Source organism: Kitasatospora sp. NPDC002227, from assembly GCF_040296285.1.
GTDB lineage: Bacteria > Actinomycetota > Actinomycetes > Streptomycetales > Streptomycetaceae > Kitasatospora.
In genome coordinates this window covers 1-57,671 of the sequence record NZ_JBEOWY010000042.1, presented here as the reverse complement: position 1 = coordinate 57,671, position 57,671 = coordinate 1, and the positions used below count along the sequence as shown (strand labels likewise).

The 57,671-nt window shown below is 72.5% G+C and carries 44 protein-coding genes and 1 pseudogene (1 of these 45 running past the window's edge); 35 read left to right on the top strand and 10 right to left on the bottom strand.

Translation table 11 applies throughout. The annotated features are described in order from the left end of the window. On the bottom strand, nucleotides 1-181 hold the beginning of the coding sequence (locus ABT095_RS28945; RefSeq protein ID WP_350532486.1) for a MarR family winged helix-turn-helix transcriptional regulator. Its footprint begins 296 nt before the window's first position; only the first 181 of its 477 coding nucleotides appear in the window; the start codon lies at nucleotides 179-181; its stop codon lies beyond the left edge, outside the window. 206 nt (nucleotides 182-387) lie between these two features. Between ABT095_RS28945 and ABT095_RS28940 the strand changes: the two genes are divergently transcribed. Next, nucleotides 388-714 carry a DUF2218 domain-containing protein gene (locus tag ABT095_RS28940; protein ID WP_350532485.1) on the top strand — a complete coding sequence of 109 codons (327 nt, stop codon included), beginning with the start codon at nucleotides 388-390 and terminating at the stop codon, nucleotides 712-714. On the opposite strand, the gene ABT095_RS28935 is transcribed toward ABT095_RS28940, so the two are convergent. Together ABT095_RS28935 and gabT are read right to left on the bottom strand one after the other, a co-directional pair. Beyond that, complete coding sequence (locus ABT095_RS28935) at nucleotides 689-1,555, bottom strand: phosphatase PAP2 family protein (protein WP_350532484.1); 867 nt, start codon at nucleotides 1,553-1,555, stop codon at nucleotides 689-691. The two genes, ABT095_RS28940 and ABT095_RS28935, sit on opposite strands and share 26 nt — an antisense overlap. Nucleotides 1,556-1,708: 153 nt before the next feature. Continuing rightward, nucleotides 1,709-3,049, bottom strand: coding sequence for a 4-aminobutyrate--2-oxoglutarate transaminase (gene gabT, locus ABT095_RS28930; protein ID WP_350532483.1), 1,341 nt, complete (start codon nucleotides 3,047-3,049; stop codon nucleotides 1,709-1,711). A gap of 244 nt (nucleotides 3,050-3,293) precedes the next feature. On the opposite strand from gabT, the gene ABT095_RS28925 reads away from it, so the two are divergent. The 11 genes from ABT095_RS28925 to ABT095_RS28875 all read left to right on the top strand — a co-directional run bounded on the left by ABT095_RS28925 (nucleotide 3,294) and on the right by ABT095_RS28875 (nucleotide 16,405). Further along, nucleotides 3,294-5,351: an ATP-binding protein gene (locus ABT095_RS28925; protein ID WP_350532482.1), complete on the top strand. Its 2,058-nt coding sequence runs from the start codon at nucleotides 3,294-3,296 to the stop codon at nucleotides 5,349-5,351. A gap of 123 nt (nucleotides 5,352-5,474) precedes the next feature. Further along, a complete protein-coding gene (locus tag ABT095_RS28920; protein ID WP_104816174.1) occupies nucleotides 5,475-7,040 on the top strand; it encodes a PucR family transcriptional regulator in 1,566 nt (521 codons plus the stop codon). A gap of 237 nt (nucleotides 7,041-7,277) precedes the next feature. Then, on the top strand, nucleotides 7,278-8,720 hold the full coding sequence (locus ABT095_RS28915) for an aldehyde dehydrogenase family protein (RefSeq protein WP_350532481.1): 1,443 nt from the start codon (nucleotides 7,278-7,280) through the stop codon (nucleotides 8,718-8,720). Between the two features lie 211 nt (nucleotides 8,721-8,931). Next, on the top strand, nucleotides 8,932-9,903 hold the full coding sequence (locus ABT095_RS28910) for a hypothetical protein (protein WP_350532480.1): 972 nt from the start codon (nucleotides 8,932-8,934) through the stop codon (nucleotides 9,901-9,903). A gap of 61 nt (nucleotides 9,904-9,964) precedes the next feature. After that, complete coding sequence (locus ABT095_RS28905; protein ID WP_350532479.1) at nucleotides 9,965-10,342, top strand: hypothetical protein; 378 nt, start codon at nucleotides 9,965-9,967, stop codon at nucleotides 10,340-10,342. A gap of 59 nt (nucleotides 10,343-10,401) precedes the next feature. After that, complete coding sequence (locus ABT095_RS28900) at nucleotides 10,402-10,812, top strand: hypothetical protein (protein ID WP_350532478.1); 411 nt, start codon at nucleotides 10,402-10,404, stop codon at nucleotides 10,810-10,812. A 46-nt stretch (nucleotides 10,813-10,858) separates the two neighbouring features. Beyond that, complete coding sequence (dxr, locus tag ABT095_RS28895; protein ID WP_502885042.1) at nucleotides 10,859-12,097, top strand: 1-deoxy-D-xylulose-5-phosphate reductoisomerase; 1,239 nt, start codon at nucleotides 10,859-10,861, stop codon at nucleotides 12,095-12,097. A 39-nt stretch (nucleotides 12,098-12,136) separates the two neighbouring features. Beyond that, complete coding sequence (locus ABT095_RS28890) at nucleotides 12,137-13,444, top strand: M50 family metallopeptidase (RefSeq protein WP_350532476.1); 1,308 nt, start codon at nucleotides 12,137-12,139, stop codon at nucleotides 13,442-13,444. Between the two features lie 145 nt (nucleotides 13,445-13,589). Then, entirely contained in the window at nucleotides 13,590-14,750 is a 1,161-nt protein-coding gene (gene ispG, locus ABT095_RS28885) for a flavodoxin-dependent (E)-4-hydroxy-3-methylbut-2-enyl-diphosphate synthase (RefSeq protein ID WP_350532475.1), read from the top strand. A gap of 123 nt (nucleotides 14,751-14,873) precedes the next feature. Further along, a complete protein-coding gene (locus tag ABT095_RS28880) occupies nucleotides 14,874-15,749 on the top strand; it encodes a GNAT family N-acetyltransferase (protein WP_350532497.1) in 876 nt (291 codons plus the stop codon). 83 nt (nucleotides 15,750-15,832) lie between these two features. Continuing rightward, entirely contained in the window at nucleotides 15,833-16,405 is a 573-nt protein-coding gene (locus tag ABT095_RS28875) for a GNAT family N-acetyltransferase (RefSeq protein ID WP_350532474.1), read from the top strand. On the opposite strand, the gene ABT095_RS28870 is transcribed toward ABT095_RS28875, so the two are convergent. Together ABT095_RS28870 and ABT095_RS28865 are read right to left on the bottom strand one after the other, a co-directional pair. Continuing rightward, nucleotides 16,378-17,163 (bottom strand): aminoglycoside phosphotransferase family protein, encoded by a 786-nt coding sequence (locus ABT095_RS28870; protein WP_350532473.1) that lies wholly within the window; start codon nucleotides 17,161-17,163, stop codon nucleotides 16,378-16,380. The two genes, ABT095_RS28875 and ABT095_RS28870, sit on opposite strands and share 28 nt — an antisense overlap. 220 nt (nucleotides 17,164-17,383) lie before the next feature. After that, on the bottom strand, nucleotides 17,384-18,337 hold the full coding sequence (locus ABT095_RS28865) for a ferritin-like domain-containing protein (RefSeq protein WP_350532472.1): 954 nt from the start codon (nucleotides 18,335-18,337) through the stop codon (nucleotides 17,384-17,386). A 264-nt stretch (nucleotides 18,338-18,601) separates the two neighbouring features. Between ABT095_RS28865 and rimP the strand changes: the two genes are divergently transcribed. The 10 genes from rimP to ABT095_RS28815 all read left to right on the top strand — a co-directional run bounded on the left by rimP (nucleotide 18,602) and on the right by ABT095_RS28815 (nucleotide 31,800). Further along, the gene (rimP, locus tag ABT095_RS28860) at nucleotides 18,602-19,147 is read left to right on the top strand and encodes a ribosome maturation factor RimP (protein ID WP_350532471.1); all 546 of its coding nucleotides are present in this window, start codon (nucleotides 18,602-18,604) and stop codon (nucleotides 19,145-19,147) included. Between the two features lie 51 nt (nucleotides 19,148-19,198). Further along, on the top strand, nucleotides 19,199-20,212 hold the full coding sequence (gene nusA, locus ABT095_RS28855) for a transcription termination factor NusA (protein WP_350532470.1): 1,014 nt from the start codon (nucleotides 19,199-19,201) through the stop codon (nucleotides 20,210-20,212). A 70-nt stretch (nucleotides 20,213-20,282) separates the two neighbouring features. Then, the gene (locus tag ABT095_RS28850; protein ID WP_350532496.1) at nucleotides 20,283-20,609 is read left to right on the top strand and encodes a YlxR family protein; all 327 of its coding nucleotides are present in this window, start codon (nucleotides 20,283-20,285) and stop codon (nucleotides 20,607-20,609) included. 183 nt (nucleotides 20,610-20,792) lie between these two features. Next, a complete protein-coding gene (gene infB / locus ABT095_RS28845) occupies nucleotides 20,793-23,951 on the top strand; it encodes a translation initiation factor IF-2 (RefSeq protein ID WP_350532469.1) in 3,159 nt (1,052 codons plus the stop codon). 120 nt (nucleotides 23,952-24,071) lie between these two features. Then, nucleotides 24,072-24,365, top strand: coding sequence for a DUF503 domain-containing protein (locus ABT095_RS28840; protein ID WP_350532468.1), 294 nt, complete (start codon nucleotides 24,072-24,074; stop codon nucleotides 24,363-24,365). Between the two features lie 150 nt (nucleotides 24,366-24,515). Then, nucleotides 24,516-24,953, top strand: a complete 438-nt coding sequence (rbfA, locus tag ABT095_RS28835) for a 30S ribosome-binding factor RbfA (protein ID WP_350532467.1) — start codon at nucleotides 24,516-24,518, stop codon at nucleotides 24,951-24,953. A 2-nt stretch (nucleotides 24,954-24,955) separates the two neighbouring features. Then, a complete protein-coding gene (locus ABT095_RS28830; RefSeq protein WP_350532466.1) occupies nucleotides 24,956-26,068 on the top strand; it encodes a DHH family phosphoesterase in 1,113 nt (370 codons plus the stop codon). After that, the gene (truB, locus tag ABT095_RS28825) at nucleotides 26,058-26,963 is read left to right on the top strand and encodes a tRNA pseudouridine(55) synthase TruB (RefSeq protein WP_350532465.1); all 906 of its coding nucleotides are present in this window, start codon (nucleotides 26,058-26,060) and stop codon (nucleotides 26,961-26,963) included. The genes ABT095_RS28830 and truB overlap by 11 nt, the downstream gene beginning before the upstream one ends. Before the next feature lie 447 nt (nucleotides 26,964-27,410). Continuing rightward, the gene (locus ABT095_RS28820) at nucleotides 27,411-30,818 is read left to right on the top strand and encodes a S1C family serine protease (RefSeq protein ID WP_350532464.1); all 3,408 of its coding nucleotides are present in this window, start codon (nucleotides 27,411-27,413) and stop codon (nucleotides 30,816-30,818) included. A 40-nt stretch (nucleotides 30,819-30,858) separates the two neighbouring features. After that, nucleotides 30,859-31,800 carry a bifunctional riboflavin kinase/FAD synthetase gene (locus ABT095_RS28815; protein WP_350532463.1) on the top strand — a complete coding sequence of 314 codons (942 nt, stop codon included), beginning with the start codon at nucleotides 30,859-30,861 and terminating at the stop codon, nucleotides 31,798-31,800. Between the two features lie 105 nt (nucleotides 31,801-31,905). Here ABT095_RS28815 and ABT095_RS28810 read toward each other — a convergent pair. From ABT095_RS28810 to eccE, 3 genes and pseudogenes are all read right to left on the bottom strand, one after another. Then, nucleotides 31,906-33,552: pseudogene (locus ABT095_RS28810) on the bottom strand (MinD/ParA family ATP-binding protein); the annotation flags it as partial. A gap of 388 nt (nucleotides 33,553-33,940) precedes the next feature. After that, entirely contained in the window at nucleotides 33,941-34,702 is a 762-nt protein-coding gene (locus ABT095_RS28805; RefSeq protein WP_350532462.1) for a hypothetical protein, read from the bottom strand. Next, complete coding sequence (eccE, locus tag ABT095_RS28800; protein WP_502885040.1) at nucleotides 34,702-35,886, bottom strand: type VII secretion protein EccE; 1,185 nt, start codon at nucleotides 35,884-35,886, stop codon at nucleotides 34,702-34,704. Before eccE ends, ABT095_RS28805 begins: the two co-directional genes overlap by 1 nt. A gap of 413 nt (nucleotides 35,887-36,299) precedes the next feature. On the opposite strand from eccE, the gene ABT095_RS28795 reads away from it, so the two are divergent. The 4 genes from ABT095_RS28795 (at nucleotide 36,300) to mycP (ending at nucleotide 40,132) form a co-directional block, all read left to right on the top strand. Beyond that, nucleotides 36,300-37,874, top strand: coding sequence for a type VII secretion protein EccB (locus ABT095_RS28795; protein ID WP_350532460.1), 1,575 nt, complete (start codon nucleotides 36,300-36,302; stop codon nucleotides 37,872-37,874). Between the two features lie 178 nt (nucleotides 37,875-38,052). Continuing rightward, nucleotides 38,053-38,358 carry a WXG100 family type VII secretion target gene (locus ABT095_RS28790; RefSeq protein WP_350532459.1) on the top strand — a complete coding sequence of 102 codons (306 nt, stop codon included), beginning with the start codon at nucleotides 38,053-38,055 and terminating at the stop codon, nucleotides 38,356-38,358. An 89-nt stretch (nucleotides 38,359-38,447) separates the two neighbouring features. Beyond that, a complete protein-coding gene (locus tag ABT095_RS28785; RefSeq protein WP_350532458.1) occupies nucleotides 38,448-38,741 on the top strand; it encodes a WXG100 family type VII secretion target in 294 nt (97 codons plus the stop codon). A 104-nt stretch (nucleotides 38,742-38,845) separates the two neighbouring features. Then, nucleotides 38,846-40,132, top strand: a complete 1,287-nt coding sequence (mycP, locus tag ABT095_RS28780) for a type VII secretion-associated serine protease mycosin (protein WP_350532457.1) — start codon at nucleotides 38,846-38,848, stop codon at nucleotides 40,130-40,132. A 70-nt stretch (nucleotides 40,133-40,202) separates the two neighbouring features. On the opposite strand, the gene ABT095_RS28775 is transcribed toward mycP, so the two are convergent. Together ABT095_RS28775 and eccCa are read right to left on the bottom strand one after the other, a co-directional pair. Further along, the gene (locus tag ABT095_RS28775; protein WP_350532456.1) at nucleotides 40,203-41,624 is read right to left on the bottom strand and encodes an APC family permease; all 1,422 of its coding nucleotides are present in this window, start codon (nucleotides 41,622-41,624) and stop codon (nucleotides 40,203-40,205) included. Between the two features lie 419 nt (nucleotides 41,625-42,043). Continuing rightward, nucleotides 42,044-46,000: a type VII secretion protein EccCa gene (gene eccCa / locus ABT095_RS28770; protein WP_350532455.1), complete on the bottom strand. Its 3,957-nt coding sequence runs from the start codon at nucleotides 45,998-46,000 to the stop codon at nucleotides 42,044-42,046. A gap of 305 nt (nucleotides 46,001-46,305) precedes the next feature. Here eccCa and eccD point away from each other — a divergent pair, with 305 nt between their 5' ends. From eccD to ABT095_RS28725, 9 genes are all read left to right on the top strand, one after another. Further along, on the top strand, nucleotides 46,306-47,763 hold the full coding sequence (eccD, locus tag ABT095_RS28765; protein ID WP_350532454.1) for a type VII secretion integral membrane protein EccD: 1,458 nt from the start codon (nucleotides 46,306-46,308) through the stop codon (nucleotides 47,761-47,763). 117 nt (nucleotides 47,764-47,880) lie between these two features. Further along, nucleotides 47,881-48,171 (top strand): 30S ribosomal protein S15, encoded by a 291-nt coding sequence (gene rpsO, locus ABT095_RS28760; RefSeq protein ID WP_104816145.1) that lies wholly within the window; start codon nucleotides 47,881-47,883, stop codon nucleotides 48,169-48,171. Nucleotides 48,172-48,600: 429 nt separating this feature from the next. Further along, complete coding sequence (locus ABT095_RS28755; RefSeq protein WP_350532453.1) at nucleotides 48,601-50,808, top strand: polyribonucleotide nucleotidyltransferase; 2,208 nt, start codon at nucleotides 48,601-48,603, stop codon at nucleotides 50,806-50,808. A 100-nt stretch (nucleotides 50,809-50,908) separates the two neighbouring features. After that, nucleotides 50,909-52,261, top strand: coding sequence for a M16 family metallopeptidase (locus ABT095_RS28750; protein ID WP_350532452.1), 1,353 nt, complete (start codon nucleotides 50,909-50,911; stop codon nucleotides 52,259-52,261). Between the two features lie 11 nt (nucleotides 52,262-52,272). Next, nucleotides 52,273-53,019, top strand: coding sequence for a 4-hydroxy-tetrahydrodipicolinate reductase (gene dapB / locus ABT095_RS28745; protein ID WP_350532451.1), 747 nt, complete (start codon nucleotides 52,273-52,275; stop codon nucleotides 53,017-53,019). Then, nucleotides 53,019-53,474: a tetratricopeptide repeat protein gene (locus ABT095_RS28740; RefSeq protein WP_350532450.1), complete on the top strand. Its 456-nt coding sequence runs from the start codon at nucleotides 53,019-53,021 to the stop codon at nucleotides 53,472-53,474. The genes dapB and ABT095_RS28740 overlap by 1 nt, the downstream gene beginning before the upstream one ends. Nucleotides 53,475-53,527: 53 nt before the next feature. Then, the gene (thyX, locus tag ABT095_RS28735; protein ID WP_350532449.1) at nucleotides 53,528-54,262 is read left to right on the top strand and encodes an FAD-dependent thymidylate synthase; all 735 of its coding nucleotides are present in this window, start codon (nucleotides 53,528-53,530) and stop codon (nucleotides 54,260-54,262) included. A gap of 228 nt (nucleotides 54,263-54,490) precedes the next feature. Continuing rightward, nucleotides 54,491-55,390 carry a 4-hydroxy-tetrahydrodipicolinate synthase gene (gene dapA / locus ABT095_RS28730; protein ID WP_350532448.1) on the top strand — a complete coding sequence of 300 codons (900 nt, stop codon included), beginning with the start codon at nucleotides 54,491-54,493 and terminating at the stop codon, nucleotides 55,388-55,390. Nucleotides 55,391-55,557: 167 nt separating this feature from the next. Beyond that, nucleotides 55,558-57,243 (top strand): ribonuclease J, encoded by a 1,686-nt coding sequence (locus ABT095_RS28725; RefSeq protein WP_350532447.1) that lies wholly within the window; start codon nucleotides 55,558-55,560, stop codon nucleotides 57,241-57,243. The last annotated feature ends 428 nt before the right edge of the window (nucleotides 57,244-57,671 follow it).

Sequence of the window (57,671 nt, the reverse complement as noted above, 5' to 3'; positions counted from 1 at the left end):
GCCGGATCGCCTGGGTGCCCTCGCAGCCGGGGGAGTGGGCGAGCATCCGCAGGGCCCGGGCCTGGCCGGGGGTGATGCCGTAGGGCTCCAGGCGCTGCATGGTCTGCCGCCGGATCCGCTTCATCGCCCGGGTCAGCGCGTCGGCGAGCTCGGCGGCGGTCTCGGTCGGCGGGGTGGTCATCGGCGGGCTCCCGGGCTGCGCGGCCCCCGGCCGGAGCCGGCCGGGGAGAAGGTGGGGCAAAAGGCTATCGGCCCGGCCTGCCGGTCCCGCCCCCGCCAGAGGATGCAGATCCAATAACACCTTGAGCTTAGCTCAGCATCTGGGTTAGCGTGAGATCACCAGCAGAGACAACAGCATCAGAGACAGCACCAGCAGAGGGAGCCACCATGGCCCAGTCCCACGCACGCGTCAGCACCGACCGCCCGGCCCGCTACGGCAAGCAGCTGGCCGCCCACCTGGGCCGCAAGATCGAGGCGAGCTGGTCGGAGGAGACCGGCCGCGGCGCGTTCTCCTTCTCCTACGGCTCGGCCGCCGCGGTCGCCGAGCCCGACGCGCTCGTCCTGAGCGTCGAGGGCGAGCCCGAGAGCCTCGCCCAGCTGGAGGATGTGATCGGCCGTCACCTGGTCCGCTTCGGCGCCCGCGACGAGCTGGTCGTCCAGTGGCAGCGCGACAACGGCGAGCCCGGTCTCACCCACCGCCACCAGGAGGACTGACCGCCCGCAGCCAGCGCTCCAGGCACCACAGGTACGTCCCCGCGAGGCACCAGCTGGCGGTGACGTCCAGCAGCCAGTGGAAGTCGCTCCACACCAGCCCGGAGCCGACCCCGAGGCAGACCACGGCGGTGGCCACGCACAGCGCCCGCCATCTGGGCAGGGTGCGGGCCAGCAGCAGTGCGGCGGTGCCGTAGGCGATCGCCGAGGTGGCCGTGTGGCCGGAGGGGTACCAGCCCCACTCGCCGGGGTGCAGCGGCACCCCCGTCGGCCCCGGCCGGGCGAACCAGGCCTTGGCGGGCACCACCAGCAGAGGGATGAGCAGCGAGGTCAGGGCGGCGACCGGCGCCGGCAGCCACCAGCGCACGGTTCGCGTGTGCCGGGCCCGCCAGGCGGCCAGGGCGGCCGCCAGCAGCAGGACGGGGATCGCGGGTACTCCGCCGCCGAGATCGGCCAGGGCGCGCCCGAGCGAGTCCAGGGCCCGGCCGGGCCAGGCGGCGCCGGGGGTGGGCAGCCGCACGCCCAGCGGGCCGAGCTCCGGGCTGCCGAGCCAGTGCCGCAGGCCGTGCACGGTGTCACGGGCCCAGACGTCCAGGTGCAGCAGCGGGCCGCCGACGGCGACCTGCCAGGAGATCACGGTCAGGACGGCGAGCAGGGCCAGTGGGGTCCAGGTACGCGAGAGCCGCCCTGGAGCAGGGGGGAGAGCTCCAGGGCGGCTGGGAAGATCGCCGATCCGTGGGGCCCGGGGGGTGTGGGCCGGACGGCCGGTCGATCGGTCCTCGGCTGCCACCGCCCCTGGCGGGGCGACGGCCGGTGTCGCTGAGGGTGTCAGCTCGCTGTCCATCTGTTACCACCGTACGTCACCTGTCGAGCCGCTCCCAGCGAGTTCAGAGGTTTCGCACAGCATCTTCACCGGGTGGAGCAGCTGGGAAGTACACCTGCACGAAACGGTGGCCCGATCCTCATGGACCGGGCCACCGTTCACGTTACCGCCGGATCAGACCGCCGCGAAGGCGTTCTCGATGATGTCCAGGCCCTCGGCCAGCAGGTGCTCCGGGATGACCAGCGGCGGCAGGAAGCGCAGCACGTTGCCGTAGGTGCCGGCGGTCAGCACGACCAGGCCCTCGTTGTGGCAGGCCTTGGCGATGGCGGCGGTGACCTCGGGGTTCGGGTCCTTGCTGCCCGGCTTGACCAGCTCGACGGCGATCATGGCGCCGCGGCCGCGGACGTCACCGATCACGTCGAACTTCTCGGCCATCGCGCGCAGGCGGGTCAGCATGACCTCGCCGATGTGCTGCGCCTTGGCGTTGAGGTCCAGCTCCTTCATGGTCTCGATCGAGCCCAGCGCGGCGGCGCAGGCGACCGGGTTGCCACCGTAGGTGCCGCCCAGGCCGCCGGCGTGCGCGGCGTCCATGATCTCGGCGCGGCCGGTCACGGCGGCCAGCGGCAGACCGCCGGCGATGCCCTTGGCGGTGGTGATCAGGTCCGGGACGATGCCCTCGTCGTCACAGGCGAACCACTGGCCGGTGCGGCAGAAGCCGGTCTGGATCTCGTCCGCGACGAAGACGATGCCGTTGGCCTTGGCGTACTCGACGATCGCCGGGAGGAAGCCCTTGGCCGGCTCGATGAAGCCGCCCTCGCCCTGGATCGGCTCGATGACGATGGCGGCGACGTTCTCGGCGCCGATCTGCTTGTTGATGAGGTCGATGGCCTGCGCGGCGGCCTCGGCGGCGCAGTTCTCGGCACCGGTCAGCCAGCGGTAGGGGTAGGCCACCGGCACGCGGTAGACCTCGGGGGCGAACGGGCCGAAGCCCTGCTTGTACGGCATGTTCTTCGCCGTCATGCCCATGGTGAGGTTGGTGCGGCCGTGGTAGCCGTGGTCGAAGACCACGACGGCGGTGCGCTTGGTGTAGGAACGGGCGATCTTGACGGCGTTCTCGACGGCCTCGGCGCCCGAGTTGAAGAGCGCGGTGCGCTTCTCGTGGTCGCCCGGGGTCAGCTCGTTGAGCTGCTCGGCGACGGCGACGTAGCCCTCGTACGGGGTCACCATGAAGCAGGTGTGGGTGAACGCGGCCAGCTGCTCGCTCGCCTTGGCGACGACGGCCTCGGCGCTGTTGCCGACGTTGGTCACGGCGATGCCGGAGCCGAAGTCGATCAGCGAGTTGCCGTCCACGTCCTCCAGCACACCACCGCCCGCACGCGTCACGTACACCGGCAGGGTGGTGCCGACACCGGCGGCCACGGCGCCGAGCTTGCGGGCCTGCAGCTCCTGCGACTTCGGGCCGGGGATGGCGGTGACCAGGCGGCGCTCCTGCGGGAGCGGCGTAACAGCGCTCATGGTGTGTTCTCCAGATTTCTCAAGGCGTCGGCTCTGGAAGGCTACGGCTGGGTCAAGGTGCCGGGCATGCGCCACTCGGTAGCACTGGGCCGTCCGACTTGTCCGGCACGGCCAGCCGCCGGAGATCGCTTACCGGGTGCCGCTCCTCCACTACATTGAGCGCGGGCGTGTCGCCGGTCGGGCGGCGTGGGTATCTGCCGCTTCGGGAGCTCGGGGCGGGCGGGTGTGAGGGAGCGGGGCCGGCATGGGCGTGGACGGGGCGTACGGGGCGTACGGTCAGCAGGTCGGTGCCGTCCCCGGAGCGGCCACCGTGCCGCCGCAGCGCGGGGGCTTCGACCTCACCGCCTGGGTCGCCGCGCCGCGCCCCGAGACCGCACCCGGCGTCCTGCGCTACGGCTACCGCCCGCTGGACGTGGCCAGGGCCAAGGACGCCGAGGTGCCCGCCGGGCCGCTGCTGCTGCGGGCGGCGCTCAACCTGGTGGTCGCCTGGTTCGCCGAGATCTACGGGGTGGCGCTCGCCTACTACCTGATCGACCTGTTCGGGCTGCCCAAGCCGACCACCCAGACCCCGGCGCTGCTCCTGCTGCTGGCCCTGCACGCCGTCGCCCTGACCCTGACGATCCGTCTCTTCGGCCGGATGGGCCGCTGGCCCGAGGTCTGGCGGCGCTGGGTGGCCCCGCTCCTCGCCCGGACGGTCACCCAGGAGCAGCCCGCGCAGCCGGAGCAGGCCCCGGTGGCCCCGGTCACCGACCCCTGGCACGGCCTGCGGCACGGCGGCGCCCCGCAGGCGGCCGCGGCCCTGGACGCGGCGCCGGTCGGCGACGTCGACTACGTCCGGATCCAGCGCGCCTGGGAGGGGGTCCAGGCCCACCCCGAGCGGCTGTCCGACTTCCTGGCCGAGGTGGCCGCCCGGGGCGCGGCTGCCTGCGCGCACCCCTCCGAGGCCCGCGACCTGCCCGGCCGCGGCCCGGGCCACGACCTGCTGACCCGTCAGCTCCGGCTCGGCACCGCGCAGGACGTGGTGAAGAACCCGCTCGCCCACCGCTCGGCCGCCTTCGCGCTCGACCCGGCGCTGCTCGCCACCTCGCTGCTCGCCGTCGGCCCGGCCGGGACGGGCAAGACCAGCCGGCTGGCCCGGCCGGTCGCCGAGGCGCTCTGCCTGCAGGCGCTCGCGGGCACCGCCTGCGCCGTGGTGGTCGGCGCGGCCGAGGCCGACCTCGGGCCGGACGCCTGGTACGACGTGGTGATCGCCCCCGGCGACCCGGCCACCGCCTACGGCCTCGACCTCTACGGCGCGGCCCCCGAGGTGGACGAGGCCGCCGCCCGCCTCGCCGATGCGCTGCTGCCCGACGAGCTGGCCGCCCGCGCCGAGAGCGCCCGGGTCGCGCTGCAGCAGACGGTCGGCCCCTACCAGGCCGCGTACGGCCGCTACCCGGGCGTGCGGGAGCTGCGCGAGCTGCTCGGCGGCGGCGAGGAGGGTGCCGAGCGCTGGGCCGCGCTCGGCGAGGAGCTGCGCAAGTCGGGCCGGTACGCCGCGCACGAGCCCGACCTGCGCCACCGCGAGCGGGCGCGCGGCCGGGCCGACGATCCGGGGGCGCTGCTCGCCGACCGCCTCGCGCTGCTCGACCGCCCGGCGTTCGCCACCAGCTTCGGGGAGGCGGCGAAGCCCGCCTTCGCGATGCGGGCGCTGGACCACCCGCTGCGGGTGCGGGTCAAGCTGCCCGAGCGCAGCCACCCCGAGGCCGCCCGGATCCTGGCCCGGCTGGTGGTCGGCCAGTTCCTGCAGGCCACCGCCGTCCGCACCGACCGCTCGCTGTTCGCCGGCCTGGTGGTGGACGACGCCTCGGCGGCCGTGGACGCCCACACGGTGCGGGGGCTGCAGCGGCTGCGCGGGGCCAACGCCGGGGCGGTGCTGCTGCTGCGCACCCTGGTCGACCTGCCGGAGGCGCTGCGCGCGCCGCTGTTCGGGGCGGTCGGCTGCCGGATGGCCTTCCCCGGCATCGCCCCCTGGGACGGCCGCCTCTTCTCCGAGGCCTGGGGCACCCACCTGGTCCAGGAGAAGGCCGTCACCCATGCGCCGGACACCTCCGGCGGCATGCTCCGCAAGGGCGGCCGCCTGCTGCGCAAGGCCCTCTCCGGCACCACCGCCCAGACCGAGAGCGTCACCACCCGCGACGTGGAGCGGCACCGCTGGTCGCCCTCCGACCTGGCGCACGCCCTGCCGACCGGCCACGCGGTGATCTCGCTGACCACGGTGGACGGTGAGCAGGTCCCACCTGTCCTGATCGACCTGCGGAGCTAGGCACCCAGGCGCCGCTACGGAGGATTCGGTCCCGGCGGTTGTCCGGCGCGTCCATAATGGGAGGCAGATGCTCAGCCCTCGCCGGTCGCAACGGGGCGACCAGGTCGAACCACCGAAGGTGCCATGCCCCCCACTCTCGCCTCCGTCGTCCGCAACAGTTCGCTCCACCTGACCGTCCTGGCCGGTGCGGACCACCTCGAACGACCCGTCCGCTGGGTGCACACCAGCGAGCTGGACGATCCGACCCCCTTCCTGGAGGGCGGGGAGCTGCTGCTCACCACCGGCATCAAGCTGGGCAAGAGCGCCGCGAGCCTGCAGGCGTACGTGCACCGGCTGGCCGACGCGGGGGTCGTGGGCCTGGGCCTGGGGGTCGGGCTCTCGCACGCAGAGGTTCCGCAGCCGCTGGTCGACGCCGCCGCGCAGCGCGGTCTGCCGCTGCTGCGGGTGCCGGAGGCGACGCCGTTCATCGCGATCAGCAAGTCCGTCTCGGCCGCACTGGCCGCCGAGCAGTACGAGGCGGTCACCACCAGCTTCGAGGCCCAGGAGGAGCTGACCCGGGCCGCCCTCGGCAAGGACGGCACCACCGCGGTGGTGCGAAGACTCGCCGCCCGCCTCGGCGGCTGGGCGGCGCTCTACGACGGCTCCGGCGCCCTCTCGGCCGTCGCCCCCGACTGGGCCGCCCGCCGGGCCGGCCGGCTGGCCGCCGAGGTCGACCGGCTGCGCCGCCGCCCCGCGCCTTCCTCCGCCGCTCTCCAGGGCCGCTCCCCGGGCATCGACACGGCGGACGAGGACTACGTGGTGGTCCAGTCGCTGGGCGCCGACCGCCGGGCCCGCGGCTTCCTGGCCGTCGGCACCGAGGACCGGATCACCCCGACCGAGCGGTACGTGCTGAACGCCGCCGTCGCGCTGCTCACCCTCACCCTGGAGCGCTCCCGCGAGCTGCGGCAGGCCGAGGAGCGGATGGGCGCGGCGCTGCTCGGCATGGTGCTGGCCGGCGAGGTGCCGACCGCCCGGCAGGTCGCCTCCGGGCTGTTCGGCGGGCTGCCGGAGGGCACCGTCCGGGTGCTGGTCGCCGGGGCGGCGCCCGGCACGGACGCCACCGAGGCGGTCGGGGAGCTGGGCGACCGGGCCGAGCAGGCCGGCGGCCGGGTCGGCGAGAAACTGCTGGTCTCCCGCGAGGAGGGGCCGCACGGCGCCCGCCTGGTGGTGCTGGCGGCCGACAACGGCGCCGCGCACCGGGCCTGCCTGGGCGCGGTCGAGGAGCACGAGGGGCTGGCCGTCGGCGTCTCCGCCCCGACCACCCTGGAGGAGGCCGGGGTGGCCTTCGCCCAGGCCGAGCGGGCCCTGGCGGTGGCGCTGCGGGGCGGCAAGCGCTCGGTCGACCACGAGGAGGTCGGTGCGGGCTCGCTGCTGCCGCTGCTCGGCGAGGAGGCCGTCACGGCCTTCGCCGAGGGCCTGCTCCGCCCGCTGCGCGAGCACGACCGCACCTCCCGCGGCGACCTGGTCGCCTCCCTGCGCGCCTGGCTCTCCCGGCACGGCCAGTGGGACGCCGCCGCCGCCGACCTCGGCGTGCACCGGCACACCCTGCGCTACCGCATGCGGCGGGTCGAGGAACTCCTCGGCCGCTCCCTGGACGACACCGACGTCCGCATGGAGCTCTGGCTCGCCCTCCGGGCGGGCGAGGAGTAAGCAGTCAGTTGCACTACCCAGGGGCGCGAGGAACTGCGCTGCCAACCATGCACGGCCTGCAGCCTTCCGCTTCGCGCACGCGGTTAATGGGCAGAGCCTTGCGCCCCTGACGTACTGGCGCAGTCACATACCTGACTGCTACGCCGTGTCCAATCCGCCGGAGCGGCACTGCGCCCTACCGTTGAGGTCGAGGCTTCACGACCCGCGTGGGGCGCAGACGAGAGGGCCGGTGTGACCGTGACCACCACTCATGACTTCTGGCTGGCCGGCCGCCGGGCGAGCGGCGACGGGGAGTTCGAGGTCCACCACCCGTTCGACGGCAGCCTGGTGGGCAAGGTCAGCGTCCCCACCGACGCGCAGGTGGAGGAGGCGCTGGACGCCGCCGTCGCCGCCGCTCTGGTCTTCGCCAAGACCCCCGCGCACGTCCGGGCCGCCGCGCTGGACCACGTGTCCCGCCGCCTGACCGAGCGCGCCGAGGAGATCGCCCGGCTGATCACCGCCGAGAACGGCAAGCCGATCAAGTGGGCCCGCGGCGAGGTCGGCCGCGCCGCCTCGGTGTTCCGCTGGGCCGCCGAGGAGGCCCGCCGCACCAACGGCGAGACCATGCGCCTGGACACCGACCCGGGCGGCGTGGGCCGCTTCGCGATGGTGCGCCGCTTCCCCCGCGGCGTGGTGCTCGGCATCGCCCCGTTCAACTTCCCGCTGAACCTGGTGGCCCACAAGGTCGCTCCGGCGATCGCCGTCGGCGCCCCGATCATCCTCAAGCCCGCTCCCTCCACCCCGCTCTCCGCGCTGGTGCTGGGCGAGCTGCTCGCCGAGACCGACCTGCCGGCTGGCTCCTGGAGCGTGCTCCCGGTGGCCAACGAGAAGATGCCCGCGCTGGTCCAGGACGGCCGCCTGCCGGTGATCTCCTTCACCGGTTCGGACAAGGTCGGCTACCAGATCATGGACTCGGTGCCGCGCAAGCACGTCACCCTGGAGCTCGGCGGCAACGCCGCCGCCGTCGTGCTCGCCGACTACTCCTCCGAGGCCGACCTCGACTGGGCGGCCACCCGGATCGCGATGTTCTCCAACTACCAGGGCGGTCAGTCCTGCATCTCGGTGCAGCGCGTGATCGCCGACGCCTCGGTCTACGACGCGCTGGTCGAGAAGGTCGTCGCCAAGGTCAAGGAGCAGGTCACCGGCAACCCGTCCGACGACGCCACCGACGTCGGCCCGCTGGTGGACGAGAACGCCGCCAAGCGCGTCGAGTCCTGGGTCGAGGACGCCGTGGCCAAGGGCGCCAAGGTGCTCACCGGCGGCACCCGCGAGGGCGCCCAGTACGCGCCGACCGTGCTCGCCGACCTGCCGGACGACGCCATCATGGCCACCGCCGAGGTCTTCGGCCCGGTGCTCTCGCTGCACAAGGTGGAGTCCACCGACGAGGCCTTCGCGCTGGTCAACGACTCGAAGTTCGGCCTGCAGGCCGGTGTCTTCACCCACGACGTGCAGGTCGCCTTCCGCGCCCACACCGAGCTGGAGGTGGGCGGCGTGATCATCGGCGATGCCCCGTCCTACCGCGCCGACCAGATGCCGTACGGCGGCGTCAAGGACTCCGGCGTCGGTCGTGAGGGCGTGAAGTACGCGATGGACGACTTCACCTACGAGAAGGTCATGGTCCTCACCGGCCTGTCCCTCTGAGCAGACCCACCCGCAGCCCCCGTCACCGCTCCGTGCGGCGGCGGGGGCCGCGTTATGCCCATAACAGTGCCAACTCCCCTGATTTTCCTACTCGTTGGTTCTCTTGACCCCCTCTCGTCAGCCTCACTACGCTCAGCCGCGCCCGGCACCCACCGGGCTCCCCCCACGGATCAGCGCGTTCTTCGATCACCCTCAGTCGAAGGGCACTGCCATGCTGCGTTCGATCAAGTACCTCGCCGCACCCGCCGCCGTGCTGGCCGCCGCGGCCCTGCTCACCGCCGCCCCGGCCGGGGCGCACGCCCCCGAGACGGCCCGCCACGCGATGCACGCCCACGGCGGCGTCCCGGCCGCCACCGGCGGCAACCTCGCCTACGGCGGCGGGCCGGTCGTCACCGATCCGAAGATCTACATCGTCTACTGGGGCAGCCAGTGGGGCACCGGCTCCACCATCACCAACGACCCCTCGGGCCTCGCCCCGCTGCAGCTCTCCTTCTTCCAGCACGCCTACGGCAGCGGTGACACCTGGTCCAACTCCGTCACCCAGTACTGCCAGGGCGTGGCGGTCGGCACCACCCAGTGCAACGGCGTCGGCACCGCCGTCGGCCACCCCGCGGCCAACCCCGTCGCGGGCACCTGGCTGGACAGCGGCGTGAAGGCGCCCAACCGCCCCGGCCAGTCGGCGATCGCCGCCGAGGCCGTCCGGGCCGCCGCGCACTTCGGCGTCTCGGGCGACAACGTGGAGATCATCGTGGACGTGCCGCACGGCATCGTCCCGCAGGGCTTCAAGACGCAGTACTGCGCCTGGCACGACCACACCACGGCCTCCGGCGGCGGCGACCTGCCGTACACCAACATGCCGTACGTGCCGGACGCGGGCAGCGGCTGCGGCGCCGGCTTCGTCTCCGGCGGCGGCATCAACACCGCCAACGAGGGCGTCACCATCGTCGGCGGCCACGAGTACGCCGAGACCGTCACCGACCCGGCCCCCAGCAGCGGCTGGCTCGACTCCGCCGGGGCCGAGAACGGCGACAAGTGCGCCTGGATCTCGAGCGGCCAGGGCGCCTCGACGGTGGTCGGGATGAACGGCGCCAACTTCGCGGTCCAGTCGCTGTGGAGCAACAACTTCAACGGCGGCGCGGGCGGCTGCGTGAGCTCCTACGTCAGCGCCTCCAACCAGCACTGAGCCCGAACCGGGGGCGTGCGGCAGAGCCCGTACGCCCCCGGCCCACCGCGGAAGGCCGAACGTGCGACGAACCCTCCTCCCGCTGCTCCTGCTGCTGGCCGCCTGCGCCGCACCCGCCGCGCCACCGCGGCCCGACTGCCAGGCCCCGCCCGAGCCGGTGGTGCCGCAGACCGCCGGGACCCTCGGCGAGCAGGACACCGGCCGGTACTGCCTGGCCCTCGGCGCCCAGCTCGGCGTCTTCCTGGCGGGGGACGCCACCGGCCGCTGGTCCTCCCCGGCCAGTTCGGACACCGCCGTGCTGGCCCCGGCGGGCACCTCCCGGCTGACCGCCCCGCTCGGCGTCACCCCGGGCGTCTTCCGGGCCGCCCGGCGCGGCACGGCCGAGCTCAGCAGCTCGCTCGGCGGACGGCGCTGGCAGGTGACGGTGGTGACGGGTTGACAGCTCCGACGGCCCGGCGTAGTCCGGAAGAAAAGGGGGGTCGACGAGAGGAGAGCGCCATGGCGCTCGGCGACCTCATCGGTCATGAAGAGGGCCAGATCGTCGTCCAGCGGGTGCTGCCAGGTGACCACGGCCTGCCGCCCACGGTGGAGAGCTCGTTCAAAGCCACGGGCACCCTGCTCGGTGTCGCGATCAACGACATCGGCACCTACGTCGGCCGGATGCGGGCGGACGGCACGCTGGACGGTGACGGCCAGGGCATTCTGATGAGCCCGACCGGCGACAGCGTCACCTGGCAGGGCAGGGGCGTCGGCAGCTTCGGCCCGGACGGATCGATCCGCTGGGTCGGCTCCCTCACCTACGTGTCGGCCTCACCGGCGTTCGCCGGCCTGCGTGGCATCGTCGGGCTGTTCGAGTGGACGACCACCCAGGACGGCGGCGCCTCGGGCGACATCCGGGCCTGGCAGTAGAGCAGTCTGCCGGGGCGGTACACCGGGGCGGCCCCGGCAGGACACAATGGGCTCCATGAACGAGCTCGCCCACCCGCACACCCGGTTCACCCCCACGGTCAAAAACCCGGACGGCCCCCGGGAGCTGGTCATCCTCGGCTCCACCGGTTCGATCGGCACCCAGGCCATCGACGTGGTGCTGCGCAACCCCGACCGGTTCAAGGTGGTCGCCCTCTCGGCGGCCGGGGGCAGGGTCGAGCTGCTGGCCGAGCAGGCGCTCACCCTCGGCGTGCACACCGTGGCCGTGGCCGACGAGGCCGCGCTGCCCGCGCTGCGCGAGGCGCTCGCCGCCAAGGCGGCCGGCCGCCCGCTGCCCGAGCTCCTCGCGGGCCCGGAGGCCGCCACCGAGCTGGCCCAGCTGGAGTGCCACTCGGTGCTCAACGGCATCACCGGCTCGATCGGGCTCGGCCCGACGCTGGCCGCGCTGCGCGCCGGGCGGGTGCTGGTGCTGGCCAACAAGGAGTCGCTGATCGTCGGCGGCCCGCTGGTCAAGGCGGTGGCCCGGCCGGGCCAGATCGTGCCGGTGGACTCCGAGCACGCCGCGCTCTTCCAGGCCCTGATGGGCGGCACCCGCGCCGAGGTTCGCAAGCTGGTGGTCACCGCCAGCGGCGGCCCCTTCCGGGGGCGGACCAGGAGCGAGCTGGCCGCCGTCACCGTCGAGGACGCGCTGGCCCACCCGACCTGGGCGATGGGCCCGGTGGTGACGGTCAACTCGGCCACCCTGGTTAACAAGGGCCTGGAGGTCATCGAGGCCCACCTGCTCTACGACATCCCCTTCGAGCGGATCGAGGTCGTGGTCCATCCGCAGTCCGTAGTCCACTCGATGGTGGAGTTCACGGACGGCTCGACGTTGGCCCAGGCCAGCCCGCCGGACATGCGGATGCCGATCGCGCTCGGCCTCGGCTGGCCCGAGCGGGTGCCGGACGCCGCGCCGGGCTGCGACTGGACCAAGGCCGCCACCTGGGAGTTCTTCCCGCTGGACGACGACGCCTTCCCCGCCGTGGCGCTGGCCCGCGAGGTGGGTACGCTCGGCGGGACGGCCCCGGCCGTGTTCAACGCCGCGAACGAGGAGTGCGTGGACGCGTTCCTCAAGGGCCACCTGGCCTTCACCGCGATCGTGGACACCGTCGCCAAGGTGGTCGCCGAGCACGGCACCCCCGCCTCGGGAACTTCGCTCACGGTGGAGGACGTCCTCCACGCGGAGGGCTGGGCCCGGGCGCGGGCACGCCAGCTCGCCGCGGGCTGAACCGGTAGGACCTAGGAGCGGGATGACGGAGGCAGAGCGGTGTCAACGGTGATGTGGGTGCTCGGCATCCTGCTCTTCGTGGTCGGGTTGCTGTTCTCGATCGCCTGGCACGAGCTCGGCCACCTCTCCACGGCCAAGCTCTTCGGCATCAGGGTGCCGCAGTACATGGTCGGCTTCGGGAAGACGATCTGGTCGCGCAGGAAGGGCGACACCGAGTACGGCATCAAGGCGATCCCGCTCGGCGGGTACATCCGGATGATCGGGATGTTCCCGCCGGGGGCGGACGGCCGGATAACCAAGCGCTCCAGCTCGCCCTGGCGCTCGATGATCGAGGACGCCCGGGAGGCCTCCTACGAGGAGCTGCAGGAGGGCGACGAGCACCGGCTCTTCTACACCCGCAAGCCCTGGAAGCGCGTCATCGTGATGTTCGCCGGGCCGTTCATGAACCTGGTGCTCTCGGTCGCGCTCTACCTGGTCTGGTTCATGGGCATCGGCCTGCAGACCTCGGTGCCCACCGTCTCCTCGGTCAGCGAGTGCGTCGTCCCGGCCTCGGCCGCCCGGGTGGACGTCTGCCCGGCGGGCGCGGAGAAGTCGCCGGCCAACAAGGCCGGCCTGCGGGCGGGAGACCGGATCGTCTCCTTCGGCGGGGACCAGATCTCCACCTACGCGCAGCTGCAGTCCGACATCCGCAAGTCGCCCGACAAGACGGTGACCATCGTGGTCGAGCGCCTCGGGCAGCAGCAGAACCTCACCGCCACGATCACCAGCAACACCGTCGCCGCCGTGGACAAGGACGGCCGCCCGGTCGACGGCAAGACCGTCAAGGCCGGCTTCCTGGGCTTCTCCCCGGCCACCGGGGTCAAGCACCTCAGCCTGGGCGAGAGCGCCACCCAGATGACCGACATGGCCAAGCACGGCATCTCCTCGCTGGCCGCCCTGCCCGGCAAGATCCCGGGCCTGTGGCACGCGATCGTCGGCCACGACCCGCGCCCGGCGGACTCGCCGATGGGCATGGTGGGTGCCGCCCGACTGGGTGGTGACGTCTTCGCGATGGACCTCCCGGCCACCGTGCAGCTCACCTTCATGGTCCAGCTGCTGGCCGGCATCAACCTCTCGCTCTTCCTGTTCAACATGCTGCCGCTGCTGCCGCTGGACGGCGGGCACATCGCCGGGGCGCTCTGGGAGTCGGTGCGCCGCCACACCGCCCGGCTGCTGCGCCGCACCGACCCGGGCCCGTTCGACGTGGCCAAGCTGATGCCGCTGGCGTACGTGGTGGCCGGGATCTTCATCTGCTTCACGGCACTGGTGATGGTCGCCGACATCGTCAACCCGGTGAAGATCAACTGACCCGAACGGGGAGGGCGGTCGGCCGAGTGTGCTCGGGCCACCGGGCGTGGCGTACCGTTGGAGGCCGGTCCGGCCGTCGTCGGCCGCCCGCTCCGGCCCGAGCCACCGGCCGGCCCACTCACCTCACCTGGGGAACCCTGCGCACATGACCGCGATCTCGCTCGGTATTCCGTCCCTGCCGCTCAAGCCGCTGGCCACCCGCCGGGTCTCCCGGCAGATCAAGGTCGGCAACGTCCTGGTCGGCGGCGACGCCCCCGTCTCCGTGCAGTCGATGACCACCACGGTGACGGCCGACGTCAACGCCACGCTGCAGCAGATCGCTCAGCTGACCGCCTCCGGCTGCCAGATCGTCCGCGTCGCGGTGCCGACGCAGGACGACGCGGACGCGCTGCCGATCATCGCCAAGAAGTCCGGCATCCCGGTGATCGCCGACATCCACTTCCAGCCGAAGTACGTCTTCGCCGCGATCGAGGCCGGCTGCGCCGCCGTCCGGGTGAACCCGGGCAACATCAAGCAGTTCGACGACAAGGTCGGCGAGATCGCCAAGGCCGCCAAGGACGCGGGCACCCCGATCCGGATCGGCGTCAACGCCGGTTCGCTCGACAAGCGCCTGCTCGAGAAGTACGGCCGGGCCACCCCCGAGGCGCTGGTCGAGTCCGCGCTGTGGGAGGCCTCGCTCTTCGAGGAGCACGACTTCCGCGACATCAAGATCTCGGTCAAGCACAACGACCCGGTCGTGATGATCAACGCCTACCGCCAGCTGGCCGCCGCCTGCGACTACCCGCTGCACCTGGGCGTCACCGAGGCCGGCCCGGCCTTCCAGGGCACCATCAAGTCGGCGGTCGCCTTCGGCGCGCTGCTCGCCGAGGGCATCGGTGACACCATCCGGGTGTCCCTGAGCGCTCCCCCCGCCGAGGAGATCAAGGTCGGCATCCAGATCCTGGAATCGCTGAACCTGCGCCAGCGCGGCCTGGAGATCGTCTCCTGCCCGTCCTGCGGCCGCGCCCAGGTGGACGTCTACAAGCTGGCCGAGGAGGTCACCGCCGGCCTCGAGGGCATGGAGGTGCCGCTGCGCGTCGCCGTCATGGGCTGCGTCGTCAACGGCCCCGGCGAGGCCCGCGAGGCCGACCTGGGCGTCGCCTCCGGCAACGGCAAGGGCCAGATCTTCGTCAAGGGCGAGGTCATCAAGACCGTCCCCGAGTCGAAGATCGTCGAGACCCTGATCGAGGAGGCGCTCAAGCTCGCCGAGGCGATGCAGGAGGAGGGCGTCGAGTCCGGCGCCCCCACGGTCGTGGCCGCGGGCTGACCGGATTTTCCGTGCGGGGCCGTCCGTGAACGGACGGCCCCGCACTCTTGCCCAGGGGGAGCGGCGGAGTAGGGTGCGGCGAGAGCTCTGATAGGTGAGGTGTCTGTGCTCGATCGAGGTGTGATGCTCCCCGGCCCGTTCCAGGTCGCGCGCGCCCTGGCCTCCACCCGGGTACTGGACGCCGCCGACCTGGCGGACACCCTGGAGGTGCTCCACCGGGATCCGGTCGCCAACGCCTTCGTCGCCACCCGGGTCGAGGCCGTCGGGCTCGACCCCTGGCGCCTGGGCGGCGAGATGTGGGGCTGGTTCGACGAGGACGGCCGCCTGGAGTCGCTCTGCTACGCGGGCGCCAACCTGGTGCTGGTGGGTGCCGGCCCGGAGGCCGTCCGGGCCTTCGCCGAGCGGGCCCGCCGCCAGGGCCGCCGCTGCTCCTCGATCGTCGGCCCCGCCGAGCCCACCGCCGCGCTCTGGGCCCTGCTCGAGCGCAGCTGGGGCCCGGCCCGCGAGGTGCGGGCCCACCAACCGCTGATGTCCACCACCTCCCGGGCCACCGAGGTCGAACCCGATCCGCTGGTGCGGCGGGTCCGCCGCAACGAGGTGGAGGCCGTGATGCCCGCCTGCGTCGCGATGTTCACCGAGGAGGTCGGCATCTCCCCGCTGGCCGGCGACGGCGGCCTGCTCTACCAGGCCCGGGTCGCCGAACTGGTCGGCGCCGGCCGCTCCTTCGCCCGCTTCGACGAGGCCGGCCAGGTGGTCTTCAAGGCCGAGATCGGTGCCGTCACCGCCGGAGCCTGCCAGATCCAGGGCGTCTGGGTCGCTCCCGAGTACCGCGGGCAGCGGCTCTCCGAAGCCGGCATGGCCGCCGTGCTCGATTTCGCGCTGGCCGACGTCGCTCCCGTCGTCTCGCTCTACGTCAACGACTTCAACATTCGCGCCCGCGCCGCCTACCGCCGGGTGGGCTTCCGTGAGGTGGGCGCGTTCATGAGCGTGCTGTTCTGAGACGGGCCGCCCGGAAGGATGAGTGGGCTTTCCTGCGGTTTCGCCGGTCCGGGAGGGTGCCCGGAGGAGTAACGTCCGGGGGCATGGAGCAGCTGACCGAGGTGACGATCGAGGCCATCGACCTCGCGGCCTGGGCGCCGTACGCCCTGGACGTGCAGGCGGTCGCCTTCGGGCTGACCCCGCAGGAGGTGGCGGTCCGCCTGCAGATCGTCGGGCGGCACGCCGTCCAGCCCGGCGTGCAGGCGTACGGCGCGCTGGCCGAGGGCAGGCTGGTCGGCTTCGGCTACGGCATGCCGAACCGGCGCGAGCACTGGTGGAGCACCGTGATCCAGCCGCACCTGGAGGCACAGGGCCACGGGGACTGGCTGGACGACGTCTTCGCCGTCACCGAGCTGCACGTGCTGCCCGAGTACCAGGGCCAGGGCCTGGGCACCCGGCTGATCCGCACCCTGTGCGAGGGCTCCGGCCGCCCGCGCAGCATCCTCTCCGCGATCGACGCCGAGACTCCCGCCCGCCGGCTCTACCGCTCGCTCGGCTACCGCGACCTGGCCCGCCCGGTCCGCTTCCCGAACACCGTGCGGCCGTACGCGGTGATGGGCGCGCACCTGCCGCTGATCGGCTCGCCCGTTCAGAGCCAGGCCGCGAACTCCAGGTAGAGCTCCCCGGCCCGCCGCTCGTCCGCCGCCAGGTGCCGCAGCCCGGTCTCGACCGCCCGGAACAGCGCCCAACCGCGCAGCCGCTCCGGGTCGACCTCGACCGACTCCGCCAGCTTCTGCAGCCGCCGCCGGGCCGCCGCCCGGGGCCCCGGCTGCCCGGCCAGGGTGTCGAGGCGGTCCTGGGCCAGCAGCGCCAGGTCGTAGGCCCGTTCGCCGAGCACCGGCCGTGGCGAGACCGCCAGCCACGGGGAGCGGTCGGCGGCCAGGACGTGGCCGTGGTGCAGGTCGCCGTGCAGCAGCAACTCCTCGGGCTGGTCGGCCAGCAGTCGCTCGGCCGCCGCCGCCGCCTCCTCGAAGAGCGCCTCGGCCTCGGCCCGGGCCGGGTTGGCCCGCAGTTCCGCCAGCCGGGCCGTCAGCTCCTCCGAGAGCCGGGGAATGCCGCCCTCAGCCCCGGGCGTCACCCACAGCTGCCGCAGCAGGCTGGCCGCCTCCAGCATCGCCTTCGGTTCGGCCAGCGAACGCAGCGGGATGTCGGCGTGCAGCCGCTCGAGCAGCAGCGCGTCCCCCTCCGCGCGCAGCAGTCGAACGGCGCCGTGCCCGTCCCACTGCCGCAGCGCAGCGGCCTCGCGGCCCGCGCTGCTCCGCAGCCGCAGCACCGCCGGCTCCCCGTCCGCCTGCCGCACCAAGGCGGTCGGCCCGCTCGCGACGCACACCCGCTCCAGGGTCAGCTCCCACCGGTCCAGCCACTCGTCCAGCATGGGAGCCTTCCTGATCATCAACGGTCACTTGCACTATCCAGGGGCGCGAGGAACGGCGCGGCCAACCACGCACTCTGCCGTACCGGCAGACGGTGGCTCACTTGCACTGTCCGGGGGCGCGGGGCTCTGCTCATTAACCGCGTGCGCGAAGCGGCAGGCTACGGGCCGCAGCGTGGCTGGTCGCGCAGTTCCTCGCGCCCCCGGCGGGCGCGGCCGCGCGTCAGGTGACTATGCCCGGGAGGGCCGGGAGTGCGCCGCCCCAGTGGCGGGCGCGGAAGGCGCTGTCGCGCAGGGCCTCCGCCGCCGTCTGCCGCAGGGGGCCGGTGGCGGCGCCGACCAGGTCGGCGTAGACCGCCGTCAGCTGGGCCTCGATGTGGACCGCCAGGTCGGCCGCCGTGGCGGGGCTGGTGACGGCCGTCGGAAGGCGGTAGCCGGCCGCCGCGGCCGTCGGCGTGGCGCCGCTGTCGGCCAGCATCCGCTGCCACGCGTCACGCCGCGCCTGGTGCGCCGCGTACGAGGCGTGCCCGTCCTCCCGCTGCGCCCCGGCGGGCAGGTGACCGCCGATCACCCCGTAGCCGTACACGGCGGCGTGCTCCGCCGCCAGCGCGCTCTGCAGCGCCGCACCGGCCCCGGAGGCCCCGGGAGTCTTCGAAGCCGAGGCGGAGGCGGAAGGCGAAGCGGTGCCGCTCTTCGGCGCGTTGACCGCGCCGTTGTCGCCGAGCGCGGCGGCGTGCAGCGCGTCCGAGGCGGCGACGGCGGCGAGCAGCTTGGCGAGCGTGGGGGAGGCGGCGTCGAGGTCGGCCAGCCGGGCCTCGGCGGTGGTCCGCTCCAACGCGGCCAGCGCCGCCACCGAGGAGACGGCGGAGGTGGCGGAGGCCGAGACCGAGACCGAGGGGGAGGCCGTCGGGAGCCCGGCGGCCAGCGCGGTGCGGTGCGCGACGACCTCCTCGCGCTGGGTCTTCAGCAGCTCGGCCTGGGCCCCGCCGGCCTGGACGGCGTCGTACCCGGCGAGCAGGGCGTCGGTGGCGGCGACAGCGCGGACCCGCAGCGGCAGGTCCGGGTCGGACTTGCCCTTGCCGCCTGGTCCGCCGCTGTCGCCGGAGCAGCCGCTGGCCGTCAGTGCGGCGGTGAGCACGCCGAGGGCCAGGAAGGTCCGCCGGTTGGGCGACAGCATCGAACGCTCCCGAGTGAGTGGTGGGGGTCTGCGGGAAGGCAGGAGCCTTCGGCCCCCACCGCCCGTGCATCATTTCAGAAAGCCCCGTCAGCACCCCGCGCCGGGCCCGCCGTGTGTCCGACTTGCGTGGAATCGGCGGTTGGGCGGCCGACCGGTTAGGATTTCCGCCGAGCCGTCGTGACCTGGGTGCGCCCCGGGTGGCGGCCCCGTAGTTCTTGAGCACAGCCTTCCGACAACAGCACACGCGGCCGAGGAGTCACCCGGATGAGCACCAACCCCACCGACCGGTTGCGCGAATTGCTGGAGCCCCTGGCCGTCGAGGCCGGGCTCGACCTGGAGGACGTGAAGGTCACCCAGCAGGGCAGCCGTCGCCAGGTGCAGATCGACGTGGACGCCGACGGCGGGGTGGACCTGGACGCGGTCGCCGACTTCAGCCACCTGGTGAGCCAGGCGCTGGACGAATCCAACCTGATGGGCGAGGCCCCGTACGTGCTGGAGGTCGGCTCGCCGGGCGCCGAGCGCCCGCTGGCGCTGCCGCGGCACTGGGCCCGGGCGGAGGGCCGGCTGGCCAAGATCCACCTGGTGGACGGCGGCGAGCTCGTCGCCCGGGTGCTGGAGAGCGACGAGGACGGCGCGCTGGTCGAGGTGCAGCCGGTGAAGGGCCGCGGCAAGCCGAAGGAGCGCCGCCTGGAGTTCACCGAGGTGGCCCGGGCCCGGGTGCAGGTCGAGTTCAACCGCAAGGAAGACGAGCACATCCTCGACGCCGCCGAGGACATCGTCGACGACGCCTCCGACGAAGACGATGAGTGACGCACCAATGATCAACTGCACGAAGAAGACGAAGGAAGAGGAGGCGTAGCCGTGGACATCGACATGAGCGCCCTGCGTGGGCTGGTCACCGAGAAGAACATTCCGTTCGAGCTGCTGGTCGAGTCGATCGAGTCGGCCCTCCTCATCGCGTACCACCGCACCGAGGGCTCGCGTCGCCGCGCCCGGGTCGAGCTGAACCGCAAGAGCGGTCACGTGACGGTCTGGGCGCTGGAGGACGCCGCCGAGCTGGAGGAGGGCGTCGAGCCCAAGGAGTTCGACGACACCCCGAGCGGCTTCGGCCGGATCGCCGCCTCGACGGCCAAGCAGGTCATCCTGCAGCGCCTGCGCGACGCCGCGGACGACCAGACCTTCGGCGAGTACGCGGGCAAGGAGGGCGACATCGTCACCGGTGTCGTCCAGCAGGGCAACGACCCGAAGAACATCCTGGTCGACATCGGCAAGCTGGAGGCCATCCTCCCGCCGCAGGAGCAGGTGCCCGGCGAGGACTACCGGCACGGCACCCGCCTGCGCTGCTACGTGGTGGCCGTGCGCCGCGGCGTCCGCGGCGCCTCGGTGACGCTGTCCCGTACGCACCCCAACCTGGTGAAGAAGCTCTTCGCCCTGGAGGTGCCGGAGATCGCCGACGGCTCGGTCGAGATCGCCTCGATCGCCCGTGAGGCCGGCCACCGCACCAAGATCGCCGTGTGGTCCCGCCGTCAGGGCCTGAACGCCAAGGGCGCCTGCATCGGCCCGATGGGCGGCCGGGTGCGCAACGTGATGGCCGAGCTGCACGGCGAGAAGATCGACATCGTCGACTGGTCGGAGGACCCGGCCGAGATGGTCGCCGCCGCACTGTCCCCCGCGCGGGTGACGAAGGTGGAGATCGTGGACTACGCCCAGCGCTCCGCCCGGGTGATCGTGCCGGACTACCAGCTCTCGCTGGCGATCGGCAAGGAGGGCCAGAACGCCCGCCTGGCCGCCCGCCTGACCGGCTGGCGGATCGACATCCGGCCCGACACCGAGCCCGCCGACGGCGGCCCGGCCGAGGCCTCCGCCGACGCGTAAGCAGTCCGTGCGCCGCCCTGCCGGGACATACGGGGCGGCGCCAGGTCCCTTCGGAGGGGTAGACTTGAGGTTGTCTGGCCGGACGCATGTCCGAGCATGCCCGGAACGCACCTGCGTGGGCTGCCGCAAGCGCGCGGCCAAGCACCAGCTGTTGCGTGTCGTGGCGGTCGAGGGCGAATGCGTCCCCGACTCTCGCGGCGCACTGCCTGGCCGGGGCGCACATCTGCACCCCGACTTGGCCTGTCTCGACCTCGCGGTACGCCGACGGGCGTTCCCCAGGGCCTTCCGGCTCCAGGGCGCACCACTCGGCACGGACCAGCTCCGTACGTACCTGGAGGAGCGGGCAGGCGGCACCCCGGCGCTCCGAGCACCTCTCAGGCGCGCAGCACCACCGTAGAAGACAGCTCGGCTCGCGCATCGTCGCGCGCCGCGCGCCACATCAAATACCTCGCGAGTTGGAAGTAGGTCGAGATTGCGATGAGCACCCCTCGATGAGTACGCGATGAGTACGCGATGGGTTCGCCCATGAAGTAGCGACAGTCCGGCGGACGATTGCCCCGGACTCATAGACAGGAGTGAAGTGGCTAAGGTCCGGGTTTACGAGCTCGCCAAGGAGCTTGGTTTGGAGAGCAAGGCCGTCATGGCCAAGCTCACCGAGCTGGGTGAGTTCGTCCGTTCGGCGTCCTCGACGATCGAGGCGCCGGTCGTGCGCAAGTTGACTGACGCTCTGGGAGTGGCCCCTACGGGTGGTTCCGCTGCCAAGCCTGGCCCGCGGAAGCCCGCGGCGCCCCAGCCCACCGGTGCTGCCGGTGGTGCCTCCGCACCCAAGCCGGGTGCCCCCACCCCGGGTCCGCGCCCCGCCGCGACCCCGGGTCCCCGTCCCACCCCGGCCGCAGGCCCGGCCCCGGTGGCGCCCGCCGCTGCGGCTCCCGCCGCTCCGGCCGCGCCCGCCGCGCCGAAGCCGACCGTGACCCCGGGCCCGCGCCCGGCGGCCCGTCCGGCTGCCCCGGCTGCTCCGGCGGCCGAGTTCTCCTCCCCGGCCCCGGCCGGCGAGGCCCCCGCGCGTCCGGCCACCCCGCCGGCCCGTCCGGCCGCTGCCGCGCCGGGCTCCGGCGCCCGTCCGGGCCCGCGCCCGGCCGGCCCGCGTCCGGGTAACAACCCCTTCACCTCGGGCAGTGCGACCGGCATGGGCCGCCCCGGCGACCGTCGTCCGGCCGCCCCGGGTGCCGCGCGTCCGGGTGCCGGTGCCCCCGGTGCCGGTGCTCCCCGTCCGGGTGGCGACCGTCCGCGTCCCGCCGGTGCTCCCGGTGCCGGTGCGCCGCGTCCCGGTGGCGACCGTCCGCGTCCCGCCGGTGCTCCCGGTGCCGGTGCGCCGCGTCCCGGTGGCGACCGTCCGCGTCCCGCCGGTGCCCCCGGTGCCGGTGCCCCGCGTCCGGGTGGCCCCGGCGCTCCGCGTCCCGACGGGATGCCCCGTCCGGCCGGCCCGCGCCCCGGTGGCCCGAGCCCGTCCGGCATGCCGCGCCCGAACCCGGGCATGATGCCGCAGCGTCCCGCTCCGGGTGCCGGCCCGCGTCCGGGCCCCGGCGGCCGTGGCCCCGGCGGCCCCGGCGGCCGTCCCGGTGGTCCGGGTGCCGGTGGCGCCCGTCCGGGCTTCGCCGGTCGTCCGGCCGGTCCGGGCTCGCGTCCGGCCGGTGGCGGCGGCTTCGGCGGCCCCCGCCCGGGTGGCGGTGCCGGTGGCGGCGGCGGCTTCGGCGGCCCGCGTCCCGGTGGTTTCGGCGGCCGTCCCGGCGGCCCGGGTGCCCGTGGTGGCACGCAGGGTGCCTTCGGTCGTGGCCCGGGCGGTCGCCCGGCCCGTGGCCGCAAGTCGAAGCGTCAGCGTCGCCAGGAGTACGAGGCCATGCAGGCCCCGTCCGTGGGCGGTGTGATGCTGCCTCGCGGCAACGGACAGACCGTCCGCCTGTCGCGTGGCGCCTCGCTGATGGACTTCGCGGAGAAGATCAACGCCAACCCGGCCGCGCTCGTCTCGGTGATGTTCAACCTCGGCGAGATGGTCACCGCCACCCAGTCGGTCTCCGACGCGACCCTCGAGCTGCTGGCCGGCGAGATGGGCTTCGTCCTGGAGATCGTCAGCCGTGACGACGAGGACCGCGAGCTGCTCGAGTCGTTCGACATCGACTTCGGCGCCGACGAGGGCGACGAGGAGATGCTGGTGGCCCGTCCGCCGGTCGTCACCGTCATGGGTCACGTCGACCACGGTAAGACCCGCCTGCTCGACGCCATCCGCAAGTCCAACGTGGTGGCGGGCGAGGCCGGTGGCATCACCCAGCACATCGGTGCCTACCAGGTGTCGGCGGTCGTGAACGGCGAAGAGCGCCCGATCACCTTCCTCGACACCCCGGGTCACGAGGCGTTCTCCGCCATGCGTGCCCGTGGTGCCAAGTCCACCGACATCGCGATCCTGGTGGTCGCGGCCAACGACGGTGTCATGCCGCAGACGGTCGAGGCGCTCAACCACGCCAAGGCCGCGGGTGTGCCGATCGTGGTCGCCGTCAACAAGATCGACGTCGAGGGCGCCGACCCGACCAAGGTCCGCGGTCAGCTGACCGAGTTCGGCCTGGTGGCCGAGGAGTACGGCGGCGACACCATGTTCGTCGACATCTCCGCGCGCCAGGGTCTGCACATCGACCAGCTGCTCGAGGCGGTCGTCCTGACCGCCGACGCCTCGCTCGACCTGCGGGCCAACCCGGAGCAGGACGCGCAGGGTATTGCGATCGAAGCCCACCTCGACAAGGGCCGCGGCGCCATGGCGACCGTCCTCGTCCAGCGCGGTACCCTCCGCGTCGGTGACTCGATCGTCGTCGGTGACGCCTACGGCCGCGTCCGCGCGATGCTCGACGAGAACGGCAACAACCTGGAAGAGGCGGGTCCGTCCCGTCCGGTCCTGCTGCTCGGTCTGACCTCGGTGCCCCGCGCCGGCGACAGCTTCATCGTCGTCGACGAGGACCGCACCGCCCGCCAGATCGCCGAGAAGCGCTCGGCCCGCGACCGCAACGCCGCCTTCGCGCAGCGTCGGGTCCGGATCTCCCTCGAGGACCTGGACAAGGCGATCGCCGCCGGCTCCATCGAGCAGCTCAACCTCATCATCAAGGGTGACGTCTCCGGTTCCGTGGAGGCCCTTGAGGACGCCCTCGTCAAGCTGGACGTGGGCGAGGAGGTCGAGCTCCGGGTCCTGCACCGCGGTGTGGGTGCCATCACCGAGTCCGACGTGGACCTGGCGATGGGCTCGGACGCCATCATCATCGGCTTCAACGTGCGCGCCGAAGGCCGCGCCCGTACCGCGGCCGAGAAGGAAGGCGTGGACGTCCGGTACTACTCGGTCATCTACCAGGCGATCGAGGAGATCGAGGCGGCGCTCAAGGGCCTGCTCAAGCCCGAGTACGAGGAGGTGCGCCTCGGCTCCGCGGAGATCCGCGAGGTCTTCCGCTCCTCCAAGTTCGGCAACATCGCGGGTGTCATCGTCCGCGAGGGCCTGCTGCGCCGCAACGCCAAGGCCCGCCTCATCCGCGACGGCAAGGTCGTCACGGAGAACCTCACCATCGAGGGTCTGCGTCGTTTCAAGGACGACGCGACCGAGGTGCGCGAGGGCTTCGAGGCCGGTGTCACCCTCGGTTCGTTCAACGACATCAAGGTCGAGGACGTCATCGAGACCTACGAGATGCGCGAGAAGCCGCGCTCGTAACGGTGTGAGATCCGGGGCCGGTCGACGGGTGCTTAACCCGTCGACCGGCCCCGGTCTCGCTGTGTAGGGTCCAGCTACCGAGACCCTTCGAGGCCTTCAGGTCGGCGAGACCTGTCACACATGTTCGTAGGAACACTCACCTTCGACCTGCTCCTCGGCGACGTGCACTCGCTGAAGGAGAAGCGTTCGATCGTGCGGCCCATCGTGGCCGAGCTGCAGCGCAAGTACAGCGTGTGCGCAGCGGAAGTCGGGAACCAGGATCTGCACCGCAGGGCCGAGATCGGCCTGGCGGTGGTGTCCGGCGACGCCGGGTACGTGACCGAGATCCTGGACAGCTGTGAGCGGCTCGTCGCCGGCCGCCCCGAGGTGCAGTTGCTCTCCGCGAGGAGGCGCTGCCACGGCGACGATGATTGAGAGCGGGGGCGGTGGTGGTACGTCACCACCGTCACACCGACGAGGACCGACAGCGCCCACAAGGCTGGGCGCGGGCAGGTATTTTGGGGCGTGGGCCCCACCGGGCGTCGATTCGGCCCGGGTACCGCGCTCACTGCACGAGGAGGCAACGTGACCGACACCGCAAGGGCGCGCAAGCTCGCCGACCGTATCAAGGTGGTCGTGGCCGAGACCCTGCAACGGCGGGTCAAGGACCCGCGCCTGGGCTACGTCACCATCACCGACACCCGGGTCACCGGTGACCTTCGCGAGGCCACCGTCTTCTACACCGTCTACGGTGACGAGCTCGAGCGTGCGGCCTCGGCCGCCGCGCTGGAGAGCGCCAAGGGCGTGCTCCGCTCCGAGGTCGGCAAGCAGACCGGGGTGCGCTTCACCCCGACGCTGACCTTCGTGGCCGACGCCCTGCCGGACAACGCGAAGAACATCGACGACCTGCTGGACAAGGCGCGGCTCTCCGACGCCGCCGTCCGCACGGCCGCCGCCGGGGCGACGTACGCCGGGGACGCGGACCCGTACCGCAGCCCCAAGGCTGACGACGAGGACGAGTAAGCATGACCGCGGAGCCGGCCCGAGCCGGCCAGGGGGCGCCCACCACCGACACGGTGGAGGGCGCCCTCGCGGTGCTTCCGGGGCCTCGCACGCAGTCACCGAGCGGTCTCGAGCTGGAGTGGCAGCGCGTCGTCGCGCTGATCGGCTCCGCCTCCTCGATCGACCTGATCTGCCACATCAACCCGGACGGTGACGCCCTCGGCTCGGCGCTGGCCGCCGGTCTCGCGCTGCGCTCGCTCGGGCGCGAGGTGCGGGTCTCCTTCGGGGACGATCCGCAGATCGTGCCGGAGTCGCTCTCCTTCCTGCCCGGCCAGGAGCTGATCGTGCCGGCCGCCGAGGTGCCGGACGCCCCTGAGCTGGCACTCTGCTTCGACGTGGCCGCCGAGTCCCGACTCGGGCTGCTGCACGCCAAGGCCTTCGCGGCGAAGGCGATGGTCGTCATCGACCACCACGCCTCCAACCCCGGCTTCGGCACCCACCGGCTGATCGACCCCGGCGCCCCGGCCACCGCGGTGCTGGTCGACGAGCTGCTCCGGCGGCTCGGCGTCCCGCTGGACCAGGCGCTGGCCACCTGCCTCTACACCGGCGTGGCCACCGACACCGGCTCCTTCAAGTACGCGGCCACCACCCCGGCCACCCACGAACTCGCCGGGCGGCTGCTGGCCACCGGCATCCGGCACGACCTGATCTCCCGCCAGCTCTGGGACACCTCCTCCTTCGGCTACCTCAAGGTGCTCGCCGCCGCGCTGGACCGCGCGGTCTACGAGCCGGCGGCGGCCGGCGGCCACGGCCTGGTGTGGACCTGGGTGCCGTACCAGGACCTGGCCCTGTTCGGCGTCACGGTCGAGGAGATCGAGGGGCTGATCGACGTCCTGCGGCGCCCCGCCGAGGCCGAGGTGGCCCTGGTCCTCAAGCAGGACCCGGACGGGACGCTGCGCGGCTCCTGCCGGGCCAAGGGCGCGGTGGACGTCGCGGCGGCCTGCGCCGAGCTCGGCGGGGGCGGTCACAGGTTCGCGGCCGGGTTCTCCGCGCGGGAGGAGGTGCCGGTGGTGGTGCGGCGCTTCCGGTCCGCGCTGTTGTCCAACATCTGCACGGAAAGTACTGATGAAGCGTAAGGGCACGGGGCCGGACGGCCTGGTCATCGTCGACAAGCCGGAGGGCATCACCTCGCACGGGGTGGTGGCGAAGATCCGTTGGCTGGCCGGCACCCGGAAGGTCGGCCACGCGGGGACTCTCGACCCGATGGCGACGGGCGTACTGGTCATCGGCGTCGAGCGGGCCACCCGGCTGCTCGGGCACCTGATGCTCACGGCCAAGACCTACGAGGCGACGATCCGCCTCGGGCAGGACACCGTGACGGACGACCGCGAGGGGGAGGTCACCTCCGCCACGGACGCGTCGGGCGTCGAGCGGGCGGCGATCGACGCCGGGATCGCGAAGCTGACCGGCGAGATCATGCAGGTGCCGTCGAAGGTCAGCGCGATCAAGATCGACGGCAAGCGGTCGTACTCGCGGGTCCGCGAGGGCGAGGACTTCGAGATCCCGGCGCGGGCGACCACGGTCCACTCCTTCGTGGTCCACGACGAGCGGCGGGCCGTCGCGGAGGACGGCACCCCGGTGGTCGACCTGGACGTCACGGTGGAGTGTTCCTCCGGCACGTACATCCGGGCCCTGGCCCGCGACCTGGGCGCCGACCTCGGCGTCGGCGGCCACCTGACCGCACTGCGGCGGACGAAGGTCGGGCCGTACGAGGTGCAGTCGGCGCGGACGCTGGAGCAGCTCGAGGAGAAATTGGAGGTCCTCCCGATCGCGGAGGCCGCCGCGGCGGCGTTCCCCCGGTGGGACATCGATGCGGAGCAGGCGAAGCTGCTGTCGAACGGCATGCGGCTGCCCGCGCCCGGGCTGGGCGTGGACGGCCCGATCGCGGTCTTCGACCCGGAGGGCAGGTTCCTGGCCCTGATCGAGGAGAGCGGCGGCAAGGCGAAGCCGGTAGCCGTCTTCGTCGGCTGAGCCGCCCGGCACCCCCAGGGGCAGAACCCTCCGGGGCAGCACCCTCAGGGGCGCGGGGAACGGCGCGGCCAGCAGAAGGCGCCGCCGCCACCTGTGAGCTCCAGGGCACTTGCACTATCCAGGGGCGCGAGGAACTGCGCGAGAGCGGAAGGCGACGACCTGTCGTCTTCCGACTTCGCGCAGTTCCTCGCGCCCCTCAGCGTTTGCAACTGGCTCACTGCGCGAACCGTTGGGTCGGCTTCTTCCGACTTCGCGCAGTTCCTCGCGCCCCTGGGCGTCTGCAACTGGCTCGCTGTCGGAGTCAGCCACTCGGCTTCTTCCGCTCTCGCGCGGTTCCTCGCGCCCCTGGACAGTGCAACTTTCACTCTGACGAGTGAGTAGGAGTGTGCCTCGCTGGAGGGTGAGGGCAGGCTCCCCGGCGGCAGGTGAGACGGGGAGGCGGGTGGCATGGGCCTCGCGGTGGTGCGGGTGTGTGATCCGGAGGGGCGGACCAGGGGGCTGGGGTTCGTCGCCGACCTGTCGGGGGCGGTGGTCACGGCGCACGAAGCGGTGGCCGGCCTGAGCCGGGTGGTGCTGCACCTGCCCGGGGGTCAGACCCGGGTGCTGGGGGAGAGCGCCGTCGAAGCCTGGCCCGAGTACGGGCTGGCGGTGCTGCGGATGGCCGGGGTGGGCGGGCTGCCGGTGCCGCCGCTGCCGGTGGCCACCGGTGCGCCGGGGCAGCTGGTGGCCGTGCCGTACCTGCGGCCCGGCTCGGTGGAGCCGGCCCTGAGCCAGGGCGGGGTGCTCGCGGCGGGGCCGGCCGTCTACCCGTGGCGGGAGAGCTTCCACCTGGTGGAGGCCGCACTGCTGCTCGACCTGCCGCAGCTGGCGGCGGCGCCGACCCCCGGGGCCCCGGTGCTGGACGCCGAGACGGGAGCGGTGCTCGCCGTCGTCACGCCGGGCCTGCGCAGCGGCCACGAGCAGGGTGTGCCGGCGGTGCCGCTGCACGGCGAGGGCCTGGCGGAGCTGCTGGCCCGCAACGCCGCGACCGTCCCCGCGTACGGGAGGGCGCTCAACCTCGGCGGGGTGCTGCAGCTGGCCTCGGTGCAGCTCGGTTCGGTGAGCGCCGGGCCGGGCCGGATCACCGATCTCGCGGCCGACCGGGTGGACCGCCCGGACGGCCTGACCGGCGAGGAGCCGCAGTGCGCCGTGACGGCGCTGGTCGGCGCGGCGGGCAGCGGCCGGACCACCGAGCTGGCGGCGCTCACCGTACGGCGGGCCGGCGGCCCGCAGCCGCTGCCGACGCTCTGGCTGCGCGGCGCCGAGCTGGCCGCCACCGACGGCTCGCCCGCCCCGGCGGTGGCCCGCGAGCTGGCCCGGGCGGCGGCGCTGCTCGAGGTGGCGGTCCCGGAGCCCGAGGAGGTGGCCCTGCTCTGCGCGGCGGCGGGCCGGCCGCTGCTGGTGGTGCTCGACGCGCCCGAGGAGGCTCAGGCGGCCCTGTCCGACCGCTGGCTGGCCGCCTGCCGGGACTGGCTGGCGCGGACCGGCGCCCGGCTGCTGCTGGCCTGCCGCCCGGAGGAGTGGGAGCGGCTGGCCCCGGCGCTGCCTCAGGCGCGGCCGCACGGCCTGGGCCCGCTGCCCGCCGAGGCCGCCGACCGGGCCGCCCGGCGGTACGGGCTGCCGGGGGGCTGGCTGGGCCCGGCGGAGGCGGCGCACCCGCTGGCGCTGCGGATCGCCGGTGAGCTGCACGGGGACGGCGTGCGGGGGCCCGCCCCCGGGCTGGGGGAGCTGTTCGCGGCGTACTTCGACCTGGGCTGCCTGCGGGTGGCCCGGCGGCTGGCCGCCGGGGCGCAGGTCCGGCCGCCCGGGGCGCACCGGCGGGGCGCGGCGCGGCCGGCGGGGGAGCGGCCGGGGCGGGTGCGGCGGCTGGCGGCGGTGGTGGCCGGCCGGCTGCACGAGGCCGCCCGGGTGATGCTGGCCGTCGGCCACGGCGGGCTGAGCCGGGCCGCCTTCGAGGCGCTCTTCCCCGAGGCGGGCGGCTGGGCCCGGGCCGTCCTGGCCGAGGGAGTGTTCGTCCCGGCGGGCGACGGTTACCGGCTGGCCCACGAGGAGTTCGCCGAGTGGCTGCAGGGCCTGCACCTGGACCTCGAGGGCGCCCTGCGGCTGCTCCTGGCGGAGCCGGTGGCCGAGGACCGCGCGGGGGAGGACCGGGCCCAGGCGCCTGACCGTACCGCCGAGGGTGCCCGCCGGGGGGCGTCGGGTGCGGGCGCCGACCCCGGGCACGGGGTGCCGCGGCACCGGGTCGGGCCGGTGGTGGCGGGGCTGCGGCGGGCCGGGCGGGACACCCCGGCGCTCGACCTGTGGCTGCGCCGGGTGTGGCGGGGGCTGGCGGCGGCCGCGCCAGGGAGCGAGGAGGAGTGGTGGGCCGGGCGGGTGCTCGCCACCGTCCTGGCGCAGCTGCCGGAGCCCGGCGAGCACCGGGAGCTGCTCGAGCTGCTCGCCGGCCGGGGCGAGCGCGCCGGGGAGTTCGGCCCGGCCTTCTGGGCCGCGCTGCCGCTCGGCCTTGAGCTGCGGCTGGACCTGCTGCGGCGCCTGGTGCGCACCGACGGCCCGGCCCAGAGCTTCCGCACCGCCACCGCCGAACTGCTGGTGGCCGACCCGCAGGCCGTCCTCCCGCTGCTGTGCGCCTGGTTCGAGGACGACAGCCGCCCGGCTGCCCTCCCCGGGGCCACCGTCGCCGACCTGGCGCACGACCTGCTGTACGCGCACCGCAGCCTGGCGCTGGACAACCTGACGGAGTGCCTGGTGGCTGCCGCCCATCCGCGAGCCGACGCGCTGCTCTCGCTGCTGGCCGTCGAGGAGCCCTCCGCGCTCTGCCGCGCGGTGGACCGCTGGAGCCACGACCCCCGCCCCGAGCGGCACGTCGCGGCGGCCGTGCACGCGCTGCGCGCGGCCCCGTACGCGACCGGTCCGGGGCCCGGGCTGCTGCGGTTCGCCGCCGCCAGCCTGCTCGCCCGGGAGGGCGAACCCGCCCTGCACGGGGCCGCGTTGGCGCTGCTGGTGCGCTATCCGCAGACTCGGGCCCAGCACCTGGAGCGGGCGCTCGCGGCCTACCGCGCGGACGACCCGTTCGTCACCGCCGAGGTGCTCGCCCCGGCGCTGGCGGCCCAGCCGCAGCCGGTGCTGGCCGCCCTGCGCGCCCGGCTGGCCGAGCCGGGCGCGGCCGTCGCCGAGGCGCTGCGCCTGCTGGCCGAGACGGCCGACCCGGCCACCGCCCGCCAGGGCCAGGTGCTGGCCGCCGAGCTGCTGCGGGAGCACCCCGAGTGGGCCGGTCAGCTCGCCGACTACCTGGACCGGCTGCTGGCCCGCGGTCAGCGCGGCACCGCGCTGCTGGCCGAGCTGCGCCGCCGCCCGCCGGCGGTGCGCCGGCTGTTCGCCGTCCGGCTCGCCCTGCCGGGCGGCGCGGGCCGGGCCGCGGCCCTGGACGCCCTGCTGATCGGCGAGCGGGAGGAGTCGGTGCTGCTGGCCGTGCTGGAGCGCACCGCCGAGACCTGTGCGGAGCACGAGCCGCGCCGCGTAAGGGAGTTGGTGCGCAAGGCGGCCGCCGCCGGGCGGTCGCCCGAGCCGGAGCTGGTGCGCTGCGCGGGCCGTTCGGCGGCCTTCGCCCGGCTCCTGGCGGAGTGGCCGGAGACCGAACCGCCGCCTGCCGACGGGCCGCTGCTGGCCCGGATGCGCGCCCTGGTCGCCGAGGGCCGGGACCCGCAGTACGCCGCCGCCGAGGCCGAGCGCGCGGCGGGGGCCCTGCCTGTCCCGCGTCCGCCGCGCGCAGCAAGCCTTCCGGTGCCGAAGCCGGGACGGGCGCATGGCACGCTATAGGAGTTCAGGTAGGAGTGTTTGAGAACGAGGAGCGGTCAGGGTGCAGCGCTGGCGTGGCCTGGAGGAGATCCCCGGGGACTGGGGGCGCAGCGTCGTCACCATCGGATCGTTCGACGGTGTGCACCGGGGCCACCAACTGATCATCGGTCGGGCGGTGCAGCGTGCCCGGGAGCTGGGCGCCAAGGCCGTGGTGGTGACCTTCGACCCGCACCCGAGCGAGGTCGTCCGGCCCGGCAGCCACCCGCCGCTGCTGGCCCCGCAGCCGCGCCGGGCCGAGCTGATGGCCGAGCTGGGGGTGGACGCCGTACTGGTGATCCCCTTCACCCGCGAGCTCTCCCAGCAGTCCGCGGAGGAGTTCGTCCAGCAGGTCCTGGTCGAGGCGCTGCGCGCCCGGCTGGTGATCGAGGGCCCGAACTTCCGCTTCGGCCACAAGGCGGCGGGCAATGTCGCGCTGCTCACCGAGCTCGGCAAGGGGGCGGACTTCGAGGTGGAGATCCTCGACCTCAAGGTGTGCGGCGAGGCCGGTGGCGGGGACCCGTTCTCCTCCACCCTGGTGCGGCGGCTGGTGGCCGAGGGCGATGTGGCGGCGGCGGCCGAGGTGCTGGGTAGGCCCCACCGGGTCGAGGGCGAGGTCGTCCGGGGCGCCCAGCGCGGCCGGGAGCTGGGCTTCCCGACGGCGAACGTGGACACCGTGCCGCACAGCGCGGTTCCCGCCGACGGCGTGTACGCGGGGTGGCTGACGGCGGCCGGTGAGCGGATGCCCGCGGCGATCTCGGTCGGGACCAACCCGACCTTCGACGGCACCGCGCGCACCGTCGAGGCCTACGCGATCGACCGCGTCGGCCTGGATCTGTACGGGCTGCACGTGGCGGTGGACTTCCTCGCCTACCTGCGCGGGATGGAGAAGTTCGACTCGATCGACGCGCTGCTCGACCGCATGGCCGATGACGTCAAGCGGGCCCGAGAGCTCACGGGCAGCTGAACCTCGCCGGGGCAGCACCACAGGGGCGCGGGGAACCGCGCTGCCAACCACGCACCTCCGTGCAGGGCCGGCAGCGCGGTTCACCGCGCCCCTTGGTCGTGCAGCTCACTGTTGTTGCGGCGGGTAGCCGTAGCCGGGCTGCTGGGGCTGCTGCCCCGGCTGGGCCCAGCCCTGGGGGAGCGGGGCCTGCCCCTGCTGCGGGGGCTGGCCGGGCTGCGGAGCCCAGGGAGCGCCCTGCTGCGGGTACCCGCCCTGCTGCGGGGGGTACTGCTGGGGGTAGCCGCCCTGCTGCTGCGGGTACCCCGGGTAGCCGCCCTGCTGGGGCTGCTGCTGCTGCCAGCCGCCGCCCGCCGCGTGCTGGGCCCGGGCGATGTCCTCGCCGACCAGCGTGGCCAGCTCGAAGTAGGCGTCCCGGACCTTGGGCCGCATCATCGCGAGGTTGACCTCGGCCCCGGCCGCCAGGCTCTCGTCGAACGGCACCACCACGACGCCGCGGCAGCGGGTCTGGAAGTGCGCGACGATGTCCTCGACCTTGATCATCTTGCTGGTCTCGCGGACCCCGGAGACCACCGTGATCGAGCGCTGCACCAGGTCGGCGTAGCCGTGCGCGGAGAGCCAGTCCAGCGTGGTGGAGGCGCTGGAGGCGCCGTCCACGCTGGGGGTGGAGACGACGATCAGCTGGTCCGCGAGGTCGAGCACCCCGCGCATCGCGCTGTAGAGCAGACCGGTGCCGGAGTCGGTCAGGATGATCGGGTAGTGCTGGCCGAGCACCTGGATGACCTGGCGGTAGTCCGAGTCGTTGAAGGTGGTCGAGACGGCCGGGTCGACGTCGTTGGCCAGGATCTCCAGGCCCGAGTGCAGGTCCTGCGAGGTGAACTGACGCACGTCCATGTAGCTGCGCAGGTGCGGGATGGCCGTCACCAGGTCACGGATGGTCGCGCCGGTCTGGCGCTTGACCCGGCGGCCCAGGGTGCCGGCGTCCGGGTTGGCGTCGATGGCGATGACCTTGTCCTGGCGCTCGGTGGCCAGGGTGGCGCCGAGCGAGGTGGTGGTCGTGGTCTTGCCGACGCCGCCCTTGAGGCTGATCACGGCGATCCGGTAGCAGCTCATCACCGGGGTACGGATGATCTCCAGCTTGCGGGCCCGGTCGGCCTCCGCCGCCTTGCCGCCGAACTTGAACCGGGACTCCTTCTGCTGCTTGGGCTGCCCCTTCAGCAGGCGGTCGGAGGAGAGCTCGACGGCCGCGGTGTAGCCGAGCGCGGCGCCGTGCGACATCGGCTGCTGGCCGCCCTGCTGGAAGGCCACCGGCGCCTGCGGCATCGCCTGCTGCGGGTATCCGCCCTGCTGCGGCGGCGGGTAGCCACCCTGCTGCTGCGGCCAGCCGCCCTGCCGCGGGTCGACCGGCTGGGCCGGCGCCTGGCCGGGCCCCGGCGGCGGGTAGCCGTACCCGGGCGGCGGGGTCTGCTGCGCACCGGGCGGGCCCGGCTGGGCGGGCGGCTGCTGGCCCGGCGCCTGCGTGGGCCACGGGCCGGGCGGCGGGGTCTGCTGGTACGGCTGGGCAGGCTGCTGCTGGCCCGGCTGCCCGGGCGGGCCGGGCTGGGCGGGCGGCGCGACCGGGCCCGCCTGCAGCGGAGCCTGCTGAGCCTCCGGCTGCGGGGCGGCGGGAGGCACCGGCGCGGCGGGCTGCTCGCCCGGGGCCGGCCAGACCGGGGTCCCGGCGGCGGGCGTCACCTGCTGCGGCGTGGCGGGCGGCTGCGGAGCCGACTGCGCGGCCGGAGCCGGCGGGGGCGTCTGCTGGGCCTGCTGGGCCGGCGGAGTGGAGCTCTGGGTGTACCAGGACGGGGGCGAGTAGTCGGGCGTGTCCGACCAGTCGTCGTCGTCCTCCGCCGCGTTGTCGCCGACGTAGACGCCGTCCCGATCGCTGCTCACTTGGGCTCCCTCGTGTTGCGCCGCCGCTCTTCGCGGTGGAGTCGCCACCTAAGACTAGGCCGTGAATCGCGGCCAACTGAAGGCGGTGTCCCACGTACGTGACCGCACCGGTCGCACGCCCCGGGGCGGTCACGGGGCACGCCCGCGCGGCCGGGTGGGCTCGCGCGGGCGTCCGGTACGGACCGGTGGTGACTGGTCAGCCGTCGGGCTGTCAGTCCATCCGTCGGGCCAGGCCCAGCAGCTGGGCCTCCGCCTCGCCGGGGTTGGTCATCACGAACTGGCGCCGCATGCGGGTCGCCCAGAGGGTGATGTTGTCGCCAAGAGTTGGCAGCGCCGCCACTTCCTGGTCGCCGAGCGACAGCACCCGGGCCAGGATCTCGGACTCCTGCGGGGAGACCCGCTGGATGCCCACCAGGTCCGCGGCGTTGAGCACCCGGACCGCGTTCGGCCCGAGGTACGGCAGCAGGGTCAGGGTGGTCTGCCAGGGCGCGGCCGACAGGCGGCTGCGCGGCGGGCGGGCGCCGAGGTCACGGACCACCAGCACCGGGGAGGCGACCGAGGCGCCCTGGGCGCCGAGGCGGCCGACCTGGTGGATCGTCACGCAGGGCTGGCCGCCGCCGGCCGCCTGCGCCATCGGGGCCCAGGCCTGCGGGCGGGCGGTCTCCACCGCGATCCGGGCGCCGGTGGCGGCGGCCCGCAGCGCGATGATCTGCGCCGTCCACATGCCGCCGACCAGCACCAGCTCGTACGGGTTCGGGCGGAACAGGCCGAGCACGGCGGGCTGCTGCTGCGGGTCGACCCCGATCACCACACCGTCGTCGCCGACCGGGAAGGAGAGCGCGGCCAAGTCCTCCGGGGCCAGCACGTGCCGCTCGCGGCGCGGGCCGCGCAGGCCGAATCCGGCCCGGGGGCGGGGGCGCTGCTGGTCGGCGCCCGGCTCGGGCGCGTGGCTGGGGTAGGTCTGATAGGCCATCAGGAAGTCCCTCCCAGGGGCAGCGTGGCGAGCAGGCCGGGGGCCTGCTCGAGGTCGAGACGGGTGAGGCCGACCCCGGCGTGCTGGGCGCGCGACTCGACGAGCCGGCCCACCTGCTCGACCTCGCTCTCGCTGCGGCCGGTGACCCGGACGTGCCCGCTGATCGCGAGGGCCCCGCCGGTGCCCGGCGCGGCCGTCAGGCTGAAGGTGCTGGCCAGCGCGGGGGTACCGGTGACCAGGTTGACCAGGTCGGGTGCGGCGATCCGGCCGGGAGCGCCGCCCGGGCGGCTCAGCTGCGGCCACTTGGAGATCCAGTAGGTGCTGTGCCAGCGGTCGTCGATCCGCCAGAACTTGCGGCTCTCCTGGGTGCGCCGGGTGGTGCCCCCGCCGCCGCCGGTGCCCTGACGGCCGGCCACCGCGATCGGGTTGGCGCAGGTCGAGATGGACAGCGCGGCGATCAGCTCGCGCTCGTCCAGGGCGGTGGTGGTGAATCCCGCACTGCCCAGGCGCCCGGCCAGCTGGTCGGTGACGCGCTGGAGCGCCTTGCGGGCGCCCTCCTCGCCGCCGCCGCGGGCCAGTACGGCGGTGCTGCTCTGCTCGGGGCACAGCCGCAGGGCGACCCAGGTCAGCCGCAGGCCCGGCGTGGCCAGGCCGTCGGGCAGCTGGTGGTAGGCGCGGGCGGCCAGCGACTGCTCGGGCAGGTGCGGCGCGGGCGCCGGCTGGGTGTGCTGCACCAGCTGGACGGACTCCAGGGTGATGTCGTCCACCTTGAGCGCGGAGACCACCACGTCCAGCGGCAGCGGCAGCGCGGTGCGGTTGGGCCGCAGCGGCTGGTCCTTGGCCTGCACCAGCAGGACGGAGGTCAGGAAGGTGCCGTCGCCGACCATGCCGGTCTCGCGGCGCACCGGGCGGCCGCCGAGGTCGGTCTCGGTGGCGTGGGTGCAGGTGCGCAGCGCGGGCTCGACCTCGAGCACGGGGGCGAGCGCCGGGTCGGTGCCGGGCGGCGGCACGTTGCGCGCGGCCTGCTTGCGGCGGGCGTTGAACTCGCCGCGCATCCGCAGCGCCTCGGGCAGGCTCCGCCCGCCCAGGGGCAGCAGCGCCATCACCACGAGCACCACGGCGGGCACGACCATGGCGCCGCCGACCGCGGGGTTGATGTTCCAGCCGCAGGCGACGAGGGCCACCGCGACCTCCAGCAGCACGAGTTGCTGCAGCTGGAGCCGCGAGCCGAGCAGGCCCGGGCGCGGGTGGAGCTTCGGCTGGACCGCGCCGGTCGGCCGGTTCGGGGCGGGCCGGGAGCGCCGTCCGGAGCCCCCTCCATGGCCGCCCCTACGGCCCTGCGCGGTACTGCGTCGCTCTGGAGCGGTCTGGCTTGGCATCCCCCGAGTGACCCTCTCTTGATCGGTTGTCACGGCCCGGTTGGCCGGTCGGCGAACCGTGGCCGTACGGTACTCACCGTCTGCTGCCGCATCGTAGAGGGTTGGCTGCGGTCTTCGCCCGGCGGGTGGCAGACTCATGCAGGGATGAATCGTGCTGACGTACGCACAGGTGCCGAGCCCGGGCACGCGTAGCCGTCACAACAGGGGAGACGACGATCATGGCATCACGCCGGGACGAGCTGAACGCCTACACCTTCGCGCGCAAGCGCATGGTGGGTGCCTTCCTCCAGCCGAGCGGGGGCGGCAACGACGAGGACGCGCCGCGTCCGGTCAAGGCCGTGCTGCCCAGCGTCGTGGTCGCGGCCGTACTGGTGGCCGGGTTCGGCATGCTCGGCGTCATCAGTCCGACGGCGCCGCAGGGTTGGGACGACACCAAGAACATCATCCAGGGCAAGGACTCGACCACCCGGTACGTGGTGCTGATCGACCCGGACACCAAGCAGAAGGTGCTCCACCAGGTCCTGAACATGGCCTCGGCCCGGCTGGTCACCCCGGCCAACGCGAAGATCGTGATCGTGGCCGACAGCGTGCTGGACGCCTACAAGAACCACGGCCCGACCATCGGCATCCCGTACGCGCCGGACAAGCTCCCGACCCCGGACGTGGCCGCGGCGCCGAAGAAGTGGTCGGTCTGCGACCGCGCGGGTGCGGGCAACACCCAGTCGACCGTCAACCAGGCCGTCTTCGTCGCCGCCGACAAGGAGGCGCTGGCGCTGGCCAAGCCGGGCAAGATGCTGGCCCCGGGCGAGTGGCTGTTCGTCGAGAGCCCGGAGATCGCGAACAACCGTCCCGCCTGGTACCTGGTCGACTCGCTGGGGAACAAGCACGCCATCGGCCAGCAGGATACGGACGCGGACTACCGTCTCGGGCTGGCGGGCGCGGTGTTCGGCGCGGCCGAGCCGCAGAAGGTCACCAAGGAGTGGCTGGACACCCTGGGTGACGGCGACCGCATCGACTACCCCGACATCCAGGGCTTCAGCCCGACCACCAAGGTGCCGTCGACCCTGCAGCTCACGCAGCAGGCCGACCGGTTCGTGGGGCGGCTGCTGACGTACCAGAACAGCAGCTTCTACGTGGTCGGCAAGGACGCGCTCTTCGAGGTGACGGCCTTCCAGGCCAACATGATCTCCAAGGGCCCGGTGAGCAAGCTGCTCTACGACAACCACACCGCGACGTTCGGCGAGCTGACCCAGAGTGACTACGAGAAGTACGGCAGCAAGATCGACAAGGGCATGATGCCCAGCGCCGACAAGCTGCCGCGGGAGAAGCCCTCGGGCCACCCGGTCAACGTGGTGGGCGCCGACGGCGGCCGGACGGTGCTGTGCAGCACCTTCGACAGCATGGACGCCGACAGCAAGGTGCACCGCAGCGTCTTCGCCGACACCAAGTACCCGGCCGAGATCGCCTCCGGTTCGTCCAGCGCCCACGTCTCCCCGGGGGCCGGACTGGTCTTCCGCGCCACCGACAACGGCCTGGGCGGCTCGGGCGCCAACTACCTGATCACCGAGACCGGGCTGCGCTACCAGCTGCTGGCCAACACCGCCCCCGCCGGCGACGCCAAGAGCGGCGGCGCCGCCGGGCAGCAGCCGGCACCGCAGCAGGGCGACGGGGCGCAGGCCAGGCTCGGCTACGACAAGATCCAGCCGGTGGCGGTGCCCAACAGCTGGGCCTCGCTGGTCCCGGCCGGTCCGGTACTGGACGTGAACGCAGCGACCAAGCCGCAGACGTACTGACGACGGGTCAGGGTCGAAGCCGGGCCGGTGTCATGGTCTGGTAACTACCTTGCTCCCGGTGTTGGGAGACTTGCGGTCGGCGGCTACAGTGCTGGATGGCGCCACACCGTGGTGTCGGACGGACGGACCGTGCCAGGACCGTCCGTCAGGAAGTCTGTCTCATGGGGGACGGTGGATCATGGCTGGTCAGTTCAGGACGACCGCTGAGGAAATGACTGCGTTTGCGAACCGTATCGGTGACGTGAACGCTCAGATCCACGGCGAGATTCAGAGGCTCAACACCCTCGTCGACGAGATCAAGGCGGGCTGGAAGGGCCAGGCCGCGACCGCCTACGGCCAGCTGCAGACGCGTTTCAACGCGGACGCGGACGCGCTGAACAAGGTGCTCGACGAGATCAAGCAGGCCATCGAGGCCACCACGAAGCTCTACGCCGCCACCGAGCAGGACCAGCAGTCCTCGATGTCGCACGCGGGCGGGATCTGAGCCTGGTGACCGGCGGGGTTCGCCCCGCCGCCCGGTGCTCGTGACAGGCCACCGTACGTAGCTTCATCCTCGACAAGGAGACAGACGCCATGGGCGACAGCAGCATTCTCGTTAATTTTTCGACCATCCAGAACGCCGCCGGTGAGGTCCGTCAGACCGCCTCGCGCATCCAGCAGCAGCTGGACGACCTCAAGGCCGGCGTGACCCGCATCGCCTCCAGCTGGGAGGGCAAGGCGCAGGAGGGCTACCAGGCCCGTCAGCGCGAGTGGGACGCCAAGGCCGCCGACCTGCAGCAGGCCCTGAGCCAGATCGCGACCTCGCTGGACAACGCGGCGCAGAGCTACCAGGACACCGAGAGCAAGAACGCCAACATCTGGCACTGAGTGCTCGGCACTTCACAAGGGGCGGGCGTCCGGGCGGGCGCCCGCCCCTGGTGCGTGGCTCGCGCCGCGCGCCTCGTAACGGGGAACGCAGGAGGGGTTGAGCAGTGCCGTCGTTGGGTGGTTTCCGCAGGTCGGGTGCGGCGTTGGTGGCGCTGGGGGTGATCGGCGGCCTGTCGGCCGGGCCCGCGTACGCGGACGACCCGAAGGGCACCGCGCGCTGGTCCCCGATGGTCGTGTCGGCCTCGGCGGAGTGCGCCGTGCCGTCCAAGGACGTCGAGGGCGTGCCGTGGTCGCTGCAGCGCGTGCTGCTGAACCAGCTCTGGCTGCCGGACAGCACGCTGCCCAAGGAGAAGCAGAAGCCGATCGACGGAGACGGGATCCTCGTCGCGGTGATCGACACCGGGGTGGACAACAAGAACCCGCAGCTGGCGGACAAGGTGGTCGACGGCGGTGCCTTCATCAAGAAGGACGGCCAGGAGGACACCGGGCCCGCCACCGCCGACCAGGTCGGGCACGGCACCAAGGTCGCGGGCATCATCGCGGCCGGGAAGTCCGACAAGACCGGCTTCATCGGCCTGGCCCCCAAGGCGCAGATCCTGGCCATCCGGCAGAACGACGCCCAGGGCTCGGGCGATGTGCCGCACCTGATCGACGCCATCAACAGGGCGATCCAGATGAAGGCCAAGGTCATCAACATCTCGCAGGACGTCCGCGGGACGGGCGCCGACGGTGATTTCGACCACAAGCCCGAGTTGGAGAAGGTGCTGAAGGACGCCGAGAAGGCCCGCATCGTGGTGGTGGCCTCCTCCGGCAACGACGGTCTGGAGGGGAACACCTACCCGGCCGCGTTCCCCACCGTGCTCGCCGTCGGCGCCTCGGACCGCAACAACGAGCGGGCCTCCTTCTCCCAGTACGGCACCTTCGTGGACGTGGTCGCACCGGGCGTCGACATGCTCTCCACGGCCCGCAGCTACGGCCAGTGTGTGGACAACGGCACCAGCTTCTCCGCGCCGTACGTGGCCGGGGTCGCGGCGCTGCTGAAGCAGAAGTACCCGGACTGGACGCCCGCGCAGATCCGGGCCCGGATCGAGCAGACGGCCGAGCGCAGCGGCCGGGACCGCAACGACTACACCGGCTGGGGCGTGGTCGACCCGGTCAAGGCCGTACAGAGCAACGCGGAGCCGGAGGACGAACCGAAACCCGAGGCTGCCGTGCAGCTCGACTCGGCCCGGATCGTGGCCCAGCCGCTCGGCCTGGCCGAGACCCAGCAGGACCGGGACTCCCGCACGGCGCTGTACGTCCTCGGCGGCGGCCTGCTGACCGTGGCCGGCCTCGGCGGCGCCTCGGTGGTCATGCGGGATCGCCGGAAGGCGCGCGGCGAGGGCAGCTGAGCCTGCCCCTGCGGACATGACAGTGCGGCCCCACCGGATCGGTGGGGCCGCACTGCCATGTCCGGACGGGTCAGATCTGCTCGTCCTCGGGGAGGGTGATCACCCAGCGGGTCTCCTGGCGGGGGCGCAGGTAGAACAGCCAGTAGAGGCTGGCGGCGGCGGTGATGCCGCCGGTCCACAGCAGGGCGGTGACGTCCAGCTGGGTCAGCACGTAGCCGAGGGCGATGATCAGCAGGATCGGCAGCGCCGGCCAGAGCGGCTGGCGCCAGGCCGGGGCGCCCTTGTGGTGGGCCCGGCGGGAGAACAGCGCGGCCACGGCGACCAGCAGGTAGAGGGCGGCGACGGCGACACCGGTGATGTTGCTCAGGAGGTTGCTGCCGTTGTCGTTGGGCACGAAGCAGAGCGCGGCGCCGGGGATGCCGACGGCGAGGGTGGCGATCCAGGGGGCGTTGAAGCGGTTCAGGGTGCCGAAGGCCTTGTTGACCGGCTCGGGCCAGGCCTTGTCGCGGCCGGAGGCGAAGAGCACCCGGGAGTTCTGGATGACCATCACGATGCCGGCGTTGATGATGGCCAGCGCGATGCAGAGGCTGATGAAGGTGCCGAGCGCGGAGTCGCTCCAGCCGGCCACCATGCTCGAGATGTCGCCGCCGGTCAGGGAGGCGAGGTCGGGGGCGCCCAGGGTGATCGCGATGACCGGGACGATGATGACGACGGCGGAGAGTGCCAGCGTCCAGAGCACGGTGCGGGCTACGTTCCGGCGCGGGTTCTCCAGCTCCTCGGAGAGGTAGACCGCGGTGGAGAAGCCCTGGGTCACGAAGAGCGCGGTGCCCATCGCGGCGAGGATCGCCCCCAGGCCGACCGGGCTGGTGGCGCCGCTGGTGCCGGCCACCGCACCGTGGATCAGGCTGCCGACGCCGCGCTGGCTGTGGGCGAAGCCGAGGACGGAGACCACACCGGCCGCGATGACCTCCAGGACGAGGAAGATGCCGGTGATCCAGGCGTTGGCCCGCAGGTCGAGCAGGCCGGCGACGGTGGCCGCCAGCATCACGCCGGCGCCCGCGAATCTCGGGTCGACATGGACGATCGGAGCCAGGTAGGCGGCGGTGCCCAGGGCGATCACCGAGGGCACGATCATGACGACGATCAGGGACTGGATGAACACCAGCCACCCGGCGAACCGCCCGGCCAGGGTGCCGACCATCGCGTACTCACCACCGGCGCTGGGCACCAGGGTGCCGAGCTCGGAGTAGCAGAACGCCACCGCGATGCAGAGCACGGCGCCGATGGCGATGCTCATGGCGGTCGCGGTGCCCAGGGCGTTGAACAGATCCGGGACGATCACGAAGAGGGAGGACGCCGGGGTCACGCAGGAGAGCGTGAGCAGCGTGCCGCCGACGACGCCGAGCGAGCGGCCCAGCTTGCGGGGGGCCTCGGTGGTGCCCGCGGCGGTCGTGGCGTCCACGACGGTGAGCGGGGGAAGCGTGTCGGTCATGAGTGTTCCGATCGACTCTGTTCGGTCCTGGGGGAGGGAGCGGTATCGCCTCCGCAGCGTCTTCCTGGGTCATTGGTCCTGTCGCTCCCGAGCCGCCATGGAACCTTGCGGAAATCGCCGAGTCAACGCGCGTACTGCTTCGGAATTCGTTGCGGTGGGCCGTATCGGCATGCAGGCGGTCGCCCCTTGCATCGGCCGATGGCATATGAATCGAAGGTGAACAAAACAGTATCGGCTGGGATTCGAAGGTCACGTTCGATCGAGGCACTGGCTCGCCCGAGAAGTGCCGACGACCCGCCGGAGGGGGGATTGACAACGAGAACCGCAGCGGGATGCCCGAAATACGTCGATAACATTTCGGCACCCGGACACGGAAAGGCCCGGGTCCCAACGGACCCGGGCCTTCCCGTCACACGGTGTTACGGCGTCGGCAGCCAGCCGGTCTGGACCATCTGGCCCGCCGCGATCTTGCGCGAGACGAACACGGCACGCCCCGGCGGCAGCGGCTGCGGCTTGACGGTGCCGAGCAGCGCGCCCTCGCCCTTGTCGCCGGAGAGCAGCAGACCCTGGCCGCCGAGCTCGCGCATGCGCTGCATGACGGGCTCGAAGAGCGAGCGTCCGGCACCACCGGCGCTGCGGGCGATGATCACGCGCAGGCCGATGTCACGGGCGAACGGCAGGAACTCGGCCAGCGGCTGCAGCGGGTTGCCCGAGGCCGTCGCGACCAGCTCGTAGTCGTCGACGATCACGAACATGTCCTTGCCGGTGTACCAGCTGCGGTCACGCAGCTGCTGCGGCGTGACGTCCGGGCCGGGCAGGCGGCGGGAGCAGGCGCCACGCAGCATGTCCACGATCGAGGTCATGGCGGGCGCCGCCGCCGCGTACTCGACCAGGTACTCCGGCGGCACCACGCCGAGCAGCGAGCGCCGGAAGTCACCGATCACGATGCCGGCCTGCTCGGGCGTGTAGCGCTCGGTGATCTGCTTGATCAGCATGCGCAGCACGGCCGACTTACCCGACTCGCTCTCACCGAAGACGATGAACAGTGGGTCGGACTCGAAGTTGAGGTACGTCGGCGCGAGCTCGACCTCGTCGACACCGAAGGCGACACCCAGCTCGGGGTGCTCGAAGCCCTTGGGCAGCGAGTTGCCGTCGAGCACGGCGGGCAGCATGCGGACCTGCGGGGCGCGCGGGCCCTGCCAGGCGGCGTCCACCTGGGCCACCAGGTCGGCCACGCCGTCGGCCAGGTCCTCGATCTCCGAGGAGCCGTCGAGCCGGGGCAGACCGGACAGGAAGTGCAGCTTGGCGGCGGTCAGACCGCGGCCGGGCTGCCCCGCCGGGACGTTCTGCGCGACCTTGCGGTCGATCTCGGACTCCATCGCGTCACCGAGCCGCAGCTCGGTGCGGTTGAGCAGCAGGTCCTTGAGCGCCGGGCGCACCTCGGCGTACCGGGCGGCGGTGAGGATCACGTGCACGCCGTAGCCGAGACCGCGCTGGGCGATGTCGGCGACGACCGGCTCGAGCAGCTCGAACTCCTGCTTGAAGGTGAGCCAGCCGTCGATGATCAGGAAGACGTCGCCGAACTGCTCGTCCGGCAGCTGGCCGGCCGCCCGACGGGTGCGGTAGGTGGCGATGGTGTCGATCCCGGCCGTGCGGAAGAGCTCCTCACGGCGGTTCAGCACCCCCTGCACCTCACTGATGGTGCGGCGCACCTTGTCCACGTCCAGACGCCCGGCCACCCCGCCGACGTGCGGCAGGCCCTGCAGCGCCTGGAAGCCACCGCCACCGAAGTCGAGCAGGTAGAACTGCGTCTCGGCCGGGGTGTGGGTGACGGAGAAGCCCGCCACCATGGTGCGGATCATCGTCGACTTGCCCGAGCGGGGGCCACCGATGATCAGACCGTGACCGGCCGAGCCGGAGTAGTCCTGGTACAGCACGTCGCGGCGCTGGTCACGCGGCTTGTCGACGATGCCGACCGGCACCACGAGCCGGCCGAGCGCACCGAACTCGGGCGAGGTGAGCCCGCGCTCGGCGGTGACCTGCAGCGGCGGCACCAGCTGGTCGATGCTGGGAGCGGCGTCCAGCGGCGGCAGCCAGACCTGGTGGGCCGGCGGGCCCTGGCCGATCATGCGGCTGACGAAGGTGTCGAGCATGGTGTCGAGCAGCGAGTCGTCGATCTCCTCGACCTCCTCGAACACCTCCTCGACCACCGGCTCCACGACCTCGACCTCGGCGGCCGTGAACAGCACCGGCTGGGCGGTGATCGCCCGGCCGCCGCTGGAGAGCGCCTGGTGGCCCGGCGGGCGGTAGGCCCCCGAGACGTACGCGGCGCGGAAGCGCTCCATCACGTCGGAGCCGAACTTCAGGTACCCGACACCGGGGATCGGCGGCAGGTGGTAGGCGTCCGGCACACCGATCGCGGCCCGCGACTCGGCCGCGGAGAAGGTGCGCAGACCCAGGCGGTAGGAGAGGAAGGTGTCCAGACCGCGGAGCTTGCCCTCCTCCAGACGCTGGGAGGCGAGCAGCATGTGCATACCGAGGGAACGGCCGATCCGGCCGATCTGGATGAACAGGTCGATGAAGTCCGGCTTCGCGGTGAGCAGCTCGGAGAACTCATCGATGATCATCAGCAGCGAGGGCAGCGGGTCCAGGGCCGCACCGGCGGCGCGGGCCCGCTCGTACTCGTTGATGTTGGCGTAGTTGCCGGCCGAGCGGAGCAGCTCCTGACGGCGGTTCATCTCGCCCTCGATGGAGTCCCGCATGCGGTCGATGAGGGTGGCTTCGCCCTCGAGGTTGGTGATCACGGCCGCGGTGTGCGGCATCTCCGCCATACCGGCGAAGGTCGCACCACCCTTGAAGTCGGCGAGCACCAGGTTGAGCACCTCGGAGGAGTGCGTCACGGCGAGCGCCAGCACGATGGTGCGCAGCACCTCGGACTTGCCGGAGCCGGTGGCGCCGACGCACATGCCGTGCGGGCCCATGCCCTGGAGCGAGGCCTCCTTGATGTCCAGCCAGACGTACTCGCCGTTCTGGCCGACGCCCAGCGGCACCTTGAGCTTCTCGGAGACCGGCTTGGGCCGCCAGTGCCGGGCCGGGTCGAAGGCGCCCGGGTCACCGGTGTTCATCATCTCGGTGAAGTCCATCGAGACCAGCGACGGGTCGCCGTCGTCCCCGCCGGCCGAGGACCGGAACGGCGCGAGCTGGCGGGCCAGCGCCTCGGACTGCCAGGAGGAGAGCGTGTCGGGCTTGCCCGAGTAGGAGGCGCCCGAGGCGGACTCCAGCAGCAGCTCGTCCGGGGTGACGGTGACGATCAGGTGGCCGCTCGGCTCGTCCAGGTCACCCGGGACGACCTCGATCACGGTGACGCCCTCGACGCCCTCGGCGCCGGCCAGGATCGAGTCGGCGGGCACGGCGGCGCCGTCCATCACCACGATCACGTGCGGCTGGTCGCCCGAGGGCGCGGCATCCCGGGAGAAGCCCTTGCGGCCCGCGAGCTCGTTGGCCAGCAGGTCCTCCAGCTCGCCCAGACCGGTGGCGATCAGGCGGCGCGAACCGGCGCCGTCGTTCTCCTTGCGGTGCTGGGCGTGCGGCAGCCACTTCGCCCACTCCCACTCGTCCACCGCGCCGGGCGCGGCGGCCACCGCGACCATCAGGTCGTCGGGGGAGTGCAGGGTGGTCAGCTGGGCGATCATCGCGCGGACGTTGCCGTAGACGGTGTCCGGGTCGCCGCAGACGGTGATGTGGTAGAAGGCGCGCAGCGAGACCGCCAGCGGCAGGTCCTGCAGGGTGCCGTGCGAGGTGAGGAAGTTCTTCATCGCCTCGGCGGCCAGCGGCTCCAGCTCGTCCATCGGAGCCGTCTGCGGCGCCACCAGCGGGGTGGACAGCTGCTGCGGCCCGCGGCCCAGCCGGATCTGCGCGAAGTCCGGATCGGTGGGCCGCCGCTCCCAGAGCCGGCGCCCCTCGGCCACGATCGACCACAGCTGGTCGGGCTCGGGGTGCAGGAAGAGCTGCGCACCGCGCTGCCGCTCCGCCGTCCGGCGGACCTGACGGCGCATCTGCTGCAGGTACTTCAGGTAGTCCCGGCGCTCGTCCGAGGTGCCCGCGTTGCCGCCCTTACGGGCCTTGACGATCTGTGCGATCGCCATGCCCGCGGTCGAGGCGACCATCAGGACGCCCATCATCTTCATCGGCCCCTGCGCACCGGGGGAGAAGAAGAACGCCGCGGAGCCACCCATGCCGAGCAGGGGCAGCAGCGACATCATCCAGTCTTCGGCGCCCGACCGGGGCAGCTCGGGTGGCGGCACCAGCTCCACCGGCTCGTCCGGCACAGCGGGCGGATAGGCCCGCGCCGGACGCTTGACAGTAACAACGCTCACTACGGCATCAGCCCTCACGCAACTGGGATACGTACGGGTGAGGACGCCCCGTGTGATGACGCCGCCCCCGCTCCGCCGATCGCAGGCGACGCGGGGCTCTCGCGCTTGAACCGCCCCCGTACGCCTTGCGCAGGCGCCGATCCTACTGGTCGGATCGCGGAGGAACAGCTCCGGGGCCCCGTAAAGACGACCGGCCGCACCGAGCGGTAGGGTAACGCCGCGCCAACTGTTGGTCGGCCCGTGTCAGTTCCGGACCGATCGGGCGAAAGCTGACGAACAGGCACAGTCAACAAGGGGGAGCGCCGGTGAGCGCAAACGCAACGACCGGATTCTGCCGGGTCACCGTCGTGGCACCGGACAGCCGGATCGACGTCGCACTGCCGGAGGACGTGCCGCTCGCGGACGTCTACCCCGAGGTGCTGCGGCTGTCCGGCCAGACCCAGGTGGACGGGGCGCCGACCGGCTTCCACCTCGTCCGCCGCGACGGCACCGTGCTCGACAGCGGTCTGCCGCTGGCCGCCCAACAGGTTCGCGACGGTGACCTGCTGAGCCTGCGTCCGTTCGCCGAGTCGCTGCCGCCGGCGGTCTACGACGACGTGGCCGACGCGATCGCCAGCGCGGTCGAGGCCGACCGCCGGTTCTGGAACACCGACCTGATGCGCGGCTTCGGCCTGATCGGCGCCGGGGTGCTGCTCGCACTGCTCGGCTTCGCGCTCTGGTACTCCGACCTGCGCCACGACATGCACAGCCTGCCGGGCATCCTGGCCGGCGTCACGGCCGTCACGCTGCTCGCGTTCGCCGCCGTCCGCGCCCGGGTCTACGGCGACCACGACGCCGGGCTCGCGCTCGGCCTCGGCGCCCTGCCGCACACCCTGATCGCCGGCACCGGCATCCTGCCGGTCGCCCACCTCGGCGACGGCCCGGGCCGCCTGCAGCTGCTGGTCGGCTGCGTGGCCGTGCTGGTGGTCTCGATCCTGCTGGTCGGGCTGCTCCCGGAGAAGGACTCGGCCTTCGTCTCCTCCTCCTTCCTGGCCGCCGCCGGCACCCTGGCCACCTTCGCCGCGGTGCTGCTGCCGGACACCCCCGCCACCCAGATCGCCGCCGTGACCGGGGTCGCCGCCGTTTCGGTGATCGGCTTCCTGCCGGCCCTCTCGGCCCGCTTCGCCCGCCTGCCCGTCGGCTTCAGCGCTCCCGGCCAGGCCCGCACCCGCGGCTCCGCCTACACCGAGGAGACCGGCCGCGCCGAGGCCGTGCAGTACGAGCGGATCGCCCACCAGGCCCGCCGCGGCCACGAGGTGCTGGTCGGCCTGGTCGGCGGCTGCGCCGCCACCATCGTCGGCGCCTGCGTGGTGCTCGGCTTCAGCGACAAGATGTTCGCCGAGCTGCTCGCGCTGAGCCTCGGGGTGGCGACCATGCTGCGCGCCCGCCTGTTCCGCTACACCGCGCAGGTCTTCAGCCTGGTCATCGCCGGTCTGCTGGGCCTGGCCCTGCTGATCGTGGGCCTGTCGCTGCACACCCCGCTGTTCATCATCAAGGCGGCCGGCGGCACCTCGGCCGACATGCGCACCATCTGGCTCGCGCTGTCGATCGCGCTGGGCGCGGCCGTGCTGACCGCGATCGCGCTGATCGTCCCCCGGCTGGGCGTCTCGCCGTTCTGGGGCCGCATCCTGGACATGGTGGACGGCCTGATGCTGATCTCGCTGGTGCCGCTGGCGCTGGCCGTGCTCGACGTCTACGGTCTGATCCGCGGCGCGACCGGCTGAGCCCGGCTGGTACCCTTGCCCCTTGTAGCGCGTGCCGTCCGTCGGCGGCGCTCACCGAGTTCAGTCAGATCCTGTGCAGTAGACCAGGGTCACTCGGACCAGCTTGAAGGAGTTGCTGTGGCCCTCGACGCCGCTGTCAAGAAGCAGATCTTCGCCGAGTTCGGCACCAAGGAGGGCGACACCGGCTCCCCCGAGGTCCAGGTCGCGATGCTGTCCCGCCGGATCTCGGACCTGACCGAGCACCTCAAGTTCCACAAGCACGACCACCACTCGCGTCGTGGTCTGCTGATCCTGGTCGGCCAGCGCCGCCGCCTGCTGCAGTACCTGGCCAAGAAGGACATCGAGCGCTTCCGTACGCTCGTCGACCGCCTCGGCATCCGTCGCGGTGCCGCCGGCGGCGCCCGCTAAGACCGCCGCGCTGGGGCGGCTCCCCTCTCCGGGGGAGCCGCCCCTCGCTGCATCCCCGGGAGTCCGGATGGCGGACGACCCGGGAGGCGCACTCCACACGCGTGGTAATGCCGCGCTCGATAGGGTGTGAATTTGTAAGGTGAGGGGCATGCCCGCTCTTGGCATCGTGTGACACGACGCCGCAAGAGGTGAGGCAGCACGACATCACCCCAGCGGGCCGAAGGCTTCAAACGGAAGCCGCCCGCATCCCAGGGAGCGTCCACACGCGACCGCCGCGCCGAGAGGCGCCGGTCCTCGGTAGTGGCCGCCGGGAGTCCCCACAGCGGACGGCCCGGAGGCTTCGATCGAAGACCGGCCCAGTGCCCGGGCCGCAGGCGGGCAAGCGCAGGGGCGCTCCTCGGGAGACGTACGAAAGAGGAGATCTTCCAGGTGGAAGAGAACGTGTTCTACGCCGAGGCCGTCATCGACAACGGCAGCTTCGGCACCCGTACCATCCGCTTCGAGACCGGCCGCCTGGCCCGTCAGGCCGCCGGCTCCGCCGTGGCCTACCTGGACGACGACACCATGGTGCTGTCGGCCACCAGCGCCTCCAAGCAGCCGAAGGAGCACTTCGACTTCTTCCCGCTGACGGTGGACGTCGAGGAGCGCATGTACGCCGCGGGCCGCATCCCCGGCTCGTTCTTCCGTCGTGAGGGCCGGCCCTCCGAGGACGCGATCCTCACCTGCCGCCTGATCGACCGCCCGCTGCGCCCGTCCTTCGTCAAGGGCCTGCGCAACGAGATCCAGGTCGTCGTGACCGTCATGGCGCTCAACCCGGACCACCTGTACGACGTGGTGGCCATCAACGCCGCCTCGGCCTCCACCCAGCTCGCGGGCCTGCCGTTCTCCGGCCCGATCGGTGGCGTCCGCGTCGCGCTGATCAAGGGCCAGTGGGTGGCCTTCCCGACCCACTCCGAGCTCGAGGACGCCGTCTTCGACATGGTCGTGGCCGGCCGCACGCTGCCGGACGGCGACGTCGCGATCATGATGGTCGAGGCCGAGGCCACCGACAAGACCATCAAGCTGGTCGAGGGCGGCGCCGAGGCGCCGACCGAGGACGTCGTCGCCGCCGGTCTCGAGGCCGCGAAGCCGTTCATCAAGGTGCTGTGCGCCGCGCAGAGCAAGCTGGCCGCCCAGGCCGCCAAGCCCACCGGCGAGTTCCCGGTCTTCCTGGACTACCAGGACGACGTGCTGGCCGCCCTGACCACCGCCGTCAAGGGCGAGCTGGCCAAGGCGCTGACCATCGCGGGCAAGCAGGAGCGCCAGAACGAGCTGGACCGCGTCAAGGCGATCGCCGCCGAGAAGCTCCTGCCGGAGTTCGAGGGCCGCGAGAAGGAGATCAGCGCCGCCTACAACGCGCTGACCAAGAAGATCGTCCGCGAGCGCGTCATCAAGGACAAGGTCCGCATCGACGGCCGCGGTGTCACCGACATCCGCACCCTGGCCGCCGAGGTCGAGGCCATCCCGCGCGTGCACGGCTCCGCGCTGTTCGAGCGTGGCGAGACCCAGATCCTGGGCGTCACCACCCTCAACATGCTCCGCATGGAGCAGCAGCTCGACACGCTCTCCCCGGAGACGCGCCGTCGCTACATGCACAACTACAACTTCCCGCCGTACTCGGTCGGCGAGACGGGCCGCGTCGGTTCGCCGAAGCGCCGCGAGATCGGCCACGGCGCCCTGGCCGAGCGCGCCATCCTCCCGGTCCTGCCGACCCGCGAGGAGTTCCCCTACGCGATCCGCCAGGTCTCCGAGGCGCTGGGCTCCAACGGGTCCACCTCGATGGGCTCGGTCTGCGCCTCCACCATGTCGCTGCTGAACGCCGGTGTGCCGCTGAAGGCCGCCGTCGCCGGTATCGCCATGGGCCTCATCTCCCAGGAGATCGACGGCGAGACGCACTACGTCGCGCTGACCGACATCCTCGGCGCCGAGGACGCGTACGGCGACATGGACTTCAAGGTCGCCGGTACCCGCAACTTCATCACCGCCCTCCAGCTCGACACCAAGCTGAACGGCATCCCGGCCTCCGTGCTGGCCGCGGCCCTCAAGCAGGCCCGCGACGCCCGCCTGCACATCCTGGACGTGATGAACGAGGCGATCGACGCGCCCGACGAGATGTCGCCGAACGCGCCGCGCATCATCACCATCAAGATCCCGGTGGACAAGATCGGTGAGGTCATCGGCCCCAAGGGCAAGATGATCAACCAGATCCAGGAGGACACCGGCGCGGACATCACCATCGAGGACGACGGCACCATCTACATCGGTGCGGTCGACGGTCCCTCGGCGGAGGCTGCCCGTACGACGATCAACCAGATCGCCAACCCGACCATGCCGGAGGTCGGCGAGCGCTACCTGGGCACCGTGGTGAAGACCACGACGTTCGGCGCGTTCGTCTCGCTCATGCCGGGCAAGGACGGCCTGCTGCACATCTCGCAGATCCGCAAGCTCGCCGGTGGCAAGCGCGTGGAGAACGTCGAGGACGTGCTCGCCGTCGGCGCCAAGGTGCAGGTCGAGATCGCCGAGATCGACCCGCGCGGCAAGCTCTCGCTGATCCCGGTCGTCGAGGGCGAGGAGGGCGGCGAGGCCGCCTCCGAGTGAGTCTCTGACCACTCGCTGTTTTAACGACAGCGCGGCCCGTACGCCCCTCGCGGCGTACGGGCCGCACCCTGTTGTCCCAAGCTTTTCGAGAGGAACACTCGTGGCTCAGGCCTCGGCAGCACAGCAGCGCCCCGGCACCACCCGGACGCTGCTCAAGGGCGTCGACGGCGCCGGCACGGTCCGCCGGACCGTGCTCCCCGGCGGCCTGCGGGTCGTCACCGAGACGCTGCCGACGGTCCGCTCGGCGACCTTCGGCATCTGGGTCGGCGTCGGCTCGCGCGACGAGACGCCCGTCCTGAACGGCGCCACGCACTACCTGGAGCACCTGCTCTTCAAGGGCACCGAGCGGCGCAGCGCGCTGGACATCTCGGCCGCCCTGGACGCCGTCGGCGGTGAAATGAACGCCTTCACCGCCAAGGAGAACACCTGCTACTACGCGCGGGTGCTCGACACCGACCTGCCGCTGGCCATCGACGTGGTCTGCGACATGCTCACCGGCTCGCTGATCCGCCCCGAGGACGTCGAGGCCGAGCGCGGCGTCATCCTCGAGGAGATGGCGATGGCCGAGGACGACCCGGGCGACGTGGTGCACGACCTGTTCGCCCAGGTGATCTACGGCACCTCCCCGCTCGGCCGCCCGATCCTGGGCACCCAGGAGACGGTCACCAACCTCACCCGGGACCAGATCGCCGGCTTCTACAAGCGCCGCTACAAGCCCGAGCACCTGGTGGTCGCCGCCGCCGGCAACCTCGACCACGCCAAGGTGGTCCGCCAGGTCGAGAAGGCCTTCGCCGCCGTGCTCGCCAAGTCCGAGGGCCACCCCGCCGAGGTCCGCCGCGGCGTCAAGGCGCTGCGCACCGCCGGCAAGGTCGAGGTGCTGAACCGCCCGACCGAGCAGGCCCACCTGGTGCTCGGCGTGCCCGGCGTGCCCCGGCACGACGAGCGCCGCTGGGCGATGGGCGTGCTCAACGCCGCACTCGGCGGCGGCATGAGCTCGCGCCTGTTCCAGGAAGTCCGGGAGAAGCGCGGCCTGGCCTACTCGGTCTACTCGTACTCCTCCTCCTACGCCGACAGCGGCCTGTTCGGCATCTATGCCGGCTGCCAGCCCAAGCGGGTCGAGGAAGTCCTGCGGATCTGCCGCGAGGAGCTCGCCAAGGTCGTCGCCGAGGGCATCACCGAGGAGGAGCTGCGCCGGGCGATCGGCCAGATCTCCGGCTCCACCGTGCTCGGCATGGAGGACACCGGCTCGCTGATGAACCGCATCGGCAAGGCCGAGCTCGCCTACGGCCACCACCTGTCGGTGGACCACATGCTGGAGAAGATCGCCTCCGTCACCCTGGAGGACGTGCACGCGGTGGCCCGGGACGTGCTGGGCGCCCACCGCCCCTCGCTGGCCCTGATCGGCCCGATCACCGACAAGCGGGCCGCCAAGCTCGCCGACCTGCTCGCCTGAGAGGACTTCCTATGAGCCTGCGTGTCGCCGTCATCGGCGCGAACGGCCGGATCGGCTCCGAGGCGGTGCTGGCCGTCGGTGCCGCCGCCGACCTCGACCTGGTCGCCACCCTCGGCCGGGCCGACAAGCTGGAGACCCTCACCGAGGCCGGCACCCAGGTCGCCGTCGAGCTGACCCACCCCGACTCGGTGATGGCCAACCTCGAGTACTGCGTGGCCAACGGCATCCACGTGGTCACCGGCACCACCGGCTGGACCGAGGAGCGCCTGGCCACCCTGCAGGGCTGGCTGGCCGCCGCGCCGTCCGTCGGTGTGCTGATCGCGCCGAACTTCTCCATCGGCGCGGTGCTCGCGATGAAGTTCGCCCAGACCGCCGCGAAGTACTTCGAGACCGTCGAGGTCGTCGAGCTGCACCACAACAACAAGGCCGACGCCCCCTCCGGCACCGCCGCCCGCACCGCCCAGCTGATCGCGGCCGCCCGCGCCGAGGCCGGCCTGCCCCGGCAGAGCGACCCGACCACCCACGGGCTGCCCGGCGCCCGCGGCGCCGACGTGGACGGCGTGCCGGTGCACTCGGTCCGGCTGCGCGGCCTGCTGGCCCACCAGGAGGTGCTGCTCGGCGACACCGGCGAGACCCTCACCCTGCGGCACGACTCGCTGCACCACAGCTGCTTCATGCCCGGCATCCTGCTCGGCGCCCGCAAGGTGGTCACCACCCCCGGCCTGACCTTCGGCCTCGAACACTTCCTGGACCTGTGATGACTTCGCGGACCGGCTTCTTCATCCTCTCTGGCGTCCTGCTGATCGTCTCCCTCGTCTGCATAGGCGAAGGGATCCAGCTGATCGCCACCGGCAAGCCGCTGGGCATCGGCATCGGCCTGTGCGCCTTCGTCATCCCGGCCATCGGCATCTGGTTCCTGCGCCAGACCGTCCGCTTCGGCAAGGCCAGCGAACAGCTCGCCCGCGAGCTCGAGGCCGAGGGCGGCCTCCCGGTGGACGAGCTCAAGCGCACCAGCGGCGGCCGGATCGACCGTGCCAGCGCCGACGCCGTCTTCGCCCGCCGCCAGGCCGAGGCCGAGGCCACCCCGGGCGACTGGCGGGTCTGGTTCCGCCTCGCCGTCGCCTACGCGGACGCCGGCGACGTGCCGCGCGCCCGCAAGACCATGCAGCACGCGATCCGGCTGCACGCCACGGGCTCCACGCTCGGCGTGTAGCCCGGCCGTTACCCTTGGCATGTAGTACGGCCGTCGACAATGAGGATCAGCGCGTGAACGACGCAGTTGTGCAGGACCCCGAGTTCCGGAGCGACGTGACGGTGGACCTGGTCCGCAGCGCCGCCCAGGACTCCGACGTGATCTGGGCCGCCCGGGTCTCCACCGCGGGCGAGCAATCCCTGGAGGCACTCCAGCAGGACCCGGAGAAGTCCAAGGGCCTGATCAACTTCCTGATGCGGGACCGCCACGGCACCCCCTTCGAGCACAACTCGATGACCTTCTTCATCAGCGCGCCGATCTTCGTCTTCCGCGAGTTCCACCGGCACCGCAGCGGCTGGTCCTACAACGAGGAGTCCGGCCGCTACCGCGAGCTGCAGCCGGTCTTCTACGTCCCCGGCGCCGACCGCAAGCTCGTCCAGCAGGGCCGCCCCGGCCGGTACGAGTTCGTCGACGGCACCGACAAGCAGCAGGCCGTGGTCGCCGAGCAGATGCAGAAGGCCTACGCCGAGGCGTACAAGGCGTACCAGGAGATGCTCGCCGAGGGCGTCGCCCGCGAGGTCGCCCGCGCCGTCCTCCCGGTCGGCCTGTTCTCCTCGATGTACGCCACCTGCAACGCCCGCTCGCTCATGCACTTCCTCTCGCTGCGCACCAAGGCCGAGAACGCCAAGGTGCCGTCCTTCCCGCAGCGGGAGATCGAGATGGTCGCCGAGGCGATGGAGGAGCAGTGGGCCAAGCTCATGCCCCTCACCCATGCGGCCTTCAACGAGCACGGTCGCGTCGCGCCCTGACCTGGGTCGATTGGCATATGGGCGGCTCTTCTGGCATGTCTGGATTGCAGCTCGCCTGACCGCTCCCTAACCTCAGGACAAGGATTCCGGTGCTGCCTGAACCCCCGAGCACGCAGCACCGGAATCCCATGTCCGGCTCCCGACCGGCCCTCTGACCGGCGCCTCCGGCTGTCCGAACCCTGGACCGGCTTAGGTACCGACCAGCCGCATACGAGTAGTTTTGGACGCATGGCTCCGACCTCCACCCCCCAGACTCCCTTCGGCCGGGTCCTCACCGCGATGGTGACCCCCTTCACCGCCGACGGCGGACTCGACCTCGACGGCGCGCAGCGCCTCGCCACCCACCTGGTCGACTCCGGCAACGACGGACTCGTCCTCAACGGCACCACCGGTGAGTCCCCGACCACCAGCGACGCCGAGAAGGCCCAGCTCGTCCGTGCCGTGGTGGAGGCGGTAGGGGACAGGGCGCACATCGTCGCCGGCTGCGGCACCAACAGCACCCACCACAGCGTGGAGCTCGCCAAGCAGGCCGAGGCCGCCGGGGCCCACGGCCTCCTGGTGGTCACCCCGTACTACAACAAGCCCCCGCAGGAGGGGCTGCGGCAGCACTTCACCGCCGTCGCGGACGCCACCGCGCTGCCCGTGATGCTCTACGACATCCCCGGCCGCAGCGGTGTCGCGATCAGCCACGAGACGCTGGTGCGCCTCGCCGAGCACCCGCGGATCGTCGCCAACAAGGACGCCAAGGGCGACCTGGGCGCCGCCTCCTGGGCGATCGCCCGCACCGGCCTGGCCTGGTACTCCGGCGACGACATCCTGAACCTGCCGCTGCTCGCCGTGGGCGCGGTCGGCATGGTCAGCGTGGTCGGCCACGTGGCCGCCACCCAGCTGCGCGCGATGGTCGACGCCTACCTGGCGGGCGAGATCGCCACCGCCACCGCGATCCACCAGAGCCTGCTCCCGGTGTTCTCCGGCATGTTCCGCACCCAGGGCGTCATCCTCAGCAAGGCCGCCCTCGGCCTGCAGGGACACCCCGCCGGGCCGCTGCGCCTTCCCCTGATCTCCGCCAACCCGGAAGAGATCGCCCGATTGAAGGAGGATCTCGCCGCAGGCGGGGTACACCTCTGACACAGACGTGCGCGCCCCCCGGCTCGCCGGCCCTCCCGAGGGCTGCCGCTGGACCGGACCGACAGGCGCGAAGACCTGGTAAGTAGGCAATCAACGAAAGCACGCACGCCCCACGGGTACAGGGGAGGCCCCTCTGTCCGTGTGGCGTGCGTGGTGAGGAGAGTTCTTTGAGCCACCCGCACCCCGAACTCGGCACGCCCCCCGCACTCAAGGAGGGCGCCATCCGGATCACCCCGCTCGGCGGCCTGGGGGAGATCGGCCGCAATATGACGGTCTTCGAGTACGCCGGCCGGCTGCTCATCGTCGACTGCGGCGTCCTCTTCCCCGAGGCCGAGCAGCCGGGCGTGGACCTGATCCTGCCGGACTTCTCGTCCATCCGGGACCGCCTCGACAAGATCGACGGCATCGTCCTGACCCACGGCCACGAGGACCACATCGGCGCCGTCCCGTTCCTGCTCCGCGAGAACCCGGACATCCCGCTGATCGGCTCCAAGCTGACCCTGGCGCTGATCGAGGCCAAGCTCGCCGAGCACCGCATCCGGCCGTACGTGCTGGAGGTCAAGGAGGGCGAGCGCGAGCGCATCGGCCCCTTCGACTGCGAGTTCATCGCCGTCAACCACTCCATCCCGGACGCGCTGGCCGTCGCCATCCGGACCCCGGCCGGCATGGTCGTCGCCACCGGTGACTTCAAGATGGACCAGCTCCCGCTGGACAACCGTCTGACCGACCTCCCCGCCTTCGCGAAGCTCGCGGAGGAGGGCATGGACCTCCTGCTGGTGGACTCCACCAACGCCGAGGTCCCCGGCTTCATCCCGCACGAGCGCGACATCTCCGCCGCCCTGCGCAACGTGTTCGCCAACGCGGAGCGCCGGATCATCGTCGCCTCCTTCGCGAGCCACGTGCACCGCATCCAGCAGGTGCTGGACGCCGCGCACGAGTACGGCCGCAAGGTCGCCTTCGTCGGCCGCTCGATGGTCCGCAACATGGGCATCGCCCGTGACCTCGGCTACCTGAAGGTGCCGGGCAACCTGATCGTCGACGTGAAGACCCTGGACGACCTCCCGGAGAAGGACGTCGTCCTGGTCTGCACCGGCTCGCAGGGCGAGCCGATGGCCGCCCTCTCCCGGATGGCCAACCGCGATCACCAGATCCGGATCGTCGAGGGTGACACCGTCATCATGGCCTCGTCCCTCATCCCGGGGAACGAGACCGCGATCTACCGGGTCATCAACGGCCTGACCCGCTGGGGCGCCAACGTCGTGCACAAGGGCAACGCCAAGGTGCACGTCTCCGGCCACGCCTCGGCCGGCGAGCTGCTGTACTTCTTCAACATCTGCAAGCCGAAGAACCTGATGCCGGTGCACGGCGAATGGCGCCACCTGCGCGCCTGCGCCGATCTCGGCATCAAGACCGGCGTCCCGAAGAACCGCACGGTCATCGCCGAGGACGGCGTGGTGGTCGACCTCGAGAAGGGCGTCGCCAAGATCGTCGGCAAGGTCCAGGCCGGGTACGTCTACGTGGACGGCGCCTCCGTCGGCGACGTCACCGAGGCCTCCCTCAAGGACCGCCGCATCCTCGGCGAGGAGGGCTTCATCTCCGTCTTCGTCGTGGTCGACTCCAGCAGCGGCAAGATGGTCAGCGGCCCGACCATCCAGGCCCGCGGCTCCGGTATCGAGGACGGTGCCTTCACCCCGGTGGTCGCCAAGCTCGAGGAGGCCCTCGCGCGCTCCGCGAGCGACGGCGTTCTGGAGGTCCGCCAGGTCCAGCAGCTGGTGCGCCGCACCATCGGCAAGTGGGTCGCGGACAACTACCGCCGTCGCCCGATGATCCTGCCGGTCGTCGTAGAGGTCTGATCCACCCGGTTTGACGTGGGGTGGCCCGGTGCGTAGTGTTCTCCGGGTTGCCCCACGGCCGGTGGGTCTCGCTCCGAAATTCGATTGACTCGAATCGGAGAGCGGGAAAACGGCCGAAGAACTCTGGTAGAGTTCGGGAGCGCCGAAAGGCGGAAAGCAAACCAGAAAGAGCCCGGCGGAAATCGCGCGGAAAACATCTGGTAGGCTGGAAATACGAAAGAACGAAGCCCGGAGGGCCTCGCCGGAAGGCGGCTCGAAGGAAGCGTCCGTTCCTTGAGAACTCAACAGCGTGCCAAAAGTCAACGCCAGATATGTTGACATCCCCGGCCTGGGTCGCTTGATCCGGGTTGGAGATTCCTTTAGTAACAAAACACAGCGAGGACGCAGTGCGCGGGATCACCCTATTCCGGTGGTTGCCGTGCCGCTCA

What these genes read in the sequence shown, in the direction of transcription:
- ABT095_RS28940 (WP_350532485.1), top strand. Translation starts at nt 388, where the DNA reads ATGGCCCAGTCCCACGCACGCGTCAGCACCGACCGCCCGGCCCGCTAC.
- ABT095_RS28935 (WP_350532484.1), bottom strand. Translation starts at nt 1,555, where the DNA reads ATGGACAGCGAGCTGACACCCTCAGCGACACCGGCCGTCGCCCCGCCA.
- gabT (WP_350532483.1), bottom strand. Translation starts at nt 3,049, where the DNA reads ATGAGCGCTGTTACGCCGCTCCCGCAGGAGCGCCGCCTGGTCACCGCC.
- ABT095_RS28925 (WP_350532482.1), top strand. Translation starts at nt 3,294, where the DNA reads ATGGGCGTGGACGGGGCGTACGGGGCGTACGGTCAGCAGGTCGGTGCC.
- ABT095_RS28920 (WP_104816174.1), top strand. Translation starts at nt 5,475, where the DNA reads ATGCCCCCCACTCTCGCCTCCGTCGTCCGCAACAGTTCGCTCCACCTG.
- ABT095_RS28910 (WP_350532480.1), top strand. Translation starts at nt 8,932, where the DNA reads ATGCTGCGTTCGATCAAGTACCTCGCCGCACCCGCCGCCGTGCTGGCC.
- ABT095_RS28900 (WP_350532478.1), top strand. Translation starts at nt 10,402, where the DNA reads ATGGCGCTCGGCGACCTCATCGGTCATGAAGAGGGCCAGATCGTCGTC.
- dxr (WP_502885042.1), top strand. Translation starts at nt 10,859, where the DNA reads ATGGGCTCCATGAACGAGCTCGCCCACCCGCACACCCGGTTCACCCCC.
- ispG (WP_350532475.1), top strand. Translation starts at nt 13,590, where the DNA reads ATGACCGCGATCTCGCTCGGTATTCCGTCCCTGCCGCTCAAGCCGCTG.
- ABT095_RS28880 (WP_350532497.1), top strand. Translation starts at nt 14,874, where the DNA reads ATGCTCCCCGGCCCGTTCCAGGTCGCGCGCGCCCTGGCCTCCACCCGG.
- ABT095_RS28875 (WP_350532474.1), top strand. Translation starts at nt 15,833, where the DNA reads ATGGAGCAGCTGACCGAGGTGACGATCGAGGCCATCGACCTCGCGGCC.
- ABT095_RS28870 (WP_350532473.1), bottom strand. Translation starts at nt 17,163, where the DNA reads ATGCTGGACGAGTGGCTGGACCGGTGGGAGCTGACCCTGGAGCGGGTG.
- ABT095_RS28865 (WP_350532472.1), bottom strand. Translation starts at nt 18,337, where the DNA reads ATGCTGTCGCCCAACCGGCGGACCTTCCTGGCCCTCGGCGTGCTCACC.
- rimP (WP_350532471.1), top strand. Translation starts at nt 18,602, where the DNA reads ATGAGCACCAACCCCACCGACCGGTTGCGCGAATTGCTGGAGCCCCTG.
- ABT095_RS28840 (WP_350532468.1), top strand. Translation starts at nt 24,072, where the DNA reads ATGTTCGTAGGAACACTCACCTTCGACCTGCTCCTCGGCGACGTGCAC.
- ABT095_RS28830 (WP_350532466.1), top strand. Translation starts at nt 24,956, where the DNA reads ATGACCGCGGAGCCGGCCCGAGCCGGCCAGGGGGCGCCCACCACCGAC.
- truB (WP_350532465.1), top strand. Translation starts at nt 26,058, where the DNA reads ATGAAGCGTAAGGGCACGGGGCCGGACGGCCTGGTCATCGTCGACAAG.
- ABT095_RS28820 (WP_350532464.1), top strand. Translation starts at nt 27,411, where the DNA reads ATGGGCCTCGCGGTGGTGCGGGTGTGTGATCCGGAGGGGCGGACCAGG.
- ABT095_RS28805 (WP_350532462.1), bottom strand. Translation starts at nt 34,702, where the DNA reads ATGGCCTATCAGACCTACCCCAGCCACGCGCCCGAGCCGGGCGCCGAC.
- ABT095_RS28795 (WP_350532460.1), top strand. Translation starts at nt 36,300, where the DNA reads ATGGCATCACGCCGGGACGAGCTGAACGCCTACACCTTCGCGCGCAAG.
- ABT095_RS28790 (WP_350532459.1), top strand. Translation starts at nt 38,053, where the DNA reads ATGGCTGGTCAGTTCAGGACGACCGCTGAGGAAATGACTGCGTTTGCG.
- ABT095_RS28785 (WP_350532458.1), top strand. Translation starts at nt 38,448, where the DNA reads ATGGGCGACAGCAGCATTCTCGTTAATTTTTCGACCATCCAGAACGCC.
- ABT095_RS28775 (WP_350532456.1), bottom strand. Translation starts at nt 41,624, where the DNA reads ATGACCGACACGCTTCCCCCGCTCACCGTCGTGGACGCCACGACCGCC.
- dapB (WP_350532451.1), top strand. Translation starts at nt 52,273, where the DNA reads ATGAGCCTGCGTGTCGCCGTCATCGGCGCGAACGGCCGGATCGGCTCC.
- ABT095_RS28740 (WP_350532450.1), top strand. Translation starts at nt 53,019, where the DNA reads ATGACTTCGCGGACCGGCTTCTTCATCCTCTCTGGCGTCCTGCTGATC.
- dapA (WP_350532448.1), top strand. Translation starts at nt 54,491, where the DNA reads ATGGCTCCGACCTCCACCCCCCAGACTCCCTTCGGCCGGGTCCTCACC.